General features: G+C 40.7%; 50 protein-coding genes and 2 tRNA genes (1 of these 52 running past the window's edge). 24 read left to right on the forward strand and 28 right to left on the reverse strand.

The window, feature by feature from the left end; genetic code table 11:
• Positions 1–48 precede the first annotated feature (48 nt).
• Positions 49–1,206 carry a DNA recombination protein RmuC gene (locus N5852_RS10260; RefSeq protein ID WP_262097701.1) on the reverse strand — a complete coding sequence of 386 codons (1,158 nt, stop codon included), beginning with the start codon at positions 1,204–1,206 and terminating at the stop codon, positions 49–51.
• A gap of 327 nt (positions 1,207–1,533) precedes the next feature.
• Here N5852_RS10260 and def point away from each other — a divergent pair, with 327 nt between their 5' ends.
• The 3 genes from def to truA are packed head-to-tail and all read left to right on the forward strand — an operon-like array spanning position 1,534 to position 3,750.
• Complete coding sequence (gene def / locus N5852_RS10265; RefSeq protein ID WP_262097702.1) at positions 1,534–2,058, forward strand: peptide deformylase; 525 nt, start codon at positions 1,534–1,536, stop codon at positions 2,056–2,058.
• Complete coding sequence (fmt, locus tag N5852_RS10270) at positions 2,058–2,981, forward strand: methionyl-tRNA formyltransferase (protein WP_262097703.1); 924 nt, start codon at positions 2,058–2,060, stop codon at positions 2,979–2,981. The genes def and fmt overlap by 1 nt, the downstream gene beginning before the upstream one ends.
• 22 nt (positions 2,982–3,003) lie before the next feature.
• Positions 3,004–3,750 (forward strand): tRNA pseudouridine(38-40) synthase TruA, encoded by a 747-nt coding sequence (truA, locus tag N5852_RS10275; RefSeq protein ID WP_262097704.1) that lies wholly within the window; start codon positions 3,004–3,006, stop codon positions 3,748–3,750.
• A gap of 6 nt (positions 3,751–3,756) precedes the next feature.
• On the opposite strand, the gene N5852_RS10280 is transcribed toward truA, so the two are convergent.
• Complete coding sequence (locus N5852_RS10280; RefSeq protein ID WP_262097705.1) at positions 3,757–4,431, reverse strand: DarT1-associated NADAR antitoxin family protein; 675 nt, start codon at positions 4,429–4,431, stop codon at positions 3,757–3,759.
• A 249-nt stretch (positions 4,432–4,680) separates the two neighbouring features.
• Here N5852_RS10280 and N5852_RS10285 point away from each other — a divergent pair, with 249 nt between their 5' ends.
• From N5852_RS10285 to N5852_RS10310, 6 genes are read left to right on the forward strand one after another with little or no spacing between them, the layout of a single operon-like run.
• Positions 4,681–5,688 (forward strand): 3-oxoacyl-[acyl-carrier-protein] synthase III C-terminal domain-containing protein, encoded by a 1,008-nt coding sequence (locus tag N5852_RS10285; protein WP_262097706.1) that lies wholly within the window; start codon positions 4,681–4,683, stop codon positions 5,686–5,688.
• Positions 5,689–5,743: 55 nt separating this feature from the next.
• The gene (locus N5852_RS10290) at positions 5,744–6,739 is read left to right on the forward strand and encodes an NAD-dependent epimerase/dehydratase family protein (RefSeq protein ID WP_262097707.1); all 996 of its coding nucleotides are present in this window, start codon (positions 5,744–5,746) and stop codon (positions 6,737–6,739) included.
• Positions 6,736–7,581 (forward strand): MBL fold metallo-hydrolase, encoded by an 846-nt coding sequence (locus N5852_RS10295; protein ID WP_262097708.1) that lies wholly within the window; start codon positions 6,736–6,738, stop codon positions 7,579–7,581. The genes N5852_RS10290 and N5852_RS10295 overlap by 4 nt, the downstream gene beginning before the upstream one ends.
• Positions 7,571–8,857, forward strand: coding sequence for a F390 synthetase-related protein (locus tag N5852_RS10300; protein WP_262097709.1), 1,287 nt, complete (start codon positions 7,571–7,573; stop codon positions 8,855–8,857). The genes N5852_RS10295 and N5852_RS10300 overlap by 11 nt, the downstream gene beginning before the upstream one ends.
• A gap of 33 nt (positions 8,858–8,890) precedes the next feature.
• Positions 8,891–9,961, forward strand: coding sequence for a DUF3419 family protein (locus tag N5852_RS10305; protein WP_262097710.1), 1,071 nt, complete (start codon positions 8,891–8,893; stop codon positions 9,959–9,961).
• A complete protein-coding gene (locus N5852_RS10310) occupies positions 9,958–10,944 on the forward strand; it encodes a Rieske 2Fe-2S domain-containing protein (protein ID WP_262097711.1) in 987 nt (328 codons plus the stop codon). The genes N5852_RS10305 and N5852_RS10310 overlap by 4 nt, the downstream gene beginning before the upstream one ends.
• Positions 10,945–11,026: 82 nt before the next feature.
• Here the strand turns inward: N5852_RS10310 and N5852_RS10315 are convergent, their stop codons facing one another.
• The 7 genes from N5852_RS10315 to N5852_RS10345 all read right to left on the reverse strand — a co-directional run bounded on the left by N5852_RS10315 (position 11,027) and on the right by N5852_RS10345 (position 17,841).
• Positions 11,027–12,244: a YeeE/YedE family protein gene (locus N5852_RS10315; RefSeq protein WP_262097712.1), complete on the reverse strand. Its 1,218-nt coding sequence runs from the start codon at positions 12,242–12,244 to the stop codon at positions 11,027–11,029.
• Between the two features lie 722 nt (positions 12,245–12,966).
• Complete coding sequence (locus tag N5852_RS10320) at positions 12,967–13,971, reverse strand: ABC transporter ATP-binding protein (protein ID WP_262097713.1); 1,005 nt, start codon at positions 13,969–13,971, stop codon at positions 12,967–12,969.
• A 24-nt stretch (positions 13,972–13,995) separates the two neighbouring features.
• Positions 13,996–14,787, reverse strand: coding sequence for an ABC transporter permease (locus N5852_RS10325; RefSeq protein WP_262097714.1), 792 nt, complete (start codon positions 14,785–14,787; stop codon positions 13,996–13,998).
• A gap of 2 nt (positions 14,788–14,789) precedes the next feature.
• Positions 14,790–15,602 carry an ABC transporter permease gene (locus N5852_RS10330; protein ID WP_262097715.1) on the reverse strand — a complete coding sequence of 271 codons (813 nt, stop codon included), beginning with the start codon at positions 15,600–15,602 and terminating at the stop codon, positions 14,790–14,792.
• Positions 15,603–16,400 (reverse strand): alkaline phosphatase family protein, encoded by a 798-nt coding sequence (locus N5852_RS10335; RefSeq protein ID WP_262097716.1) that lies wholly within the window; start codon positions 16,398–16,400, stop codon positions 15,603–15,605.
• Between the two features lie 94 nt (positions 16,401–16,494).
• A complete protein-coding gene (locus N5852_RS10340; RefSeq protein WP_262097717.1) occupies positions 16,495–17,556 on the reverse strand; it encodes an ABC transporter substrate-binding protein in 1,062 nt (353 codons plus the stop codon).
• A 209-nt stretch (positions 17,557–17,765) separates the two neighbouring features.
• Positions 17,766–17,841: transfer RNA gene (locus N5852_RS10345), tRNA-Ala, on the reverse strand.
• A gap of 250 nt (positions 17,842–18,091) precedes the next feature.
• Here N5852_RS10345 and N5852_RS10350 point away from each other — a divergent pair.
• From N5852_RS10350 to N5852_RS14700, 4 genes are all read left to right on the forward strand, one after another.
• Positions 18,092–18,652, forward strand: coding sequence for a hypothetical protein (locus N5852_RS10350; RefSeq protein ID WP_262097718.1), 561 nt, complete (start codon positions 18,092–18,094; stop codon positions 18,650–18,652).
• Positions 18,653–18,811: 159 nt separating this feature from the next.
• Positions 18,812–19,936: an Mrp/NBP35 family ATP-binding protein gene (locus N5852_RS10355; protein WP_262097719.1), complete on the forward strand. Its 1,125-nt coding sequence runs from the start codon at positions 18,812–18,814 to the stop codon at positions 19,934–19,936.
• A 61-nt stretch (positions 19,937–19,997) separates the two neighbouring features.
• A complete protein-coding gene (locus N5852_RS10360; protein WP_262097720.1) occupies positions 19,998–20,186 on the forward strand; it encodes a hypothetical protein in 189 nt (62 codons plus the stop codon).
• A 9-nt stretch (positions 20,187–20,195) separates the two neighbouring features.
• Positions 20,196–20,969, forward strand: coding sequence for a transglycosylase SLT domain-containing protein (locus N5852_RS14700; RefSeq protein WP_315973219.1), 774 nt, complete (start codon positions 20,196–20,198; stop codon positions 20,967–20,969).
• A gap of 78 nt (positions 20,970–21,047) precedes the next feature.
• Here the strand turns inward: N5852_RS14700 and N5852_RS10370 are convergent, their stop codons facing one another.
• Positions 21,048–21,821, reverse strand: coding sequence for a transporter substrate-binding domain-containing protein (locus tag N5852_RS10370; protein ID WP_262097721.1), 774 nt, complete (start codon positions 21,819–21,821; stop codon positions 21,048–21,050).
• Positions 21,822–21,932: 111 nt separating this feature from the next.
• Entirely contained in the window at positions 21,933–22,265 is a 333-nt protein-coding gene (locus N5852_RS10375; protein WP_262097722.1) for a hypothetical protein, read from the reverse strand.
• Positions 22,266–22,364: 99 nt separating this feature from the next.
• Here N5852_RS10375 and hrpB point away from each other — a divergent pair, with 99 nt between their 5' ends.
• On the forward strand, positions 22,365–24,869 hold the full coding sequence (gene hrpB / locus N5852_RS10380) for an ATP-dependent helicase HrpB (protein ID WP_262097723.1): 2,505 nt from the start codon (positions 22,365–22,367) through the stop codon (positions 24,867–24,869).
• 490 nt (positions 24,870–25,359) lie between these two features.
• Complete coding sequence (locus N5852_RS10385; protein ID WP_262097724.1) at positions 25,360–28,380, forward strand: autotransporter outer membrane beta-barrel domain-containing protein; 3,021 nt, start codon at positions 25,360–25,362, stop codon at positions 28,378–28,380.
• A gap of 348 nt (positions 28,381–28,728) precedes the next feature.
• On the opposite strand, the gene miaA is transcribed toward N5852_RS10385, so the two are convergent.
• On the reverse strand, positions 28,729–29,676 hold the full coding sequence (miaA, locus tag N5852_RS10390; protein ID WP_262097725.1) for a tRNA (adenosine(37)-N6)-dimethylallyltransferase MiaA: 948 nt from the start codon (positions 29,674–29,676) through the stop codon (positions 28,729–28,731).
• Between miaA and serB the strand changes: the two genes are divergently transcribed.
• A complete protein-coding gene (gene serB, locus N5852_RS10395) occupies positions 29,675–30,574 on the forward strand; it encodes a phosphoserine phosphatase SerB (RefSeq protein WP_262097726.1) in 900 nt (299 codons plus the stop codon). The genes miaA and serB overlap by 2 nt on opposite strands.
• Positions 30,575–30,654: 80 nt before the next feature.
• Complete coding sequence (locus N5852_RS10400) at positions 30,655–31,197, forward strand: GNAT family N-acetyltransferase (protein ID WP_262097727.1); 543 nt, start codon at positions 30,655–30,657, stop codon at positions 31,195–31,197.
• Positions 31,198–31,346: 149 nt separating this feature from the next.
• Here N5852_RS10400 and N5852_RS10405 read toward each other — a convergent pair whose 3' ends face one another.
• The 4 genes from N5852_RS10405 to N5852_RS10420 form a co-directional block, all read right to left on the reverse strand.
• Positions 31,347–31,670, reverse strand: a complete 324-nt coding sequence (locus N5852_RS10405) for an ArsR/SmtB family transcription factor (protein WP_262097728.1) — start codon at positions 31,668–31,670, stop codon at positions 31,347–31,349.
• Between the two features lie 649 nt (positions 31,671–32,319).
• A complete protein-coding gene (locus N5852_RS10410; RefSeq protein ID WP_262097729.1) occupies positions 32,320–33,351 on the reverse strand; it encodes a quaternary amine ABC transporter ATP-binding protein in 1,032 nt (343 codons plus the stop codon).
• 30 nt (positions 33,352–33,381) lie between these two features.
• Complete coding sequence (locus N5852_RS10415; protein WP_262099745.1) at positions 33,382–34,173, reverse strand: ABC transporter permease; 792 nt, start codon at positions 34,171–34,173, stop codon at positions 33,382–33,384.
• Positions 34,174–34,779: 606 nt separating this feature from the next.
• On the reverse strand, positions 34,780–35,733 hold the full coding sequence (locus tag N5852_RS10420; RefSeq protein WP_262097730.1) for a choline ABC transporter substrate-binding protein: 954 nt from the start codon (positions 35,731–35,733) through the stop codon (positions 34,780–34,782).
• A gap of 370 nt (positions 35,734–36,103) precedes the next feature.
• Here N5852_RS10420 and N5852_RS10425 point away from each other — a divergent pair, with 370 nt between their 5' ends.
• Both N5852_RS10425 and N5852_RS10430 read left to right on the forward strand, forming a co-directional pair.
• Positions 36,104–36,898: a thymidylate synthase gene (locus tag N5852_RS10425; protein ID WP_262097731.1), complete on the forward strand. Its 795-nt coding sequence runs from the start codon at positions 36,104–36,106 to the stop codon at positions 36,896–36,898.
• A 15-nt stretch (positions 36,899–36,913) separates the two neighbouring features.
• Positions 36,914–37,414, forward strand: a complete 501-nt coding sequence (locus N5852_RS10430) for a dihydrofolate reductase (RefSeq protein WP_262097732.1) — start codon at positions 36,914–36,916, stop codon at positions 37,412–37,414.
• Between the two features lie 14 nt (positions 37,415–37,428).
• Here the strand turns inward: N5852_RS10430 and N5852_RS10435 are convergent, their stop codons facing one another.
• From N5852_RS10435 to N5852_RS10445, 3 genes are all read right to left on the reverse strand, one after another.
• Positions 37,429–38,217: a MerR family transcriptional regulator gene (locus N5852_RS10435; protein ID WP_262097733.1), complete on the reverse strand. Its 789-nt coding sequence runs from the start codon at positions 38,215–38,217 to the stop codon at positions 37,429–37,431.
• Positions 38,218–38,420: 203 nt separating this feature from the next.
• The gene (locus tag N5852_RS10440; protein ID WP_262097734.1) at positions 38,421–40,133 is read right to left on the reverse strand and encodes a thiamine pyrophosphate-dependent enzyme; all 1,713 of its coding nucleotides are present in this window, start codon (positions 40,131–40,133) and stop codon (positions 38,421–38,423) included.
• Positions 40,134–40,452: 319 nt separating this feature from the next.
• The gene (locus N5852_RS10445; RefSeq protein ID WP_262097735.1) at positions 40,453–41,109 is read right to left on the reverse strand and encodes a DapH/DapD/GlmU-related protein; all 657 of its coding nucleotides are present in this window, start codon (positions 41,107–41,109) and stop codon (positions 40,453–40,455) included.
• A gap of 195 nt (positions 41,110–41,304) precedes the next feature.
• On the opposite strand from N5852_RS10445, the gene N5852_RS10450 reads away from it, so the two are divergent.
• The 4 genes from N5852_RS10450 (at position 41,305) to N5852_RS10465 (ending at position 46,263) form a co-directional block, all read left to right on the forward strand.
• Positions 41,305–41,877 (forward strand): SCO family protein, encoded by a 573-nt coding sequence (locus N5852_RS10450; protein WP_262097736.1) that lies wholly within the window; start codon positions 41,305–41,307, stop codon positions 41,875–41,877.
• Between the two features lie 4 nt (positions 41,878–41,881).
• Positions 41,882–42,751 carry a 50S ribosomal protein L11 methyltransferase gene (locus N5852_RS10455; protein WP_262097737.1) on the forward strand — a complete coding sequence of 290 codons (870 nt, stop codon included), beginning with the start codon at positions 41,882–41,884 and terminating at the stop codon, positions 42,749–42,751.
• 56 nt (positions 42,752–42,807) lie between these two features.
• On the forward strand, positions 42,808–44,646 hold the full coding sequence (locus N5852_RS10460; protein WP_262097738.1) for an aminopeptidase P family protein: 1,839 nt from the start codon (positions 42,808–42,810) through the stop codon (positions 44,644–44,646).
• Between the two features lie 204 nt (positions 44,647–44,850).
• On the forward strand, positions 44,851–46,263 hold the full coding sequence (locus N5852_RS10465; RefSeq protein ID WP_262097739.1) for an NAD(P)/FAD-dependent oxidoreductase: 1,413 nt from the start codon (positions 44,851–44,853) through the stop codon (positions 46,261–46,263).
• A 10-nt stretch (positions 46,264–46,273) separates the two neighbouring features.
• Here the strand turns inward: N5852_RS10465 and N5852_RS10470 are convergent, their stop codons facing one another.
• From N5852_RS10470 to N5852_RS10490, 5 genes are all read right to left on the reverse strand, one after another.
• Positions 46,274–47,239 carry an L-threonylcarbamoyladenylate synthase gene (locus N5852_RS10470; protein WP_262097740.1) on the reverse strand — a complete coding sequence of 322 codons (966 nt, stop codon included), beginning with the start codon at positions 47,237–47,239 and terminating at the stop codon, positions 46,274–46,276.
• Positions 47,240–47,351: 112 nt separating this feature from the next.
• Positions 47,352–48,014: a ribonuclease HII gene (locus N5852_RS10475; protein ID WP_262097741.1), complete on the reverse strand. Its 663-nt coding sequence runs from the start codon at positions 48,012–48,014 to the stop codon at positions 47,352–47,354.
• A 409-nt stretch (positions 48,015–48,423) separates the two neighbouring features.
• Positions 48,424–48,996: an acetolactate synthase small subunit gene (gene ilvN / locus N5852_RS10480; RefSeq protein WP_182417364.1), complete on the reverse strand. Its 573-nt coding sequence runs from the start codon at positions 48,994–48,996 to the stop codon at positions 48,424–48,426.
• A gap of 92 nt (positions 48,997–49,088) precedes the next feature.
• Positions 49,089–50,888 carry an acetolactate synthase 3 large subunit gene (locus tag N5852_RS10485; protein ID WP_262097742.1) on the reverse strand — a complete coding sequence of 600 codons (1,800 nt, stop codon included), beginning with the start codon at positions 50,886–50,888 and terminating at the stop codon, positions 49,089–49,091.
• Positions 50,889–51,549: 661 nt separating this feature from the next.
• Positions 51,550–51,623 (reverse strand) — tRNA-Gln (locus N5852_RS10490).
• 210 nt (positions 51,624–51,833) lie between these two features.
• Between N5852_RS10490 and N5852_RS10495 the strand changes: the two genes are divergently transcribed.
• Positions 51,834–52,733, forward strand: coding sequence for an MBL fold metallo-hydrolase (locus N5852_RS10495; RefSeq protein WP_262097743.1), 900 nt, complete (start codon positions 51,834–51,836; stop codon positions 52,731–52,733).
• On the opposite strand, the gene N5852_RS10500 is transcribed toward N5852_RS10495, so the two are convergent.
• From N5852_RS10500 to N5852_RS10515, 4 genes are all read right to left on the reverse strand, one after another.
• Complete coding sequence (locus N5852_RS10500; protein ID WP_262097744.1) at positions 52,718–53,503, reverse strand: DUF1499 domain-containing protein; 786 nt, start codon at positions 53,501–53,503, stop codon at positions 52,718–52,720. The genes N5852_RS10495 and N5852_RS10500 overlap by 16 nt on opposite strands.
• A 2-nt stretch (positions 53,504–53,505) precedes the next feature.
• Complete coding sequence (locus N5852_RS10505) at positions 53,506–54,258, reverse strand: polysaccharide deacetylase family protein (protein ID WP_262097745.1); 753 nt, start codon at positions 54,256–54,258, stop codon at positions 53,506–53,508.
• A gap of 195 nt (positions 54,259–54,453) precedes the next feature.
• A complete protein-coding gene (gene ppdK, locus N5852_RS10510; RefSeq protein ID WP_262097746.1) occupies positions 54,454–57,111 on the reverse strand; it encodes a pyruvate, phosphate dikinase in 2,658 nt (885 codons plus the stop codon).
• Between the two features lie 216 nt (positions 57,112–57,327).
• A protein-coding gene (locus N5852_RS10515; protein WP_262097747.1) for a DMT family transporter crosses the window boundary here: on the reverse strand, positions 57,328–57,671 show its final stretch. It continues 544 nt past the right edge of the window; the window shows 344 of its 888 coding nt (coding positions 545–888); its start codon lies beyond the right edge, outside the window; the stop codon is at positions 57,328–57,330.

Consider the following 57,671-nt stretch of genomic DNA (forward strand, 5'->3'; position numbering starts at 1 on the left):
GCATTGGCAAAGTCACCAACGCGCTTGGCTTTCAGGCCTATTAATAAATTACAGTAAACTATCCGATGGCAAACCATCATCGGGCGGTTTATTATGCTTTATTTCACCCAGTTCCAAAGCCTCAATGCGGCTACCGCGCCGCAATAGTTTTGATGAAGAAATAAGAATATCATCAACATCTTTTTCGGCCATTTGAAAATGACTTTGCAATTTGCGCACCCGTTCATCAAGGCGGTTAAGATCTTGCATCAATGCCCAAACCTCTGCCTGTATTAAATGAGCCTGCTCACGCATGCGCGCATCTTTTAAGACTTGTTGCACCACATCAATGGCTAGCAATAATAATGACGGCGACACAATAATAACACGAGCACGATTGGCTTTTTCAACAATGCTTTCAAAAGTTTCATGAATGGTTGCAAATATTGATTCTGATGGCACAAACATAAAGGCTGTGTCTTGGGTTTCACCACTTATGAGATATTTTTGCGAAATATCACGTATATGAACATCCATATCAGTGCGAAAACGTTGCTCGGCTCTTTGGCGAAGTTCATCCGTTGTTGCTTCACGCATCGCATTCCAAGCTTCTAAGGGAAACTTTGCATCAATAACCAGATGAGGCGCAGCATTGGGCAAATAAATCACGCAATCAGGCCTTGTGCCATTTGATAAAGTTGCTTGAAATTTATAACTGGTTGGCGGTAATGCATCGGATATTATAGCTTCCATCCGCCCCTGACCAAAAGCACCACGTGTTTGCTTATTGGATAAAATCGACTGCAATTCAACAACCTGCCCTGCAAGGGTTTGAATATTGTTTTGTGCACGATCAATAACCGCAAGCCGCTCTTGCAAACGTACCAAATTTTCATGAGTTGTGCGGGTTTGTTGACCAATAGACTGCCCTAAATGCTGACTTAAACCATCTAAACGTTCGCCAATTGCATGGTTAAGCTCGGCTTGGCGTGTACCAAACAACTCCGCCATGGTTTGCATGCGCCCTTGCATTTCCGCCTGGGCTTGCAGCAATGCATTGATATGATAATCATTGTGGCGCGCGCGCTCATCAGCCTCAATCTCAATACTTAATTTTTGTCGTAGATTAAGCCTAGAGACGATAATTGCGATAATGATGACTCCAATAAGCACACTGCCAAGCCCAAACATAACGAGTTCACTTGAGGAAAAATTGCTGATTGGCATGGAGTACCAGTCTTTCAAATTGTAAAATACGAATCAAATTGTGTAACAATATTAAATAAAACAGAAACAAAAATCGATCAAAACATGAACATATTATTTTAATTATTGTTGACAGACTTGATAACAGCTAATATCTGCTTGAACTTTACACTTGCAACATGTTCGGGTAAATTCGCCAAACTTTATATTCTGTTCATTTTCAATTTTAATGGCGGATTATATGGATTGCTCTTATCGTTCATCTTTTTCATTTGGTTTTACGCAAAATCAAATGCGCTTACTTTAATACGTAAAAATTGCTTATTTGCAGTTGGTTAGCTGAAGGCCATGTCTATAAAACCGATTATTATTTTGCCCGATCCAATTTTGCGGGAAATATCAAAACCAGTGGAAAGCATTAATGACGCATTACGCCAGCTTGCGAATGACATGCTTGAAACCATGTATGCAGCACCGGGAATTGGGCTTGCGGCTATACAAATTGCTGAACCTATACGGCTTTTAGTCATGGATGTTGCTGATAAAGACCAGCCTAAAGCACCAATGGTGATGTTTAATCCCAAAGTCATCTGGTCGTCGGAGGAGCGTAATACTTATGAAGAAGGTTGCCTTTCCATTCCTGATTATTATGCCGAAGTAGAGCGCCCTAAAATGGTGCGCGTTACCTATATTGATCTTGATGGCAAGGCACAAGAAATTGCTGCGGATGATCTTTTAGCCACCTGCGTCCAACATGAAATCGACCATTTGGATGGCAAGCTTTTTATCGACCATTTATCACGTGTCAAGCGCGAAATGGTGGTAAAGAAATTTAAAAAACGGGCAAAAGAACAAGGCGAAAAGGTATTATAATGCGGCTATGTTTTATGGGCACACCCGATTTTTCGGTGACTATTCTTGATGCTTTGGTCAAAGCTGGCCATGAAATTGTTGCAGTTTATAGCCAACCGCCGCGCCCAGCCGGTCGCCGTGGGCTTGAATTTACGCCATCACCCGTACAAAATCGCGCGGAAGTTTTAGGCCTTCCGGTCTTTACGCCAAAAAGCTTGAAATCTCAAGAAGAGCAAGCAAAGTTTGCAGCCTTAAACTTGGATGCCGCGATAGTGGTTGCCTATGGCCTATTATTACCCAAAGCTATTTTAGATGCGCCACGTCTTGGCTGCTATAATGGCCATGCGTCACTTTTACCGCGTTGGCGAGGTGCTGCCCCAATTCAACGTGCTATCATGGCTGGTGACAGCGAAACTGGTATGATGATTATGAAAATGGATGAGGGGTTGGATACTGGCCCTGTTGCCCTAACGCAATCCATTACCATTGGCGAAGAAATGACTGCCGGGCAATTACATGATGCATTATCGCAAATAGGTGCAGATTTAATGGTGAAAGCCATGGACTTGCTAGCTAAAGGTGAACTTCCCCTCACCCAACAAAGCAATGAAGGCATCACTTACGCACAAAAAATCAGCAAGCAAGAAACCCGTATTGATTGGACGCAGACAGCACGCAGCGTACAAAAGCAAATTTGTGGTCTTGCACCATTTCCAGGTAGCTGGTGCGAAATGGATATTGGTGGCCGTGTCGAGCGCGTAAAAATTCTTGGTGCTAAACTTGGTGAAAAAACGCTAGGTGAAATTGCAAGCTTTGATAAACGAGATTGCTCGGTTCAATGCCAAGATGGCAAAGTTATTTTGACAAGATTGCAAAAAGCTGGTGGTAAAGCATTAAATAGTGATGAATTTTTGCGCGGCAATGTTGTAACAAGCGTCATTTAGCTAATAAAAATAGGATTGTGCTTTGCCTCGCTATAAGCTTTTAATTGAATATGATGGTACGCCTTATGCTGGTTGGCAAAGGCAGGATAATCTTGCAAGTGTCCAAGGGGCAATTGAAAGCGCTATTTTTAAATTCACAGGCGAAAACCCAACCATTACGACGGCTGGACGCACCGATGCAGGGGTGCATGCTTTGGGGCAAGTTGCTCATGTTGATTTGACAAAGGAATGGCGCATTGACACGGTGCGTGATGCTTGTAATGCCCATCTCATTCAAAATCGCGACACGGTATCAATCCTTGCTGTTGAGCTTGTTGATGAAGAGTTTAATGCGCGGTTTTCAGCTTTAAAGCGCCATTATCATTATCGTATTTTAAATCGCCGCTCCCATACCGCTCTTGATGCCAAGCGCGTTTGGTGGGTGCCAAAACCCCTGGATAGCGATAAAATGCATGAGGCAGCGCAAAGGCTTTTAGGAAGACATGATTTTACCACTTTTCGCTCGACCCAATGTCAAGCCAAAAGTCCTATTCGAACCCTTGATCGTTTAGATGTAATTCGCAATGGCGACTATATTGATATTTATGCCAGTGCGCGTGCCTTTTTGCACAATCAGATAAGATCTTTCGCCGGCACCTTAATGGATGTTGGCACATTGCGTTTTACAGCTGATGATGTTGAGGCAGCATTACTTGCTAAGGACAGGCAACGCTGCGGTGTTGTTGCGCCACCCCATGGACTTTATTTAACTGGTGTTGATTATCAATAATTCCTGTCATTGTTCAGCATAAAGATTAAATGCTTTTGAAAAGCCAATGGGATCGGACAAAAAATCATCAATCTTGTCATTGCTATAAAGTGAAATACTCAAAGCTAATGTTCGTGCCTGACAACTAAATGATTTTTTTGGGTTAAATTCAATATCGCTAAATGCATCATAATTTTTATTAACAAAATTGTCTTTTAGCGCAGCATTATTTTCTGCGGTAAAGAGTATTTTTGTGTAAAGCCAATCATAAAAAAGACTGGTGGGATTTAGTGGATAATCTTTACCATCAAAGCTAAATTTTATCATTTTTCCTGATGTTTTTAGTCGCGGATCTTTTTTAGCCTCTCGCGGTGTTACACTCATTAGATTTTTAAACTGAATATCTCCTTCAAAGACTTTGCTGCTTTGAAAAAGATTTTCAACTGCAATCCCCTTATCATTGCACAAGAAAAAAGCGCTTAAATCCAAGCCAATAGCTTCATCTGACTTGCTTGATGCTTCCAAAACAGACCTTATACCAGCCTCACCTGCTTTTTCATGTAAGCTGGCAATAGAGCGCTTTCTAACTGCGCTACTCATACCCATATGCCAATCAAAAGTAATTTCCTTGGATATAACCGCAGGACTATTTCGATTAGGAATAAAAATCAGCCGCGTTGCTAAACCAATAATTTTTTGCATGGTAAATCCCTACAATCAAATTTTCTAAGGCTTTATTGCTCGATATTTTTGCAAAACTATAAGCTCTTTTATCTTGGCTATTGTTAATAAACAACCGCAAACTCTCCCAAAGACCGTTAATGCCATCCAAAATTTTGTAAAAAACCGCTGTGACAAAAAAAATGAACATTGTCCAAAAAAATCATTGACAATTATATGAACATTGTTCATTATTATTTACAAGAGTAGTTAAACTCACGGGGTGGGGATATGGAAAAGGTGACATTACCATTACAAATATTAGGAAGCGGGATCTGCTTACCGCAGATTTCAATTAGCACACAAAAAATCGAGCTGCAGCTCGGTGTAGGCGGCGGGACGCTTGAGAAAAAAGTCGGGGTGATCTCGCGTCCCGTTCGCTCTAATGGGGAGGATCAAATTAGCCTTGGCGTAAAAGCTGCAAAAAATGCAATCGAACAAAGCAATGTTTCTTTATTAGATATAGACCTTATTCTTTTTGCGTCTGCTGTTGGCTATCAGTCAATACCTGCAACGGCGCCGCTTATTATGCGCGGGCTAAATATTAAAAGTGGCCAAGCTGCCGCCTTTGATGTCAACTCAACCTGCCTTAGTTTTGTAACCGCCCTTGATATGGCTGCATGTTTTTTAAATAGCAAACGCTATAAAACCATCCTTATTGTTTCATCTGAAATTGCTTCAATGGCTTTACCTTGGCATGATGATGCTGAAACGGCAGCGCTATTTGGTGACGGTGCAGCGGCAATGGTGGTAAGTAGTTCAGAGGATGCAAGCCAAGGCATTAGCGCCGCATCAATGGCAACTTGGCCAGAAGGTTATGAGCATTGTCAATTGGGGGCTGGTGGCACGCGCTTTAATCCGCAAGATAAAAATAGCGGCTTTAATGAAAATGTATTTTTCCGCATGCAAGGCAAGGCTGTTTTTCGCCAAGTTCGTGATCATTTTAACCGCTTTATCTCTGATCTATTAGAAAAAGCCGGTTGGCACGCCGATGATATTGATGTTGTGGTACCTCATCAAGCAAGCCCCTTAGGTCTTGCCCATATCATAAAAATGGCGCCATTTAAAAACGCCAAATTCATCAATATCTTGGCCAATCATGGTAATCAAATCTCTGCCTCCATTCCAATTGCCTTTCACCATGGGCTTGAAAATGGATTAATTAAACGAGGTAGCAAAGTCTTACTCATTGGAACATCTGCTGGCCTATCAATCGGCGGTATTTTGTTAAAGTTCTAGGGTCAGGACCCTAGATTATTTCATCTATCACTAAGATTATATTGGCGAGGGAACCATGCGTGTTATTGTTACAGGAGCAACAGGCTTTCTTGGGCTTGAAACCTGCCGCTTATTACGCGACAAAAAATGCGATGTTATCGCAATTGGGCGCAATTTAAAGCGCGGCGAACTATTAACGCAGCTAGGTTGCACTTTCTGGCCAATTAATCTTGAAAACCTGCAAGATATGCAAGAATTGCGACAAAGGTTGCAAAATGAAACCATTGATGGTCTTGTCCATGCCGCTGCCCTTTCATCGCTTTGGGGTAAGCACGAAGATTTTTATCGCGCCAATGTCGAGGTAACCGAGAATTTATTAAAAATAGCTCAATCATGTGCTATTAGCCGTTTCATTTTCATATCATCACCAAGTATTTATTTTACATGGGCAGATCAGCTTGATCTTGATGAATATACTCCGTTACCAAAGCCAATTAATGATTACGCCGCATCAAAGGTAAAGGCTGAGCGTTTAACTCTTAGCTATGCCGATTTGTCACCAATTATTTTGCGACCAAGGGCAATTTATGGTGCAGGTGATACAGCCTTGTTGCCACGCTTAATCAAGGCTGCACAAAAACGACCATTGCCATTATTGCGCGATGGTGTAGCAGTTACCAATCTTACCCATGTTGAAGATGTTGCCCGCGTTATTTGGGCAAGCCTTTTAGCACCACGGCAATTGCCACAAAAAATATTTAACATTGCAGGTAAAGAGGCTTTGCCTATCACCAAAATCGTTAATGAAGCAGCAAAAAGGCTGGATTGCAATGTGCGTTGGAAAAAGACACCGCTAGCAGTTGCGCGACCATTAATTTACATGATGGAGCAATTTCACCGTAGTTTTTTACCCAATATTGAGCCCTTATTAACCAGGTACAGCCTTGGCGTTTTTGCCTATTCACAAACCTTATCGATCAAACGAGCACAACAAATGTTAGGCTTTGAACCGCAAATTGATTTTGCGGAAGGATTACATAAAACATTTCATCATAATGGGAGCTTACAATGAAGGCGCCTCGTTTTTTTAATAGCGCATGGGTCAGCGCCCCTAAAGGTTTGGTTACGCGCCATGGTGGTTTTAAAAAACAACAATTTTGCGTGCGTTGGGGACTATATGAAACGGAAAATCACGGCAATATTGTTATTGACACCGGTTATAGCCACCGAGTTACTCAGGGTGAGAGCCGCTCATTGCCATTAAAAATTTACAATGCTCTCTTGCGCCCTAAGCTTCATGCGTTAGGTCTATGTGAAACAGTTTTAAGTCAGTTGAAAAGCGATATTAGCCTTGTTATTTTGACTCATTTTCATGCCGATCATATCGCTGCCGTCAAGGATTTTCCAAATTCACGTTTTTTGGCGAGCCGCATAGGATTTGAGCAATTTAAACGAGCGTCAAATTTCAGCCAATGGCGCCATGGCCACTTTAATGAATTATTGCCGGATGATTTTGAAGAGCGACTTTGTTTCATCGAAGACTGCGCGAGCATTACTATAAACAATCATCAAGCCTATGATATTTTGGGTGATGGGTCATTGCTTGCCTTGCCTTTGCCCGGACATGATATTGGCCATTTTGGGCTTTTATGGCCAAAATTATCACCACCTTTGCTTTATGCGGTTGATGTTGATTGGTTGGCTTGCAATTTACAAGATCGAAGACAAAGTTTTGCCATGCGCATGGTGAGTTTTAATCGCAATGAGGCTCAGCTCAGTCATGCAATCGTCAAGGATTTTATTCAACAAGGTTATAGCCTTGTTTTGTGCCATGATCCCTCAACCAACTCTTATGACAGTTCTCATCTCGCATTAACTACGACTATGTTGAAAAAGGGGAAGCATGATGTTTGAGCATTTATTTACCAAAGGTTTTGCGCTGCAAAGCTTCTATCAAGTTTTAAAGCTAAAAAAGGCACTTAAGACCGAAGAGGAATTAACAAAATGGCAAAACAAAAATCTAGCGCGTTTAATTAGCCAAGATATTGATAAGGTTGGTTTTTATAAGGACAAAAATTTTAGGGCTTTAGAGGATCTACCGATCATCGACAAAAAAATCATGATGGATAATTTTGCCGATTTCAATTGCCTCAAAATGAGCAGCGATGAGTTGCGGCAAAAATTGCACAATCATGACCAGCCGAAAAATTTCACCATTGGTATGAGTACTGGTACGAGTGGTAATCGCAGCCTTTATATTATTAGCGAGCGTGAAAAATATATTTGGCTTGGCACTATTCTTGCAAAGCTGTTACCCAAGTACCCACGCCAAGGCGCAAAAATTGCAGTTGCCTTGCCCACCGCAACACCAATTTATCAATCCGCCAATCATTTATGGCGGTTACAATTGCAGTTTTTTAACTTAAATGATGGCTTGGAATGTGTCGCCGACAAATTGGCGGCCTTTGCCCCTGATACATTAATTGCACCGCCGCATCTTTTACGTTTTTTGGTTGAAAACGGATTTAAGCTGCCGCTAAAACGCGTCTTTAGCGGTGCAGAAGTGTTAGATCCATGTGACCGTAAAATTATTGACGAAGCCTTTGGCGTTAAGTGCCAAGAAATATATATGGCATCGGAAGGCTTATTGGCAACGCCGTGCGAGCATGGCAATCTTCATCTTTGCGAAGACAGCATGCATTTTGAGTGCGAAGCGGTTAGCGATGATGGCTTGGTTACGCCAATCATTACAGATTTTATTCGTAATACACAAATTATGGCCCGTTATCGCATGAATGATGTTTTGCGCCTTGACGAAAGACCATGCCCTTGTGGTTCCCCCATGCGCCGCATTAGCGAAGTTGTTGGCCGTATGGATGATGTTTTTAAACTGCGCGCACGTGACGGGCGGCTTGTTACTTTAACACCAGATATTATGCGCAACTCTATCCTTGATGCATCAAAACAAATCGAAGATTTTAGGCTTATTTACCGCAAAGATGGCGCAATTGTCATAACTTTGCCGCCCCATATTGATGCGCAAAGCCTGATAGATCTGAATCTTGCTTTTGAAGGCCTATTGGACAGATTTAATATTTCGCAAACATTTATTATCGAACAACAAGTTTTAACGCCGCCGCCAAAGGGGAAGTTGCGGCGCATTATCAACCAACATCAACATCACAACTAAATATAGCATTATTATTGAAATAGTGGGGATGATATGAGCTTTTTTAACAACCTCAATTTTTCCTCCTCAAATGAGGATGGACAAAGCGAGCTACAAGCGCTGAAAGATGTGTCTCAAGGTCTTTTATGCTTGACAGGCTCAGGTACACGGCCGCTTGATATGCTTTTTACCAATGCACTAGAAGTCATTGCTCTTGATTTAAGTTTTGCCCAAAATGCCATGCTTATGCTTAAAATGCTAGCAATTAAAACCTTGGAATATGATGACTATTTAAGCTTTATTGGGCTTTTACCAGCTAAAAACCGCCTTAATACTTATCATTTATTGCGAGGTGAATTAACCGTTGAAGCACGCGACTATTGGGATAAAAATACCAAGCTCATTAAAAATGGTATCTGGTATTGTGGGCTTTGGGAAAAAGTCTTGAATTTTACCGCAAAAACATTGCGCGTTATGAAAGGTAAGGCGGTTAATGCTTTATTTGCCGCATCAACGCTGGAAGAACAGCAAGCGATATGGAACCGCGAATTTAACCAAGGTATTTGGCGCAGCGGTGTTAAATTTTTGTCCCACCGCTTCATCTGGACCCATATTATTGGTGAACCGGGTGGTGCATTTATTCCATCACGTGAAGAGGTAGAAAAACAACTTGCACAAAAATTTAAAAATAGTGCAGGCGAATTTTTCTTTCGCGATAGTGATTTTGCCTCGTTAATGTTGCGTGGGTATCATGATGTTAGCCAAGGTTTACCCTATCATATGGCGAAAGATCGCTACCAATCATTGCGCGATAATTTACCAAAAATGCGAATTGTAAATGGCGGACTTCATCAATTGCCCGAATTGGATTTGGGATTAATGAGTGGCTTTTCAATTTCTGATTTTGGCTCTTATTGCACATTAGAGACCTATAAGTCCTGCTGGCAAGGTGTAATTAGCAGTGCGAGTGAAAATGCCATATTTTGTGAGCGTATTTTGCTTAATCCTTTGCCGCTACCTTTTGAAAATATCCACATAAATGAAGAATTATCATGCGAGCTAACCCGTCAAGATCGCGCCATTATTTATGATATCCGAGTTGGAACTATTGGGAGCCTATTATGACAAAACATTTTTGGCATGCCGTTTACATAGCCGATAAGTTAAAGAAAAAGCCTGTCCGTATTATGTTTGAGGGCGAGGCTTTAGTGCTATTTCGTAGCAAAGAAGGTATTGGCTGTTTAAAAGATATGTGTCCGCATCGCGGTGCATCACTATCAAAAGGGCGCGTTGTCGACAACACAGTAGAATGCCCCTATCATGGTTGGCGCTTTGATAAAAAAGGTACGTGCAAAGAAGTGCCGCTTTATGATGGTGAATTACCACGCCGCTTTTTACGCAATTTCACCGCTAAAGAGCATAATGGGCTTATATTCATTACCCAAGATGAAGAAAGTGCTGGCAATTTGCCAGAAATTATTTGGGACGATCAACCCTATGCCCAATATATTATGGAAAATGATGCCATTTCAAATTTAGCGGATGTGGTAGAAAATGTCCTTGATCCCATCCATACACTTTTTGTCCATAAGGGTATTGTGCGCGGATCCAATGCAAGCAAAAATTCGGTGACATTTACCGCAAGCGTTGAAAACAGTGTTTTGATTATTCGCCATCAAGGTGAAGAAAAGCAAAATGGCTTTTTGTCCCGCCTATTAGAACCACAGCGCAGCCATGCCATTAATCGTTTTGAATTACCCGGCACGGTAAGCCTTGAATATTATGGCAAGCAAGGTTTAAGCTTGTGTTTAACCGCTTATTTTAGCCGCGAAATTGATAACCAATATAAGGGCTCTGCTGTCTTTCGTGGTCCCAAGCAGCATGGTCTTGGCTATCTTAAAGGGCTATTTCTCATACCGATTATGCGTAAAGTCATTTCACAAGATCAAGACATTATGAAAGACGCAACCAATAATCGCCACCTTGCTGGCAATCCGCCTTATGCAAAATCACCACTCGATCTTTTTCGCCCAATGATTGACCGCATCATTGAAACGCCAAACGAGCTGATTAATTTGCCAGAAGGTCAAATGACGTTATTAATATAAAACGGTAATTTAAAGAATTTAAAAACGAGCACTTAACTATCAAAAAAAGTGCTCGTTTTTTTACATTGCGGATGAAACTAAATTAGCAGCTTTGCGCCACAGCCTTAGCCTCAAGTCCAAATAATGGGCGAGCATAGACACCAACAATATTGCCCAAAAAGGCTGCAATTAGCCATAGCCAACCATGTAAGCTGCCCGAGGCAATGCCAGAAAAATAAGCACCAATATTACAACCATAGGCAATTCTTGCGCCATAGCCCAGCAATAAGCCGCCAATGATAGCCGCACAAAAGGAGCCAAAGGACATTTTTAAGTTAGGCTTAAATCGCCCCGCAAGGGTTGCAGCTAACATCGCACCAGCAATAATGCCAAAATCCATGACGGTTTGCACATTGGTAAAAATACTTGAAGTTAGCTTTTTTGCATTGCTTGGATTTTGCCAAAAAGCCCATGAGCCAACATCAACCCCTAAAATGGTAGCAATTTTTGCACCCCATATAGGAAAAGCACCGGCAACCGTCCACGGCCTGCCAGAAACAATAAGCGTTATATAATTGAGTAAGGCAAGGGCAATCGCCCCCCATATAAGTGGCCAAGGACCGCGTAAAAATCGTGAAAATCCGTGGCTGTTAGAAGGCTTTTCTGTTTTAACTACGCCATATTTATGCTTTTCCACCCATAGGGTCAAAAGCGCAATTATGGCAAACAAAGCAAGCGAAATTGCCATACCAGCCCAAAGGCCAAAACTTGTGAGTAAAGAAACGGCGTCAAGAGCGGGAACCGCATTCCAAAAAGGCGCATGGGCAGTGGAAATAAGTGCCCCCAACACAAAGAAAAACAATACAACCAACATGCGGGCGCTACCGCCGCCCGCGGTAAAGAGAACGCCAGAGGCACAACCGCCGCCAAGTTGCATGCCAATACCAAACATAAATGCGCCGATAATAACCGCAAGGCTTAACGGTGCGCTTATTCCAACAACCGGACTGCCAAAAAAGCTTCCACCTGCAAGAGTTGGAAAAAACAAGCAAACTGCAATAGTAAGCATGAGCATTTGCACTCTTAACCCACGCCCACGTCCATCGCGGATAAAAACCCGCCATGCTGAAGTAAAGCCAAAGGCTGAATGATAAAGAGTAATGCCAAGCGCACCGCCCACTAATAATAATAGGCCTTGTCGCCAGCCATAGGTAAGGGCGATAAAAATTGCACCAAAAAGGAGAAATAGAATTGAGATGATTTTAGAAAAAGTCAGATAAGCTGACAGCTTTTTTGTCTGACCAGACACGACCGTGTACATGGCAGTTCCTTTCATATAATGATAAAGCTCTTTTAGGAATAATGTTTATACTTGTCGAGTGAAAAAGCTAAATTAGCGCGGATTTTATCGATGCCACGCTATCATTAAAAAGGCTAATTTTAGTAAAATTCGTAAGTTTTTAATCTTTGGATAGCTAGGGTCAGAACCTATTAATTTAAATGAAATGGCACAATAAACAGCAAAAATATACAAGGAGAAGAGCGAAAAGTGGGTGATATACCCATTTGAGCTTTACGACGCAGTAGATTACAGCTGTTTTTGTGTCCTTTCAGGATACAAGTAAATTTTCGCGATTACTTTGTCGAAGATCCTTGAAAATATTCATATTTCCTGCGGATCTTCTCACCTTTAATCTTTGGGTTCTCCCTAAAATTTACTCATACCATTTCGTACAAATTAATAGGTCCTGACCCTACACTCTGCAATAATAAAGACTTAGCATCTTGTTCCTAATCAATATCCACATCCAACAAAGCTAAGTTTAAAGGCAAGCGAACGCGTAACGCCGCCGACCAGCGCATCATGCATAACATAATAGAGTGCTTGGATTGTTAAAAATATCAATTTACATAGCCAAAATGCAACTAATCATCTTTCACACTTAATCGGCCTGTAAGCTTGAAAATCTGGCGAGCAAATTATTTTAGTTATGGTTCGGAAAGCGTACTAACCGATGGAGTAGCAAGCGTTATTGCCTCGCTTCATTGTTGAATATTGTGTAAATCGCTTAAACGACAAGAAAGCGTCATGTCGCTACCTTTTCGTGGTGGCTGCAGGCCAAATTGGTTGATTTTATCGTAACGCAGTTCTAAATCCTGATAGCGAATATTTACCCGCAAAAACTGGCCGATAATTTGGCAATCCTCAACCTTGCCGGTAAAGCTCAAAGCTGCATTAGCGATTTCACCCTCTATAAAATTGGCAGGGTGGATAACATAAGCCATACTGCCCTTTTGCACAGCTTCACCGCTGATATAATTGGGCGGAATAATATTGGCGTCCCCCAAAAAGCTTGCGACAAACATATTTTGCGGCCGATAAAAAATGTCTTTAGCGCTACCTGTCTGTGCAATTTTGCCTTTATCCAGCACAGAAATATAGTCACCAAGCATCAATGCCTCATCCTGATCATGGGTAACAAGAATTGCAGTGACACCAAGCTGCATTTGCAGGTTTTTAAGCTCATTTTGCAATTTTCGCCGGATTTGCGCATCAAGTGCCGATAAGGGTTCGTCTAGCAATAATATTTTAGGCTCTAAGATAACTGCACGGGCTAAGGCAACCCGCTGCCGTTGCCCCCCCGACAAATTGGCAGGCAAACGATCAGCAAATTCGGTTAATGCCACCATATCAAGCATCTTATCGACGCGGCTGTTAATATCTGCCTTGCTTAACTTTTTTTGCGCTAGGCCAAAACTTAAATTTTTACGCACACTCATATTAGGAAATAGCGCATATTGCTGAAAAACCATGGCCAATTCACGCTCACTGGGTGGCAATTGATCTATTTGGCGCGCTGCCATCAAAATGCGCCCCTTTGCCACTTGGTGCAAACCAGCGATACAACGCAACAAGGTGGTTTTACCACAACCTGACTGCCCTAAAAGCACATGAAATTCGCCTTGAGCAATTGACAGTGATATGCCATCAAGAATTGTCTTATCGCCATAATTTGCCTCAAGATTTTCAATCACCAAACTGGTCATTTTATACTTTCCTAATTTTGTTCCCTAGTTTTGACTTTTTGCAAGACGCGCATTTAAAGCCAGCGTTAAGACAGTCATCACCAATAAAAATATGAGATAAATAAAAACAATAGTGCTAGCAAAGCGCCCTGTTTCATTGCGGTGCGCATAGATATAAATTTGCAAAGTTTCAAACTGGCCCCCCACCAACAAATTGGCATAGACAAACTCGCCAATTAAAATGCTAAAATTTAATAATATAGCTAGCAATAAGGCGGGCGTTAGTAGCGGTATAATAACCCGCATTAAAATAGTTTCATCCTTTGCACCAATAAGGCGGCCAGCATCAAGCAAATCATCAATCGCTATGCTATTAAGGCTGTTTTTTAAAGCAATATAAAGCATGGGGAAGCAAATAGGCACATAAGCAAAGATCAATATCCAGATTGTGCCATTAATCTGCAATGGCGGTACTGAAAAAATTTTTAAATAGCCAACCACTAAAACCACACTTGGAATAGCATAGGGCAACACAATTAAACGTGCCATCCATTTATCAAGACTTGGCCAATAAATGTGGCCTACCAAAATAGCGGGCACAATAAGCAAAACGGCTAAAGCAATAGCGCAAATGGCAACAAACACACTGCGCAAAAATGCCATTTGAAAGCGCGTATCAGCGAGTACGTCAACAATTGTTGCCAGAGTAAAACCGCGTGGTAAAAAGCTATCTGACCAATCAACCGCGAAAGCATTGATAATAATTGCCAAAAACGGCAAAGCCATGAGCAGTGCAAAAACTATTAACAAAATGCGGGCAATAAAGGATTGTTTCATTATTACCTCTTTTTGCCAATAAGTTGATTAACCGCAATGGGAACAAGAAGCACAACGAGCAAACAGATTGATAAGGCATTAGCAAGACCGGGATTGGCAAAAACATCGCCTGCCACCAACTCACCAATACGAACGGTGACAATGCGGGCATTGGTACCAACCAGCGCATAGGCGGTTGCATAAGTGCCCATGGCATTGGCAAAAAGCAAAATGCTTATCGCGACCAGCTGCCTAAAAATAATTGGTAAACCAATAAACCACCAAAATTTTTGTCTGGTTGTACCGATTAAAAATGCTGCTTCTTCAATATCCTTTGGCACAGCAACAACAACAGGTAAAAGCAAAACAATTGCTAAAGATATTTGGAAAAAGCAATAGGTTAAAACAAGGCCAGAGAAGCTGTATATATTAAGTTCATTTATAATACCCATATCAATTAAAACTTTTGTCAACACACCATTAGCGCCGAGCAAAATGACAAAAGCCATGACCGATGGAACACCAGCAAAATTAGAACCCAAATTTGCAAAAGCAGTGGCAAAACGCTTGGAAAGATAAGAGCTTGCCCGCAAGCTAATACAAATCGGAACGGCAAAAACCATGCCGATAAGGCTTGTAAGCAAAGATAATTCAATGGTTGCAATAAAGGAGTTAATATAAAATTTGCTGGTTAAGATTTTTTGATAATAAAAAAGAAAATCACCAATATAATTAAACGAGCCAATAAATACACTTACCAAGGGAGCAGCAATGATAATGCCTAAAAAAACAAGCCAAGGCAAGGCATAGAGCCGCATATATTTTGCATTTTTCATTTAGGCTAATTTTCCAGAAAACGATGTAAGACTTGCAGCATCTACACCTAAAACAGCACAGCAAAGCGCCGCAATTTCTGTTTGCCGTAACGCCTCCACACTCATATCAAAACCAAACCAATAAAATGGTACTTCAGATTCACTTGGTAATGGTCCACTATGGTTGCCATCATCGCCCATACCATGATCGGCGGTGACAATTACTTTATAGCCTTGCTCTAGCCAATTGGGCATATATTGCGCCAAAAGATCACCGGCCTTACGAGCATTATTGCGATAAGTAACCGAATTGCCACCACTTTTATGGCCTGCATCATCAATATTCATAGGATGCAATAATAAAAATTCCGGCGAGAAGCGATTTATCAGGTTTTGCGCATCTGCAAATAAATGACTATCGGGATAGCTGTCATCCCAATAAAACACACCGTAATTAATGTCTTTAGTTTGATCAATCAAAATGCGATCTTTTTTATAATCAAATGGGGCATTGACATAAAGCTCACTCACCCAATAATAGGCAGCAGCGGCAGTGGTTAAATTAGATTTACGACAAAGTGCGAAAATATTATCGCCATTAGACCTGCGAACAATTGCATTACTTACCACGCCATGATCAGCAGGGCTGCGACCAGTTAATAAGGTTTCATATAAGGGGCGTGACATTGCAGGTAATTCACATCGCAATTTTGTAACATTGCCGCGCTTTAAGTCAATTAATCCTTCCAAATAGCCTAAACATTCGCGCGCTGTATCATAACGCAGACCATCTAGCACAACCAAAATTAGCTTGGACATAACGCACCTTTAAATAGCGTAATTGAAAAAAATACGCCTTTGCCAAGCTATTAATTACTCGGCAAAAGCTTAATTTGACTGAGTTAACTGCGCATTACATTTCAGAAAGCACGTTTTCTTGCCAAAGTTGAGTAATGGTTGGTGCTGTGTTTTTCCAAATTTCTGAGTTAATAACCCGTGCTGCCTTATATTGTTCGGAAGGTAAAACACGGTTTGCAACATCTTGCGGCAAAGTGATATGATCAATGCGAATTGGACGTGCATAACCACGCGCAAGATTAATCTGCCCCTCATCAGAGAAGATATATTCACGCGTTAATTTTGCGGCATTTGGATTTTTGGCATATTTATTAATAACTGTGGTATAACCAGAAATAACTGATGCATCGGATGGAATGAGCACGGTATATTTTCCGCCGCCCACAGCATCACGGTAATTGAGCGCGTTAAAATCCCAAATAGCTGCCACTTCAATCTCACCACGTTCAAGATTAGCAGGTGAAACCGAGTTTGACCGCAAGCGCCCTTCTTTGGCAAGCTTGGCAAAAAGCTCTATACCGGGTTGCAAATTTTCTTCACTTCCCCCCATAGCAATAGCAGCAGCTAAGATTGAAGCATTTTCTTGCGCCCCGCTACCTGGCTTAGCGATCGAAAATTTGAAATTACCGTTTTTTAGCTCTTCCCAGCTTTTGGGTGGGTTTGGCAAATCACTCTTGATAATGAAAGCAATGGTACCTGTATAAGCAAGCGCCCAATTACCATCCTTATCCTTGGCCCAATCAGGAATTTGTTCCCAAGTCGTTGGCTTATAAGGCTGGACAAGATCACGAGCAACAGCAATTGGGCCGAATTCTAAACCGACATCACCAATATCAGCTGATGCATTGGATTTTTCATTTTCAAACTTGGAAAGCTCTTCAGCTGAACTCATATCCGTATCAAAATGGCTAAGGCCATATTTTACCTTTAAGTCTTCCCAAGTGCCTTTCCAGTTGGCCCAACTATCAGGCATGCCGACAGAATTAACCGTGCCTTCCTTTTTAGCAGCATCAACTAGCGCAGAAATATCTGCGGCAAAAAGTGTGTGGCAAGAAAAAAGAAGCGCTGTTGCACCCATTGATAAATGAGCAAGAGTTTTAAAAAAACGGTTCTGCATTTACAACCTCGAATAAAAGCAACTAGATTCCCCATGAAAAGGGCTTGCCTATTCGGTTTTCATAATTGGATTGCAAAAAATTGACATTTAGATGACAGTTTTATGAAATGCTTTTAATCAAGACTTTTGCAGGCAAATAATTGTAAAGTTAAAACCAACAAGATTGCAATGCACTGACAATAAATAATTTTGCTAAAATTTGAAAAATTTGGTGGAGCTAAGCGGGATCGAACCGCTGACCTCCTGCATGCCATGCAGGCGCTCTCCCAGCTGAGCTATAGCCCCATAATCAATTTGCATGACTTTTATAAAAGCCGCCTTTGATTTGGTAGAAGCTTTAAATTAACTTCGTGAGCGGTTCATTAAAGATAGATTACATAAAGATCAAGCAAAAAATTGAAATTTTGTAATTTTTTTTCCCCACATAGATTTCTATCGCCTTTATGCTGCACTTCCTACATTTTATAATCGACATAAAACACCTTTTCATTCATTAATAAAAAAGTTTTAAGTTGCAAATGAACAAGGATAAATAATGGCTGAGGCACCTAGCGAAATTACATTAAATGTTAGAGGCTTAGGTTCATACGATTTTAAAATGTTATTAACAGCTTTAAATCAAGAAGCCATTCAAAATAGGGTTTCAGAACCAGCAAAAAAAATTTATCGAATTATCAATTCAATACCGCTTTTATTTGCATTAAGTATCATATTCTGCCAAACTGTTGGTATTAGCAAAATGAGCAGAACCACGGCTATTGGATATTTATTTTCACTATTATGCATCAAGCTCGTCTTACTTATTGCAAATTCTGCAACATGCTATTTACGACAATCAGCCTTTATAAATTTTTATTCTGATAATATGCTCCTTAAAAATGGTTTTCAGCTCATACTTAATGAAACACAATTACAGATTAAATCACAATATGCTCATCATATTTATTCATATGAATGGATTAGAGAACGCATCTATTTAGAAAATGACAGCTGGCTAATAATATTTTACGATCAGAGTTATATTTCCATTTATTGTGGAGATTTAGGAAATGATGAAATATCCGAACAAGCCGAACAATGGTTGAAAATTTCATAAAACAAATATTTAATACCCAAATATAGTTAAATTCAAAAGACATTTGACAATGTTTAATTAAAAGCCTTGTCTCTTTGCAAACAGTTCCATATATCCTAGTACAAAAATGGCTATATAAGCCGTAAAACTTTAATACTCATTTTCAATTGGAAAAATATCATGTCCGCACTTAACCAAGACATTGTTCTTTCACATTTACGCGCCGTTAAAGGGCCCGATTTTGAAAGTGATATTGTAAGCCTTGGCTTGGTATCGGAAATTTTTATTGCTGATAATAAGGTATTTTTCTCAATTAATGTACCAGCCAACCGTGCAGAAGAGTTGGAACCCTTGCGGCTTGCCGCTGAAAAAACCGTTTTAGCAATTGATGGGGTAAAATCGGCAATTGTTACCCTAACAGCTGAAAAGCATGCTGGCGACCAATCGGGCGAAGTAAAACGCCCAACCAAGCCAATTGTGCAAAAATCCACACCTGCGAGTAGCCATCCCCATAAAAGTTCTGATATTGCGCCGCGTACCCCCATCCTCGGCGTTAAACACGTTATTGCCGTTGCATCGGGAAAGGGCGGCGTTGGCAAGTCAACAACCGCAATTAACTTAGCCCTTGCATTAATGGAACAAGGATTAAATGTCGGAATCATGGATGGCGACATTTATGGCCCATCATTACCGCGTTTGACCGCGATATATGACAAGCCAGAAGCAGTTGAAGGTAAAAAATTGTTACCGCTTGAAAAATATAATTTAAAATTAATGTCGATGGGCTTTCTTGTTAGTGAAGACACACCAATGGTTTGGCGTGGGCCAATGGTCATGTCTGCTATCACCCAAATGCTGCGCGATGTGCTATGGGCACCCCTTGATGTATTGGTTGTTGATATGCCTCCCGGCACTGGTGACGCCCAACTTACCCTTGCCCAGCAAGTGCAATTATCAGGTGCGGTTATTGTATCAACTCCGCAAGACCTTGCACTAATCGATGCGCGTAAGGGTATTGAAATGTTTAGCAAAGTAGGTATCCCTATTTTAGGTATCATTGAAAATATGAGTTATTTTATTGCGCCCGACACTGGTAAGCGATATGATATTTTTGGTCATGGCGGTGCAAGACAAGAAGCTGAAAAACGCAAGCTGACATTCCTTGGCGAAATTCCGTTAGATCCCGACATTCGTGTCAGTGGCGATGATGGCAAACCAATTATTTTGGCGAGTCCAAATGGTGCGCATGCAGCAGCTTACCGTAACATTGCAGAAACCATATCTGCGAAACTGCAGCTTACATAGCTTTTCATTTCAAAAAAAATGTGCTAATGAGGCATATTGTTAATTTTTATGGGTGTCGTTTATGGCTCTGGAAGATATCAAGGCAGAGATAGCAATATTGCTTCAAGATATGGTGAATCAACCTCAAGATAAGCACCAATTAGCCGAGCAATTGCAAGAAAAGCTAAATATCATGAAGGCTGAAGGCCTCCCCCTTCCTGAAGATCTAGTAGCTCTTGAAGAAGAGCTTACCAATGGAAAAAGGAACTAGGGCTAAGCCATGAAGACCAGCATCAAAACTTTTTTACCAGTTGCTTTTATTTTATCTGCTGCAGCTCTTACTGGCTGTAATTCTGTTGATAAAACACTTACAAGTTCAATTACTCCACAAGCGATTGCAGCAAATTCAGTATCTCCCAAAGCGGTTTCTCGTCTTGGCACCAGCATGACACCATTGGGCTACAGCCAATTCAACCTTGTACGGTTAGATGAGCAATATCGCCAAATTGAGCAATCAAAGCAAAAAACATCATTGCTTGGTTACAGCAAGATAGAAACATCATCCAATGCAGCAAGCGCTGTTTTGAATACGCCAAAGGTAACAAGAGTTAACACAGCAAATCTTGGTCCACGGGTTAAAACCACTTATCATCTCCCTAATGCAACTGCTGAAGTTGAGCAGCTGATTGGTCAATATGCCAGTGCCTACAATGTTCCTGAGCGTCTTGTTCGCCGCGTTGTCTTGCGTGAAAGTGGCGGCAATCCACAAGCAAGAAATGGTCCTTACTGGGGTTTGATGCAGATTTCACACCCAACAGCACAAAGCATGGGCTATAATGGTCATGCACAGGGTCTTTTAGACGCTGAAACCAATCTGCGCTATGCTGTAAAATATCTTGCTGGTGCCTATCTCGTTGCAGACGGCGATGAGTCACGCGCAGTGCGGCTTTATGCACGTGGTTTTTATTATGATGCCAAAGCAAAAGGCGTGTTAGAGCATACTGGCTTACGCCCTGGCCCATTATCCATTGCAACAGCTTATGCCGCGCAATAATTTTTAAAATTTGCATTTTAAAGCCCTCTTTATGAAATTATAAAGGGGGCTTTTTTTTATGGGCTAAATTAACTTTAACTATTCGCTTTGCCACTCTTTAGCAAAGCCCTTATATTCACCATTATTTTTCGCAATATGCAGCCATTGATCGACATAATTTTTCCAAACAATATCATTTCTTGGTAACATATAGCCCTTTTCGGCAAAGGTGAGTTGCTGTTCAGGGTTTACCGGACAAAGGGTTGGATAAAAGCGCTTTTGATATAAGATTTCCGAAATATCTGTAATCATGACATCGGCTTTGTTATCAACAAGGTTTTGGAAAATAATATTATTGTCGTGAAAAAGTTCAAGCTGTGCTTTTGGCATATATTTGCGAACATATTTTTCATTTGTGCCACCAGCTGGCTCAATCGCGCGCACATGCGGCTGATTTAATTGTTCAACACTTGCGTATTTTTCAACGTCGTCGCATCGCACAAAGGGTACTTTACCATCAATACCAAGAGCATCGGAGAAAGCAACCTTTTGTTGGCGTTCTAATGAAATGGAAATGCCGCCCATGGCGATATCACATTTACCGGCCAAAAAGTCAGGCATGAGCTCTTTCCAAGTGGTGGGAACAAATACCACCTTGGCATCAAGGCTTGCAGCCAATGAGCGTGCCATATCCACATCAATACCCGTATAATCGCCATCTTCTTTTAAAAATGTATAGGGTTTATAATCACCTGTTGTGCACACGCGCAAAGTCTTGTTTTCCAAGACGTGATCAAGATGAGATGCGCTATCTGCCCATGCAGTTAGTGGACATAAAGCAGTTGCCGATAAAATTAATAATAGTTTTTTCAAAGTAACCTCCATTTTATTCTATTTTTTAAAAAAAAGCGCTTTTGATTACCATAGTAAACTTGCTACCCCCAAATTTCGCTTTTATGCCCCCATACCTTGCTCAATTACGAGCTAAAAGAAGAAAAATAGCCCCGTTTTAAACGTGATTGCATCTTTTGTAAGATCTAATAATTTATCTAAATCGTCACCAAGATCTAATCGTGCAAAATGTTTTAATATGGCTTCTGTTCTCATAAGTTGATCAATATCGGTAATTTGCGCATCTTCAAACTCTTCAATCATCAGCCCTAATTCAGCATTAAGCGCTCCAAAAATGGTAGTTCTCCATAAATCACGAAACTTATCCTCATCAAGTTGCAATTCAATGAGATCCCCATCCTCGCAGCAATTATAATTAAGCCGCTGCATTGCTTCGTAGCTAATTGGCACACATATATATTTCATATTATTCCTGAGGTTTATACTGTAGCAAAAAACTTTATTGAAATTATATGTCTTTACAATATCCTTGCCAAAACTAGTGAGTTTTTTTATACAACACTGATGATAAAATTGCCGCCTTTACCCGTCACTGAAATTTTTGAATCCCTTCGCGAATGCATGGAGAAGCATAATCGTGCAGTCATAGTTGCGCCGCCCGGTGCTGGTAAAACGACACTTATTCCATTATTTTTACTGGATCAAATCGCAAAAAATCCTAATGGCAAAATTATACTTCTTGAACCACGGCGCTTGGCTGCGCGCGCGGCAGCAAGGCGCATGGCTGATTTACTTGGAGAAAGCCTTGGGCAAAAAGTTGGCTACATCATGCGAATGGACCAAAAAATTTCCAAGGAAACACGCATAATTGTTGTGACTGAAGGTGTTTTTGTTCGCATGGTTTTAGATGATCCGGAATTGAATGGCATTGGTGCCATCATTTTTGATGAATTTCATGAACGCAATATTGATGCCGATTTTGGTCTTGCATTGGCGATTGATGTGCAGGAAGGTTTGCGCAATGATTTAAAAATCATCGTTATGTCAGCAACTCTTGATGGGGCGCGCGTTGCCAGCCTGCTAAATGATGCCGAGATTATTGAAAGCAAAGGCAGAAGCTATAATGTAGACATTCGCTATAGCCCAAAAGCTTATGATGAACGCATTGAAGAAGCCATGAGCCGCGCTATAATCAAAGCAATAAAAGAAGAAGATGGCAGTATTTTAGCGTTTTTACCTGGTCAAGGCGAAATTGAGCGAACAAAGCAAAGGCTTCAAAATAGTTTAGGTGACAATCCAACCATCAATGGCAACAGCATTATTATTACTCCGCTTTTTGGAACACTTGATATAAAAGATCAAGATAATGCTATCCTACCTGCTCAAAAGGGTTCGCGTAAAGTTGTGCTTGCAACCTCCATAGCCGAAAGTTCAATAACTATTGAAGATGTACGCATTGTTATTGATAGTGGCCTAGCAAGAGTACCAATATTTGAACCAGCAAGTGGTTTAACACGACTTGAGACGGTACGTGCCTCACGTGCCTCCATTGATCAACGGGCTGGGCGTGCAGGACGCACCCAGACAGGCATTGCCATTCGCCTTTGGTTACAAGGGCAAAATGCAGCACTTCCTGCCTTTGCAACGCCCGAAATCCTAAATGCAGATTTATCCAACCTTGTTTTGGATTGCTTAGCCTTTGGTGTACAAGATCCCGCTAACTTACGTTTTTTAAATCCGCCTCCCCTACCATCACTCAAAGAAGCACGCGACTTACTTATCAAGTTAAATGCAATTGATGAAAATGGCAGACTAACTTTGATGGGGCAAGCTATGCGTGCCTTAAGTTTGCCTGTACGATACTCCCATATGGTATTAAAAGCCGCAGAAAGAGGGCAAGCTCACGCAGCTGCAGAACTTGCACTATTGCTTGTTGAACGGGGACTTGGCGGCAACAATATTGACATTGATGAAAGACTGCGTTTTTTCCAACGTGATCGCTCAAAGCGCGCCCAAGATGTTAAGCGGCTTGCAAAATCTCTTGCCGATGAAGCGGCACAATTATCCATAAAAAAGCAAAATTTGTCGAACAATACCGATATTATACCGGCAAGCGAGTTTTTGATGGACGCGTGGCCGGATCGGATTGCCAAAGCACGCGGTAAAAAAGGACAATTTTTACTGTGCAATGGACGGGGTGCCTTTATGGACACTGTTGAGCCCTTAGCCAATGTTGCATTTTTAGTTATCGCCGACTTGACTGGTAGCGCTGAGCGCACGCGTATATTAGCGGCGGCAAACCTTAGTGAAGATAGCCTTTATGCCCAACAGGGCAGCTCAATAAGCCAAGAAACACTGATTTATTTTGATGAGCAAAGCCGCACTCTTCGGACATTAGCGCGCGAAAATCTCGGGGCTATTTCTTTGAGTGAAAAGAACTTACCCAGCCCTAAAGGCGATATTACCGACCAAAAATGGCTTGAAATAATACACCAAAAGGGCCTTAATCTATTAGCTTGGAATAAAGATGCCCAGCAAATGCGGCAAAGACTATTTTGGTTGTTTAAAGGATTGGGCGAACCTTGGCCGGATGTAAGCGATAAGGCATTGGTGCAGCAGTTAGATGAATGGCTTTTACCATTTTTAACTGGCAAGGCCGAGCTTAGCGCGATAACCAGTAAAATGCTAAGCGACGGTTTGTATTCTTTGATACCTTATCATTTACAACGTGATTTTAATACTTTTGCCCCCACCCATTTTACCGCGCCGACTGGCTCTAAAATAGCGATTGATTATGAGGGGGAAGAACCTAGCATTTCATTGCGCGTGCAAGAACTATATGGCTTAACCACCCATCCAACAATTGCGGGCGATAAAATCCCCCTAATTATTGAACTTTTATCACCAGCGCATCGGCCTATCCAAATTACCCGCGATTTACCAAGTTTTTGGGCTGGTTCATGGAAAGATGTGCGTAGTGATATGCGTGGGCGCTACCCTAAGCATTTATGGCCCGAAAACCCAGCCGACGCTCTGCCAACCACACGAGCTAAACCACGCGGCACTTGATAGGTTTCTACCAGTGCAAATAAAACCTATCTAATTCAGATTTTTAGTTTTTTAAATTATATAACAAAGATATAATTTTCTTATTTAGTTTTCGCTAAAAAAGATTCTATTTGCGCAGATCGGCCGAATGCTTGTATTGGCAGAATATATTAATTCTTATTTTTTTAAATTGAAAACCATTTTTTGATTAGTTTGAAATCGCTATAACTTTTCTACCCAATTACCGCTTATTAATTTTTTATTTATTTAACTCAAATATTAGCTTATAAAATATACCTTTATAAAATTTCTCATATTCAAACATTGTGTTTTTTCGGAACATAATATGGCTTTTATATGAATAATTTAGCGCCTGTTACTTTTATTATTTATTGAATAGCCGTCAAAATATTGACTAATTTAAACAATAACTATGTAATTAAATATAAATATAAAAATATAATAGGTTCAAGCGAAATATAAGCTGGAATCTGCGGTTGGGTCTCCTTTAATGTCGAAATATGTCTTTAAAAATCAACCATTGTTGATTAATACACCAATTACTAAATTATTAATTTTTGGAATAACATCGTTTTTTTTAAATACTACCATACTAACCTCAACTTATGCAGAAGATGTGGTTTATGATGGCACTGATAAATCAATATTACGAACAGATCCGACCGGCGCTAATCTTGGCCGTAGTCTTTACTCAGGCAACGGCACGACCACCAATCTTATTGGCAACACAGTAACTGTAAGTGATTTAACCACCGATGGCAGCTATGAAACACCAGGATATATTTATGGCGGTATTAGCTATTTAACATCTGGTACGGGTTATGATGTTACCAATAATAGTGTCACTATTTCTGGCACCGGTAAAGCAGGGTCAGTTTATGGTGGTTATAGCTATTTGAGAACTGGTAATAGCGGCAATGCAACTGGCAATATTGTTACTATAAGCGACAACGCGCAAATAAGCCGAGGCGTTTATGGTGGGTATACATTTGGGAAAAATGCTGGATTTGCCAATGAAAATAAGGTGATTATATCTCACTCCGCGATAATTGGCGGTGATGTATATGGTGGTTATAGCTCGACCTTTTATGTCTCCACTGGTGAGACCTCAAGTAATGAAGTAACAATTTCGGGCAATGCAAAAATTAGTGGTATTGTTGCAGGTGGTGGGAATACCACGCAAAATGGTATAGCGAACAATGCACTAAACAATAAAGTAACCATTTCGGATAATGCAGTTATTACAAGCTTTGTTTATGGTGGGCTTAGCCAAAATACAGCTGGCGCATCGGGCAATACTAATAATAACACCATTACTATAACCGGCAATGCACAACTCAATAAGAGCGTTTATGGGGGATATAGTGAAGCCACACGTGGATTAGGTGGCGATTCAACCAACAACACGGTAACCCTTAACGGAACAAATGCGGTTATTTTAGCTGATGTCGTGGGTGGCCGTAGCTATGGTACAGTTGCTGGACAAGTCACCAATAATGAAGTTTTGATTAGCGGGCAGAATACCATCTCGGGATCTGTTTATGGGGGTAATTCTTACAACTATGCCTATAATGGTACATCAACACAGGTTGCAAGTAACAAAGTTTCTATATCTGGTGATACGACGGTAACCGGCAGCGTTTACGGTGGCATGGGGACCACTAGCCTCAATTCTAGTACCCCTACAACGACAACGGGCAGCAATATTACAAATAACAATGTTGAATTATCTGGAAACGTTAATATCAAAGGCGATGTTTATGGTGGTTATAGCAATGCCATGAGCGGCTTTTCAGGCAATGCAACAAATAATACAATAACACTTAATGGTGAAAATCTTAACATTACGGGCCGAATTTTTGGTGGCTTTGGTAATCGCTCAAATACAACCTCTGACTTTTTTACAGGTAACACATTAAATCTTAATGGCTATCGCGGCAATGTTTGGGGCATTTATAATATTGAGAATTATAACTGGATTTTACCCAAAAATGTTGTCAATAACGACACCATTATCAATATTACCAGCCAGACTAATGTAGACCTTAATGGGACCAATCACACCATTGCTATGGAAAATGATGGTAATCGCCTTAATGTTGGTGATGAAGTTACATTGATCAGCAATGCGACAGGAACGCCAAATACCGTTCCCACTCAAATAGAACAAGGGCTCTTTCTTATCTATGATGTTGAAGTAACAGTCGATGAAAATAATAAATTTGTCCTAAGAATTAAAGATGAAAATTCAGATAGTGGTGGTACAGATACTGGCGGAACCGATACCGGTGGCACTGACACTGGCGGAACCGATACCGGAGGCACAGATACTGGTGGAACTGATACCGGTGGCACCGAAACTGGAGGTACAGACACCGGTGGCACAGACACTGGCGGAACTGACACTGGCGGCACAGATACTGGCGGAACTGATACTGGTGGCACCAGCACCACAGAAGAGACCACAAAGCCTGAAGTTACTTTGCCAAAGCCCGCAGGGCATATTAATCCGCGCACTAAGGCTTTTTCGGAAGGCCGCATCGCAGCAATGGCATTTTTAAATCAAGGCAATGATCTTATTGCTGATTATGGTATACGCGCCGCACGCTCGGCTATCCGTCAAGCAGCTGAAAGCGGGCGCCCAACTAGCCTCATACCTTTTGCAATTATCAATGGTGGTTCCAGCCGATACAAAACCGGTTCACATGTTGATATTGATGGTGTTAATGCAGCGATAGGCGTTGCAACAGGATATGAGTTTAAAAATACTAGCCTACTTACCATTGGCGGCTTTTATGAATATGGCAAAGCAAGCTATGATAGCTATAATTATTTTAGCAATTATAATGCCGTTCATGGTGATGGAAATATCAATTATAATGGTGGTGGTATTTTATTCCGCTTAGATTTGGCCAATACTGGTTTAAACCGCGTTTCAAAGCTTGATATCAATGCTGCGGATGGGTTTTATATTGAAGGCTCATGGCGCGCCGGCACTCTAAAATACGACTTTGATACTAATGATATTTTTGATGGCGAAGGCTATCGCGGTACTTATAACAGCCGTTCTAAATATCAAAGCGCTCATATTGCAACGGGTTATATTTTTAACTTTGATGAAAAAAATAGCCTTGATATTTATAGTCGATATAGCTGGTCAAAACTAAAAGGTGATGAAGTAAAAATTGGCAAAGATGATTTAAATTTTGAAAAGGCAGAATCTTCTCGCTTACGTGTTGGAGGCCGCTATAATTATTACTATAGCCAACAATTCCAGCCATTTGTTGGTGCTGCCTATGAATATGAATTTAAGGGACAAATTGCAGCAACAGCCTATAAGTTGCAGCTAGATAGGCCAAACCTTAAAGGTAGCACCGGTATTTTCGAATTAGGACTTAACTGGCAGCCACTACACCATAATAAAGACTTTACCATTGAATTCGTTAGTCAGGGCTTTATTGGTGAGCGACGCGGCATTAGTGGTGGCATAAAACTAAAATATGACTTTTAAAGCGATAAAAACTCGTTTGTTGAAATGCAATCTATGTAAATCACCTTTAAGAAACCAATAGTCCTATAATCTTACTTATTAAAAAATATCCACCCATATTGATTATATTTTTGAGTTCTACCCTTAAAAATATAATCAATTGAACCATCATCGATGCCATAATTCCAATAGATAAACGCACCCTATTACGAACCAATAGTGCGAAAATATGATATAAGATACCTGCGAAAGCTTTGACTGATATATTTAGAATAGCAATAAAATATTTGCCATTAAATTCCAGTTAAGTCTAATATATAAGGACGTGTCATCACCTTATTGATAGTGGATTTTTCAAGTAAATTTTGTTTATCCGATCATGCGGTAATTTTTGAGATGAATAAAGGCCTTGTCTCCACTATCGAAATGTTGCCAATCTTCTTTAAACTGGTTACGAAACCATGTCATTTGACGTTTGGCATATTGATAAGTTTCAATTTTCGCTCGCTCTAACGCTTCATTCAATGACGTTTTCCCACTTAAATGAGAAGAAAATTCACGCACACCAATGGCTTTCATCGCGGGCATAGATGGCGCTAAATCAAGTTGCAAAAGTGCTTCAACCTCTTCTAGCGCACCCAATTTGACCATTTGATCAAGGCGCAGACTAATGCGATTTTTATTGCTTTGCCGCTCTGGCGCCAACACAATTTTAACTGCATTTTCGGCATTAATTAAAGGTTGTGTTTTTTGCGCTTGCCACCACGTTATAGATTTTTGGGTAGCCTCTATTATTTCCAAAGCTCTTGCTATCCGCTGCCCATCATTTGGATTAAGACGCTCTGCGGTTGCTGGATCTTTGACGCTTAAAATTTCATATAAATGAGGACCACCTTTTTCGATCAAAGCCTCACGCCATTTTTCACGAATTTTATGTGGTATTTCGGGCATTTGTGCAACACCACCAGTAAGTGCGCGAAAATAAAGCCCAGTACCACCAACAAAAATAAGAGTTTTATTGGCAATGTCACCTTGTTTTAACAACTCTTGGACATTTTCCAACCAATGACCTGTAGAAAAAAAGAGCCGAGGTGAAATATGGCCATAAAGATAGTGCATTGCTTGCGCAAGTTCGCTCGCCGATGGACGAGCAGACAAAAGATTTAAAACATCATAAATCTGCATGGAATCTGTGTTAATGATGACACCATTATGGGTTAAAGCAAGATCAATTGCTAATTGTGACTTGCCGCTTGCTGTTGGACCAGCTATCAAAATAACATTGTTTTTTTGCGTGTTCGCGGAGTTCTGATTCATGCCTAATAGTGAACCTCTTATTGCTACGCTCATTGCCAACCCAGTTGATCCGGTTTTAACACCTGCATTGGCGGATAAAGCCGCACAATGTCTGAATGCAAGTGCTATTTATTGGCTTGCGGATGATATTGCTCTTGATATGCCATTAAAGCAAGGCATATCGCAAGAGGAAGCCTATCAAACTTTATTTGAAAGTCTTGATGGTGAACCAATTGATGTGGTTGTTCAAAAGCTTGAAAAACGCCGCAAAAAACTACTTCTTGCTGATATGGACTCTACCATGATCGAACAGGAATGTATTGATGAACTTGCAGAAGAGGCAGGACTTCGTGATCTTGTTTCCAACATTACAAAACGTGCAATGAATGGCGAGATTGCTTTCGAGCCTGCATTGCGCGAGCGTGTAGCCTTATTAAAAGGCCTACCACTTTCGATTATTAACAAGGTTATTAATGAACGGATCAGCTTAATGGCCGGTGGGCGTGAGTTGGTGCAGACCATGAAAGCAAATGGCGCTTATACAGCTTTGGTATCAGGCGGCTTTACGTTATTTACCTCAGTTATTGGTGAACGGATTGGCTTTAATGAGCATAATTCCAATGAATTATTGCATGATGGCGAAAATCTTGTTGGTATCGTACAAGAACCTATTTTAGGCAAGCAAGCAAAACTTGATAAATTATTGGAAATTTGCGGTCGTCTGCACATTACGCCGCTTGAAGCAATGGCTGTCGGCGATGGCGCCAATGATCTTGCCATGCTGCAAGCGGCGGGTTCTGGTGTGGCGCTGCATGCAAAACCAGTTGTTGCAGAAGCTGCTTCCATGCGGATCGATTATAGCGATTTAACCGCGCTTTTATATATTCAGGGCTATCGCATGGCTGATTTTAAAGTGTGATGCTGAGAAAATACAACAAATGTCGTGAGTGGAATTAAACATTATTAGCTATTTTTTATTGCAAGTGAGTTATTTTTTTAATGCAAACAAAACAGCTGTTTATTAAGGATTGGGAAGGAGAAGACTTTACAGCCTTTTATCGCTTAAACAATGATGAAAAGGTCATGGAGTTTTTTCCTCACCGCCTAAACCATCAAGAGGCGTTTGAAAAATTTACAGCAATATTGAAACCTGATTTAACAACAGGAATTGGCATTAAGGCGCTGCAACAAAAATCTAGTGGAAAAATCATTGGTATGTGTGGCTTAATACATGTCAATTTACCAGATTTTTTTCCCAATAATACTGTGGAAATCATGTGGCGAATTCTGCCTGAATTTCAAAGACAAGGCTTCGCATTTGAGGCGGCGCACTACATGATAAAGCAAGGCTTTATCAATCTTAATATTAATACAATTATTGCATTTACCGCCGCTACTAATCAGCCTTCACTAAAGTTGATGCAAAAATTAGGCATGCAAGAATCGTTGCAAAAGCGCTTTATGCACCCAAAGGTCCCAGACAGCCATCCCCGTTTAAAGCTGCACCGCACCTTCGAAATAGAGAAGCAAAATAAGCTATAAAATTTGTATCTTTTGAAAGTCCAGAGGATAAAATTGATCCTCTTATATAAAGCAAAAATATTGCCCAGCAAAAAGATCCGCAAGGCAATATTGTTATCGTTTACACTGAGAAAAACGAAAGCCAAAAAATCTACATTTGTAACGAAGTACTAAATTTTAGCAGATGGCTTGCGTGCAAACATTGTTTCCAATGTAGTCAATACTGGTGTTATCATTGGTGAAGCAACAGAATAATAAATCGTTTGTGCATCACGTCGTGTTGTAACGAGCTTTAGAGCACGTAATTTAGCTAAGTGCTGTGAAAGAGCCGATTGACTTAAATCAACTTTTTCTGCAAGCATTCCAACTGAAAGCTCAGCATCTGATAATTCACACAATATTTGTAGTCGTTTTTCATTGGCCATTGCCGTCAAAAGGCCACTGGCCTTATCTGTATTCAATACCAAATTTTTATATGCAAGTTTGTTTGTCATTCAGTTATCCATCAAGAAGAATGTTTCAGTGAATGGCTATGATAAGCATAGACACCCCATCAAGATAACTAGCCCCCAATTCAAATGACTAAACCAAGTGAATTGATAATAAAGGCTTATGTGTTAAAAACACACCCCACCGCTAGCCAGTTTTAGCCAATGTTTTTTAATAGCTTTCTCGATAAGCTATTCTTATTGCCCCGATAAAAAACATTAACCAATGTTATTGATATTTAATTCGAGTATTATTGTCAAATGAAGTTTATCAATTACCGACATCTATTTTATATTTTTTGATTAAAAAGGCATTCTTATTTAATTATATCTAAATTTTTAACTTTAAATATGACATTTTAGCCCAGTATAAACATAAAATGTGCCAAGATATATAATCCATAAATTGCAACACTAATGGCCAAATTTTTACCAAAATAAAAAAATAATACTGCTAAAGATATAAAAAAAACATAATAAATTCAATATTTTTCAACAAATTCACTGTCAAAAGATTCTTGTCCAACAAGGAATACAAAAGCAGTTTTATTTAACAAGAAAGCAAAGCCCAAAGGACTTACCATTCTCTCATTGTTAGCCAGCTTATAAATTTTGGCTATTATTATACATTTCCTGTTAATAATTGGTGAAAAGCTTATTGCCTAGCAAGGTGTGAGAGAATTTCTTTGTTGGATACACTGCCAATTATTTGTCCCTTTTCAACGATTCCAATTTCACCAGGGCTTTTTACAAGGGCATTGATTAGCTCACAAAGCGGCGTAGTCGCTTTAGCCATAGCAGAAACACGAACACGTGCTGTTTCACGGTTGAAAGGTAGCATAATATCGCGGGCGGTCAAAAAAGTAAGCGGATTAATATGTTGCACAAATTCCGCAACATGACTATCAATTGGCGAGAGTACAATCTCTTGTGGAGTACCATATTGGACAATGCGCGCATCTCGCATAATAGCGATACGCGTACCGATCCGCATAGCTTCATTTAGGTCATGACTGACAAAAATAATTGCTTTATTTAAGCGTCGTTGGATTTCTTTTAACTGATCTTGCAAATGGTTGCGAATAAGCGGATCCAGAGCTGAAAAAGGCTCATCCATTAAAAGAATCGGTGCGCCAGTCGAAAAAGCCCGTGCAAGACCTACTCTTTGTTGCATACCACCAGACAGGGCGCTAATCGGGTGATCTGCCCACTCTTCAAGACCAACAAGGGCAAGTTGCTCTCTTACCAAATCAGCACGGGTTTGTCTTGGTATTTTGGCTATTTCTAAGCCAAGTCCAACATTGTCGGCAACACTTCTCCATGGTAGCAAACCGAATTGTTGAAATACCATAGAAACAAGCTTGGTGCGTAAAAATTGTAATTCACGCTTTTTTAATTTTGCAACATCGTAGTTATTATCATCATCTTCTACAATGACTTGGCCGCGAGCTGGTGTAATAAGACCGTTTATTGTACGCAACAAGGTAGATTTTCCTGAACCTGACAGGCCCATTAAAACCAAAATTTCACCTTGTTCGATCGTAAGATTACAATCATGAACCCCTAATATCGCTTTTGTCGCCCCTTCAACCTCGCTTCTATTGGCGCCTTCATCGGCTAAAGCCATAGCTTGTTGCTTATTTTTACCAAAAACCACCGACACATTGTCAATTATAACGCGGGCCATTTCAATTTACCTTTCACTGTGATTTTTGCGTCAGCGTGTTTTGCCAGGACGGAACATACGGTCAAGCAAAACAGCAATAACAACAATCACCAAACCAGCTTCAAATCCCAATGATATATTAATAGTGCTAAGCGCCCTAACAACTGCTTCGCCAAGACCGCCGCCACCGACATAAGTGGCAATAACCACCATAGATAAGGACAACATAATAGTCTGGGTCATGGCAACGCGAATTTGCGGCAACGCAAATGGCAGTTCAACCTTCCACAATAATTGCCAAGGGCTGGCCCCAAAGGCGCGGCCAGCCTCAAGCAATATATGCGGGGTGGTTCTAATACCAATTTCGGTAAGACGGATGGGTGCTGGTATAACAAAAATGATCGTTGCAATCATACCCGGTACCATGCCAACGCCAAAAAACACTAATGCTGGTATAAGGTAAACGAGTGACGGTATGGTTTGCATAAGATCTAAAATCGGTTGGATAAAACGATAAAAATGACGATGATGCGCCGCATAAATGCCGATAGAAACACCAATAAGCATACATATAAAGCAAGACCAGAAAACAATGGAAAGTGTTTTCATTGTGTCTTCCCAATAGCCTTGATTAATGATGAAAAGCAGACCAATAAAAACTAAAATAACAACATTAATACGCTCTTGCATAAACCAACCCAAAAGAGCAAAAATTAATATTAATGTCGCTTCGGGTGGCCAAAAATCCATATTGATCAGTCGTGTAACAATAGTAAGCGCCACAATAATTGCCGCCATCAGTAAACGCGGTAACTGCTTTAATAAATTGACGCTGGTTATCATGTAAAACAAAAGAACGACGCAAAAACCGGCGATAAGGATTGCATTGTGGAACAGAGGAAAAAAACTATCAATGATTGCAAGCGCTATCAACCCGCCGATAAGCACGATCCGACAACGCCAATATTTTTCAACTGCCCAAGCAAAAAGCATAATGAATAAAAGGAGTAAAGGAGGAGCTAACAAAAACTCCAAGGTCCATTGCAATACGGTATCAAGACTTGTACTAAAATAATCAAGGGCAAAGCGGAAACTATTTTTAAACCAGTCAAATAACCACTCGCAATAATCACCAATAGGTAGTTTGATCGCAAATATTTTTTGCACCCATGCCAAAACCATTTCAAAAAAACCAAAAATTGGGTTTTTTTCGGCGCTAGAATAGTCCAATGGTCTCTCCATTTCTACGAGCAGGCAATTTCCCGTGATAGTTATTGCCTATTCACGAGATTTTTATATATTATAGTGTGGCTTATATACAGCAAATTTCGTTTTTCAAAACTTTAAGCAACATAATAGTTAATTGGACATTAAATCATGCTGATAAGAGCCCCATATTGGGAACATCAAAATAAGCTCAAATGTGATAGTTTTTATTAGCGCAGCAGATTATTTGGTAATCGCATCCCTCACCAAATCAAGGCTTTCTTTGCCATCAAATGTAGTGACCCCATCAAGCCATTTATCAACTATATCAGGATTATTTTTAAGCCAATTTGCAGCTGCGACTTCCGGTTTCATACGTTTTTCCAAAATGTCTTCCATAATCTTATTTTCCATATCAAGCGAAAATTCAAGATTAGTCAAAAACTTTCCTACATTTGGGCATTCGCTAACATAATTTTTGCGAACATTCGTGCTCACAGTTGCACCGCCAAAATCTGGTCCAAAATACTCGTCACCGCCATTTAAATAGGCAATATCAAAACGCGTATTCATGGGATGCGGTTCCCAAGCTAAAAAAATGATCGGCTTCTTTTTAGCAATATCGCCTTGTACTTTAGCCAGCATTGCTTGCTCTGATGACTCAAGAATTTTAAAGTTATCAAGGCCATAAGCATGATTTTTCAACATAGAAATAATAATGCTATTACCATCATTACCTGGTTCAATACCATAAATTGTAAAATTAACATCCTTGCCAAACTTGGCAATGTCATCAAAGCTTTTCAATCCAGCATCATAAGCAAATTGTGGCACTGCAAGGGTATATTTTGCACCGGTAAGATTCACCCTAACCGTTTCTACGCTACCATCATCAGCGTAAGGCTTCAAATTCGCTATCATTGATGGCGACCAATAGCCTAAAAAAACATCAATATCACCTCGTGAAAGTGCGGCATAAGTTATAGGCACGGATAAAAACGTCGTCTTGGTTTTATAGCCAAGCTTTTCTAATATATTCGTTGTTATTGCTGTTGTCGCAGAAATATCGGTCCAGCCTGGCTCAGCAAAGCGCACAGTTTTACACGCCTCGGGCTCTTCAGCCAATGATAAAGAGGTCAAACTTGGTGTCATTAGGCAGCAGGTAAGCGCAACACCGAATAATTTTAATAAGTTCATAAGCCTTGCTTTCCTTATTTTAAGTTGCTGCAAATCTATATAGATTATCAAGCTTCTTCAAAAGAAGATATAGAATAGCCAACACACAAAACATCAAAAAATATGCCTCAGGTAATATAAGCCGTCTTTTAAGATTTTATTTCCTTTAGCACAAAAATCAGTTCATTCCTACATATGAAATTTTGATGTTAAACATTCGACAAATTTTTAAATAATATCATTACATCAGCTAGACCTTATTATCGCTTAAAATATCGATAGTAAATTTGAATTTCTTTTAAATTTTATTGGTTTCATTTTTTCAGCGGTAGCAGAATCGTATGAGAATATATAAAGTTCGAAAATCTTATAAATTAGAGTAAATGACTTTATGCAAACTTATCTTGATCTTCTTTCCCATGTCATCAATACAGGCACGGATAAATCGGACCGCACGGGAACGGGCACACGCTCAGTCTTTGGCTATCAAATGCGCTTTGATTTGAATAAGGGCTTTCCCCTTCTCACAACCAAAAAGCTGCATTTAAGATCAATAATTTATGAGCTTTTATGGTTTTTAAAAGGCGATACCAATATTGCCTGGCTTAAAGAAAATCGCGTTTCTATTTGGGATGAATGGGCTGATGAAAATGGTGATCTTGGTCCGGTTTACGGCTACCAATGGCGTTCATGGCCAGCACCCGATGGCCGCCATATAGACCAGATTAGCAATCTTATCCATATGATCAAGACCAATCCAGATTCTCGCCGGTTAATTGTTTCAGCTTGGAACCCTGCTCTCGTCGACGAAATGGCCTTGCCGCCTTGCCATTGCTTATTTCAATTTTATGTCGCAAATGGCCGTCTTTCTTGCAAGCTTTATCAACGCTCGGCTGATATATTTCTTGGCGTTCCCTTTAATATTGCGTCCTATGCTTTGCTTACCATGATGATTGCCCAGGTAACGGGGCTTCAACTGGGGGAATTTATCCATAGTTTTGGTGATGCCCATCTTTATTCCAACCATTTTGACCAAGCCAAAGAGCAATTAAGCCGCACACCAACCGCTTTGCCAAAAATGCATATCAATAAAAATATCCATGATATATTTGCCTTCCAATTTGAAGATTTCACGTTGGAAGATTATATTGCCCAACCAACAATCAAGGCGCCAATTGCGGTTTAAAAAGGTTATTAAATCATGGATGTTAGTATTATTGTAGCAGTTGCGCAAAATGGTATTATTGGTCGTGATAATGATATGCCATGGCGGCTATCAACCGATTTAAAGCGTTTTAAAACTCATACCCTTGGCAAACCAATCATTATGGGGCGTAAAACTTGGGAATCGATTGGTCGCCCCTTACCGGGGCGGGAAAATATTGTTATTAGCCGTGATGCAAATTTTAACGCAATTGGTGCAACTGCCGTCACCAATTTTGATGACGCTAAAGCCCTTGCAATTAAAGCGGCAAAAGCTAGTGATATTAATGAAATTTTTGTCATTGGCGGCGGCGAAATTTTTAAAATTGCTATGCCTTTTGTCACCCGCATTTATTTGACTGAAATATTAAGCACTATTGATGGCGACACGTTTTTTGAACTACCAGATTTAAGCAATTGGCAAACTATTGAAACATTTGATATTGCAGCAGGCGAAAAAGACAGCCACCCTACCCGCTTTACCATTTTTGAGCGATAGTTAAGCTTTTTAAACTACTTTGATTGAGCATGAACAAAATGGCGAATTGCAGTTGTAAAAAACACTGTAAACCCGCTAGCAATTGCTTCATAACGAGCAATAAAATCAGGATGATTTTCATAACTATCGGCCAGTGCAAGATAGGCATCATAAGGCGCCTCACAACGCCATTGTCTTAAGACCCACGTCCAATGCTGAGAAATTAGTTTTTGAACATTTGCGGCATCAGGCTTTTGTTTATTTGTAAAACTATTTGCTAGCGCCGCTTCAATAAACTGTAATTCTTGCATTGTTTCTTGATTAAAAATCTCGCCGTTGTTATTTTCTGGCATAGAATTCTTTATAATTTTTGTAGCCTCTTTGCCGTAATGTTCAATCAATTGGCTTTCATATTCAGCTTGTTTATCAGGCTCGATATAACCAGAATATAAATCTTTTATTTTCAACTTTTTATCTCCTTCTAATGTTTCAATCGTTGCGTGAACGGATTGAAGCATTTTTTGAAAAGATGCTATTTTTTCAACCAGTAACTTCTTTTGCCCTTGCAATAGTTCAACTTGGTTATTGCCATCTAAAAGCTGTTTAATGGTTGCAAGGCTGAGATCCATTTGTCGATAAATTATAATTTGTTGCAAACGCACTAATTCATATTGGGAATAGAACCGATAACCATTAGCTCCCACATGGCAAGGCTTTAACAAGCCAAAGGCATCATAATAATGTAACGTCCGTATCGACACCCCAGATAATTGGCTAATTTTTTTAACACTATAAAGCGCACAATCCCTTTTTACTTTTTTCATAAAAAGTCCTTAGATAAGTAATAAAGCTAACGAAACCAATTTGGATTATATTTTGGCATAAGCTTGCTTTAATCGCTGTTTTTCATTGCATAAGCTTTTGTAAATGATCACGTAAGGTGAGAGTCAAGCATAAAAAAACACCCTTTCATAAAATGAAAAGGTGTTTTTAAATCCATTTTTAAGCTAGAATTTTATTCTAACTATTAGCGAACAAAATTATCAACTAGAAGATCTTTAACTTCTTTTACGCGTCCTTTCAAAACGGCTTTTACACCATAAAGCGCCATGTTTTTAACTTCACTAACGGTAACTTCTGGTGGCATAACCAATTCATAGCCACTGGTTAAAACGTCAAGAAGCGCAGGCCCATCATAGGCTAAAAATTCTTTTATGGCATTTTCAAGTTGCTCTGGCTTTTCAACGCGCCAAGCACCAAAACCAATAACTTCTGCCATTTTAGCAAAATCTGGATTTTTTAAATCCGTATATTCATTAACCAGCGATTCAGCCTTTTGCTCAAGTTCAACAAAGTTAAGGGAAGCATTATTGAGGACAACAATTTTGACATTGATTTTTTCTTGCACCGCCGTCAATAATTCACCCATAAGCATTGAAAGACCGCCATCACCAGAAATGGAAATGACTTGGCGATCGGGATAGGCTTTTTTAATGCCTAGTGCCTGTGGCATAGCATTTGCCATTGAACCGTGTAATAGGCTGGATAAAGTGCGCCGTTTACCGTTGGTTTTAAAATGACGAAGAACCCAAACCATAGCAGTGCCGCAATCTGCTACAGCTACCGCATCATCATCGGCATGTTCGCTAATAAGGGAAACTAGATGCTGAGGATGAATAATTGATTTTGCTTCTTGTACCTCTTTTTCCTGTTCTTTTTTATGCTCTTCATTTATTTTCAAACAATGGTCAAGGAAATTAGTGTCGGATTTTTCTACAACTATTGGTAATAATGCTTCAACGCTGGCTTTAATATCGCCTACCAAACCAAGCTCGACAGGATGACGATGCCCAAGACGAGATGCATCTTCATCAATCTGAATTAAAGTTGCTTTATTTGGGTAAAACTGGCTAAAAGCAAAATCTGTACCAAGCAATAAGAGTGTGTCACATTCTTCCATCATGGTAAAGCAAGGCTTGCCACCTAGCATACCTGTCATACCAATATCATAGGGATTATCATATTCGATAAAATCCTTAGCGCGGGTTGAATGACCGATTGGACTTTTTAATTTTTTGGCAAGTGCAATCACTTCATCATGAGCGCCCTTTACACCTGCGCCAACAAAAATACCAATTTTTTTACCCTTGGCCAAAAGACTTGCAACTTCAGAAAGCTCGCTATCACTTGGGCGAATAACTGGATTGGTACGATAGGTTTTAAATTGCGTTTCATTTTTAATAAAAGCCTCAGATATATCTGATGGCAAAATGATAACCGCCACACCTTTTTTAGCAATAGCTGCTTGGCAGGCTTGCGCTGTGATGCGCTGGGCATCTTCTGGATTTAATACCTGCTCACAAAATACCGAGCAATGAGAATAAAGCGCGCGAAAGTCCACTTCTTGTGGATAGGCTGTGCCTAAAGTTCCACTTGCCAATTGACTGGCAATCAATACCATTGGTGCACGATTGCGATTTGCTTCAAAAATACCATTAATAAAATGCAAGGAACCTGGCCCGCAAGAACCAGCGCAAGCAGCAATTTCACCAGTAAGATAAGCATCAGCACCAGCAGCAAAAGCTCCAGCTTCTTCATGGCGCATATGCACCCAGCTGATTTTGCTTTTTGAAATCGCGGTTGTCACATAGTTTAGGGTATCGCCAACAATACCATAGCACCGCCGCACGCCTGCATCTTCCAGTGTTTTTACAACGATATCTGCAACTCTCTGGGACATAATGCAATCTCCTTAATTAGAGCGTTTTCCGAAAAGTGTGAAGCGGTTTTCGGACAAAAAACGCGATGTAAACAATGCATCAGAGCGCCGATCTGATCCAACCAGATCGAAATGCGCTCTAAATGGTGATATGCTCCACAAGCATATCGTGGCCATAGAGTGCTACAAATTTAAAAAAAGGAAACAGTAAAAATAGATTATCACGTCACTGTGAAAACCTTGCAACAAAAATGCAATATTTCAAGCAATATGAGAATGGAAATACTGTCATTTCAAAAATTTACAATTTTGTTTTATTTACGGCAAATATTTTACAATATTATGGTTGCCATTTTGAGATAAAATCTTCAATAGCCATATTTTGCATATCAGGAATTGCTTCATAAAGCTTTTCTAATGGCCAATCCCACCATTGAAGTGCAAGTAAAGATTCAACTATCGGCTTTGAAAAACGCATTTTGATGTTTTTTGCTGGTACTCCAACCACAATTTCATAGTCCCCAACATCTTTGGTTACAACAGCATTGGCACCAATCACCGCACCATGACCAATTTTGATATCTGGCATAATCACCGCGCCATGACCAATCCATACATCATGGCCAATTGACACTCTTTTATTTTGCCGCCGTGCACGAAATTCACTATCGAGCGGTAAAAAACGAAAATATTCATTGGGGCGATAGCTAAATTTGTGGGTACTTAATCGCTCCATCGGGTGCTCAAGAGCATTAATCCGCACATTAGCAGCGATCGAACAAAATTTACCAATATCGGCATAAATCGCCTCGCCATTGCGTTCAAAGTAGCTAAAAGCACCAAGATTTACATCCGTGAGCTGCACACGCTCGCCAATTTCACTATAGGGGCCAAGTTTTGTGCCCTTTAGCCGCGCGGTTGAGTGAATACGCGGGGCCTTATCTTGAAACCGTAAATCAGCCGTTTCAGTCCCTTTATCTGCTCCGATATCTTTCATAGTGCGACTTTTTATCTTTTAAAACTGGTTGAATAGCAATCAATGCATGCTTATAGTTATTTTAAATTACTCTAACAGGCAAACAGAGCCTTTTCATCCATAAATTGATGACGTTTTTTAAATTGATTTGTTAAAAAGCAAATTACAGTATTAAAATTAAGCATCGGTTTGCCGCAATTATAACTAGGTTACTCAATGAAAGCACTAACCAAATTTGCTATAATTACTGCCCTATTTTTTGTGGCAATATTTGCTTGGGCGCATTTTACCAAACCCAAACCCTTTGGTGATGATTTTAGCCTTACCGATTCCAATGGTAAGATGGTTACGCAAGATGATATTCGTGCGCAACCATCAGCCGTATTTTTTGGCTATACGATGTGCCCCGATGTTTGCCCAACAACACTTTTGGATATTACCGAATGGTTGGAGGCTTTAGGACCTGATGCGGATAAAATTAAAGTTTGGTTCTTTACCGTTGACCCAGAGCGTGATACGCCACAAGTTATGCATGATTATATTTCCAATTTTTCTGATCGTATTATTGGCATATCTGGCGATCCGCAAAAGGTACATGCAGCCATAAAGAGTTTTAATATTGTGGCTGAAAAAGTACCGGGCAATGATGGTGATTATACTTATGACCACACTGCTGCGGTTATCTTGCTTAGAAAAGGTGGGCGCGTTCGCACCACTATTCCTTACCAGCAAGATAAGGAGGTTGCTGTAGAATGGTTAAAAGAATTGGCGCAAAGCGCAGGAAACTAATATTTTGTCACAGATACGCCTATTTATAACCCATACAAAATCCGATGCCGAGGCAATCTATGCCAAGCTTGAGCCAGCTTTTGAAGAAGATGGTTTACCAGTTTCTATTGCAGAAATTAATGAAGATGAAGAAATTTTTGAGGTTTCGCTTTATTGTGAAAATGATGACCTTGAGGATATGCGCACGCGCTTTGCCAATATTTTAAATATTGATGATAGCAGCATTACTGTTGAAGTTTTACCTGAGATCGATTGGGTTCAACACAGCCTTGAAGGGTTAAAACCTGTACGTGCTGGCCGCTTTTTTGTGCATGGTAGCCATGATCGGGAAAAAATTGCCGCCAATGATATTTCCATTGAAATTGATGCAGGCCAAGCATTTGGTACCGGTCATCACGGCACAACAGCTGGTTGCCTTGAAATGATTGGCATGGTGATGCGCAATGAGCATCCACAAAATATTCTTGACCTTGGTACAGGCAGTGGTGTGTTAGCCATTGGCATGGCTAAGCTTTACCCCGTTAGCATTGTCGCCAGTGATATTGATCCGATTGCGACCAAAGTTGCTAAGGAAAATATTAAATTAAATGGCGTTGCATCGCGCATTGATGCGGTAACAGCTGCTGGTTTTCACCATCGTGAATTATTGATGCGTGCGCCATTTGATTTAATTGTAGCTAATATTCTTGCTCGGCCGTTGATGATGCTAGCGCCGCGCATGGCACGGGCGTTAAAACCCAATGGCTCAATCATATTATCGGGTATTTTGGATAGCCAACGCGACCGTGTTCTTGCAGCTTATCGTGCGCAAGGACTTTATCACCAATCAACCTTTCACCGTAATGGTTGGGTAACACTACATTTAAAGCGATAAATGAAATCAAATAGCAATTAATCCAAGCGATAAAGCCAAATCTTGCAAGGTGTAAAATGTTTCAGACCTTTGATGTTGCAACCAATCCTGACAATGGCAAGCCAAGACTTGCACTATTGCGTAAAGAAATGAGCCGCTTGGGGCTTGATGGCTTTATCATACCCCGCGCCGATGAGCATCAAGGTGAATATGTACCACCACATGCGCAACGGCTTGCTTGGCTTACTGGCTTTACTGGATCGGCTGGTAGCGCACTTATCTTGCAAGATAAAGCCTATATTTTTACTGATGGGCGTTATAGTTTACAGGTTCGCCAACAAACCGATAATACTGTTTTTGCCTATGAAGATTTAATATCAAATCCACCATCTAAATGGTTGAGTGCGAATGGCAAAGGTCTAACAATTGGCTTTGACCCTTGGCTTACAACTATTGCCGGAGCACGTCAGTTACGTGAAGCTATGGCAAAGGCTGGTGGTAATATGCACAGCTTGGATTATAATCTTGTTGATATAATTTGGCATGACCAACCAGAGCCGCCACTTGGCCGCGTGACCATTCAACCGCTTTCCATGGCTGGTAAAGAAGCTGACATTAAACTTGCAGAAATGCAGGAGGATATTAAGCAGAAAAATTGCACTTCTACTATTTTAACCGATCCATCATCGATTGCATGGCTGTTTAATATTCGCGGAACAGATGTATCAAATACGCCATTGCCACTATCTTTTGCTTTTATATCAGCTACAGGCAAGCCCTATCTATTTATTGATCCAAGAAAAATTGGAGTGGAAGAAAAAGCCTATCTTGACCCGCTATGCCATATTGTGGCTCCAAGCCATATGGTTGATAAATTGAAAGAAATTATTGCCGGCAATCAAACAATATTGCTTGATGCCAATTTATGTGCTGAAAAAATCCGCACACTTATTGAAGATGCTGGTGCAATTATTGTTGAAGGGCAAGATCCAGCAAAATTACCACGGGCAATCAAAAACGCAGTTGAACTAGAAGGCGCAAGACGCGCCCATTTGCGTGACGGTGTTGCCTTGGTTAGATTTTTCTCATGGCTAAGTCAGCAAAGTGCAGGTACTCAAGACGAAATTTCCGCCGCTATTAAGCTTGAAGAATTTCGCGCAAAAACCGCAACTGAGCACCATTCTAAGCTTGAAGATTTATCTTTTGACACGATCTCCGGTGCTGGTAGTGATGGCGCTATTATCCATTACCGTGTCAACACCAAAACCAACCGCAAATTAGAACCGCATGAGTTATACTTGGTTGACTCAGGCGCGCAATATCGCGATGGCACCACAGATGTTACGAGAACCGTTGCCATTTGTGCTAAAGGCGGCAAGCCAGATGCGGAACAAATTCGCTGTTTCACATTGGTGTTAAAAGGCATGATCAACATGTCATTGGCACGTTTTCCCGCCCATTCGCGCGGGGTTGACCTTGATATTTTAGCACGCAGCGCTTTATGGAAAGCTGGCCTTGATTATAAGCATGGTACAGGGCATGGTGTTGGCTCTTTCCTATCAGTTCATGAAGGGCCGCAAAGCTTATCACGCGCCAGCACACAAGAATTAATGGCAGGCATGATTATTTCCAATGAACCCGGTTACTACCGCGAGGGAGCCTTTGGCATACGCATTGAAAATTTGCTTATTGTGCAAGATGCAGAGCCTATTGATGGCGGCGAAATTGACATGCACAGTTTTGAAACCTTGACCCTATGTCCAATTGATCAAAGCTTGATTGATAGCACTATGCTCACTTTGGAAGAACGCCAATGGCTCAACGCCTATCATGCAAAGGTTTATGAAAAGCTTTCACCATTTGTAAGCGGTGATGATTTAATTTTTTTAACTAGCGCCACAGCGGAGCTGTTTTAAAAAGCAACTTAATTTCAAGAATAATTATTGTTACCACTTGAATGTAACATAATTTTCTAAATTAATATTTTCCTCCCCGAAAACTAGATTAAACAAATCAACTTTTATGTATTAATTTATAGTTAAAATAAATCTGGAACATAATCATCTTATTGGCGTTATTGCAGAGAAGTCCTTTGAACCAATAAGATGGAAAATTTTTTTATGAATATTTCAAAGCCTGTATTTAGAAAACAGACTGATGTGCGAACTGCCAAATTATGTAAAAGTAACTCAGTATGGAATTGGCATAAAAATTTTCATGATAGTACAACCACCCCAGAAAATTACTATGAGACAACTTTAAGCCAAAGACAACGCTTTACTAAATTTCATGGGGCAAAGGAATGTGATGTAGTCGTTATAGGCGGAGGGCTCTTAGGCTTATCGACAGCACTACATCTAAGCCAAAAGGGTGTAAATGTAATATTGCTAGAAAAAAATAATCTTGGTTCTGGCGCCTCTGGTCGTAATGGTGGACAACTTACTCCTGGTCTAGCTCGTTGGGAGGCGGAAGATATGTTAGAAAACTTTTCCAATGATGAAGCTAAAAAATTGTGGAGGTTTGCTTCCATAGAATCGATGAATCTTGTTGAGGAACTCATCGAAAAGTATGATTTGACGACAGATTATGCTAAAGGGCATTTAACAGCTGCAATCCATCCTAATCATGCTAAATCTTTTAGAAAAAGCTTGAAAGCCAGAAAGATTTTGGGTGATGATAAAGCGTCGATATTAGATGCAAAGAATATCCAGCAGCATATTCGTTCCAACATTTATCATGCAGGTTTTTTAGATAAAATTGGTGGGCAGATCCACCCTTTAGCGCTTTTATTAGGCCTTGCCTATGGCTTTATTAAAAATCAAGGGTCAATTTACGAAAATAGCAATGTGACCGAAATAAAAAATATGGGCTCAAGTCAACTTGTTGTTACCGATGAAGGGATAATAAGAGCAAAAAAAGGTGTAGTCATTGCAGCCCACCATGAATCCAAAGCTTTAGCTACTGAGAATAATAATAAATCGGCTTCTTTCTTCACTTATGTCGGTGTTACACAAGTAAATTCAGTAAACCTTAATGATTTACTCCCCTCAAATATGCCCGTATATGACACTCAATTCCAAATTGACTATTATAGAAAAGTTAGAGACAACAGGCTTTTATTTGGTGGGTTGGGTACAAGTCAAAGCTGGAATCCCGATAAAGTGAATGCTTATTTGGAAAATCGTATAGCACATATTTTTCCAGAACTAGGCGCGACCAAACTCGAATTTTCTTGGAGTGGTATCAGTGACCTGACAATTAATGGTGCTACCGATTGTACAAAATCATCAGATTCTGCCCCAATCTATATGGTTCAAGGGTGGAGTGGACATGGAGTAGCGCAATCAGTACGAATAGGTAAAGCAATAAGTGACGATATTTTAGGAGACCATACCGATTTTTCCATGCTACGCAAAATCAAGCATAGAACTATTCCTTTTAGAAAACTAATTTCGCCATTTCTTCTTCCCTTAGCAAAAAGTACTGCAAAAATTATAAATTGGGTGGCACCGGGTAAAATGATTTCATTTTAGCAGTTAGCTATTAAATGACTTTGACTTTAGGTGCAGCGGCGCGGTTAAGCCGGTCATTAATTGCCTCACCAAGACTTATCAATGGTATTGGTGCAACCGCAATGGAACTTGCGCCAACAAGATCAAGGCGCTGCATATAGTCAAATAAATGCACTGCCGCTTCTTTTAAATTTCCACTTTCGCTCAAATTTAAAATGGCCTTTGCTTTTGCCTGTCCTTTAATTGCTGTGTCACCAAAGTGTAGAAGCGCTTCCCCTTCGATGACTTCATCAACATTTAAGCGCATGGTTGCATTGGGCGCATAATGAGACTTCATCATACCCGGTGCTTCAATAGCTGCACCATGGTCCAATTGTTTCAATGGTCGCTTTATAATAGCCTCAATCGCTTCACGCTCCAAACCACCGGGGCGCAGTAAATAAACATCATCACCATCAACTTTAATAATGGTCGATTCAACCCCTACTTCACATGCACCTGCATCAACAATTAACGGCAGACCACCTTGAAAATCATTTTCAACCGCAATGGCACTTGTTGGGCTAATCCGCCCCGAACGGTTAGCACTTGGCGCAACAATAGGACGATCAAGAGCTTGCACAATATCTGCAAAAATTCCTTTGGGGTTGCGCAAAGCAAGGGTTGGCAAACCAGCTGTTGCCAAAGGGTGAATATTGTTATTTTTTCGCAGTGGTAAAACAAGTGTCAAAGGCCCCGGCCAAAATTCTTGCATCAACTTGGCTGATATTTGATCAATTTCAACATAACGTGCAGCCATATCCATGGAGGCAACATGAGCAATTAAAGGATTAAAATGGGGACGACCTTTGGTAGCAAAAATTTCTGCCACAGCCTCCCCATTAGTTGCATCTGCCGCCAAACCATAAACTGTTTCAGTAGGTAAAGCCGCCAACTTGCCCTCACGCAAATGCGCAACAACTTGATTTATAATAGTGGGCGATGCTGAAACAATCATGATATTTTAAGCTTTTATAATAAAAAGATGAAGAATAATAATAATTTACTTCAACTTTGTTTATTGAAATTTTTAAACCTATAGCACAAAAATCAAAAACTTTAAAAGCCTGCTATTTAATATCCATATTTTTTATCGGCGCAAAACTATAGCGATGTAATTTTTTAACTGGCCCATGACTTGCAATGGCTTGCCGATGGGTGGCGGTGGCATAGCCAGCATGTTTTTCAAACCCATAATAAGGATGTTGGCTGGCTGCTAAAATCATCATTTTATCACGCATTTCCTTGGCAAGGATCGAGGCTGCAGCAATAGAAACGGAGCGTTGATCGCCTTTTACCCAAGAATCCGCAGCACAGGGCAAGCCATCGGGTATATCGCGGCCATCAACTAAGATGTAATCGGGCTGCACAGCAAGGCCTTGGCATGCACGGCGCATGGCCTCAAGTGAGGCTTTACGTATATCACTATGATCAATTGCTAAAGCACTCATACTGCAAATACTAACGCTAAGAGCAGTATCCAAAATTTGTTGATACAATTTTTCGCGTTGCTTATGCGACAATTTCTTAGAGTCATTGAGACCAACAGGGATATTGTCGGGGTTTAAAATAACCGCTGCGGCAACCACTGGCCCCGCTAAAGGCCCGCGTCCTGCTTCATCAGTACCCGCAACAAATTTTGCCCCATGACGCATTAAACGCTGCTCGCCAGAAAAATCTGGTTTTTTAGGGATATCAAATAAAAGCAGTAGAGAATTAGATTTTTTAGCCATAAAACCTTGTGACATCACCGCAAAATTTGTGCAAGCATTTTTGAGCAATTTTTGGTACGAACCCAAAGATTAAATTTGAAAAGAAGTGTCGATAAATATCAATATTTTCAATGTTTTTAAACCAAGCTATCGCAAAAGTTTATCAAATCGTGAAATGATAAAAACAGCTATATTTAAATTAGTAGCCCCTCTCCCCTAAACTCTTTTAAAAGCTTGGTTTAATGCGTTTTTGCGAAAAGTGTGAAGCGGCTTTCGGAGAAAAAACGCGCTCTAATCTTTTATCTAGCTATTATCAAACACCTTTTTTTTTGCTACGGTATAAATCAAGTCAATAAAAAAAAGTGTTTAATGATATTATCAAAAAACACTCTTATATATTTATTACCTTATCTTATAGGTATTTGGGCTCTTACATGCCTTGTACGCCGCGATTCATCGCAACAATACCGGTGCGGCAAATTTCGATAAGACCCAATGGACGCATGATCGAAATAAATTGATCAATTTTTGATGATTTGCCGGTAATTTCAAAAATGAAATGGTCAACGGTCGCATCAACCACTTTGGCATGAAATGCATCGGCAAGACGCAAAGCCTCAACGCGGTCAACACCTTTGCCTGATACTTTAACAAGAGCAAGCTCACGCTCAATAGGTGCATCTTGACGCAATTCCTTAGCGCGCTCCTCAAGGTCGATAACACGGTGAACGGGCACAATGCGTTCCAACTGATGGCGAATTTGATCAATAACATGCGGCGTTGCGCGTGTTACCACGGTGATGCGCGATAAGTGTTGCTCTTGCTCAGTTTCAGAAACGGTGAGGCTCTCAATATTATAACCACGACCGGAAAATAGGCCAATAACTCTGGCAAGAACGCCGGGTTCATTATCAACCAAAACAGCTAGTGTATGCTTTTCCAGTGGATCATTATCAGCTTCAATAAAATAGGCAGAGCCGAATTTAAGACTTTGGGTATTCATGGTCTTATTCTTTCTAGCAAACGCTTTAAATAGAATTTGAAAAACACGATTGGCGCCAATTCTTTCAGCGCCAAGATTTTTGCATTTCAATATTAGACGAGTGCACGTCCCTCACTATCAATGGCATTAGCCACAGCTTCATCGGTTGCTTCATCGGGCAAGAGCATATCATTATGTGCACGACCTGATGGAATCATCGGGAAGCAATTTTCAAGAGCAACCACATTACAATTAAAGATAACTGGGCCATCGGTCTCAATCATTTCAATGATTTTGTCATCAAGTTCACTTGGTTTACTGCATTCAATACCAGTTGCACCATAGGCTTCAGCTAGTTTCACAAAATCTGGCATAGCCTCGGTATAGGAGTTTGAAAGTCGGTTGCCATGTAATAATTGCTGCCATTGGCGCACCATACCCATATAATGATTATTCAAAATAAATACTTTTACTGCTGCATTATGTTGGATAGCGGTACTTAATTCTTGAATATTCATCTGAATGGATGCGTCACCTGCAATGCATATAACCAAATCATCAGGATGGGCAATTTGCACACCGATAGCGGCGGGAAAGCCATACCCCATAGTACCAAGACCACCTGAAGTCATCCAATGCTTTGGCTTGTCAAAACCAAAATATTGTGCCGCCCACATTTGGTGCTGGCCTACCTCGGTTGTGATATAGGGTGTGCGCTCCTTAGTAAGTTGATAAAGACGCTCAATCGCATATTGCGGCATGATAACATCTTGATTGTGTCGATAGGCAAGTGAATTGCGACGACGCCATTTATTAATTTCTTGCCACCAAAGAGCCCGCGATTGTGCATCAGGCTTTGGTTGAACTGCGCGATAACGGCGCATTAAATCTTCCAAAACGCGCGCAACGTCACCAATAATTGGCACATCAACACGGATATTTTTATTAATAGATGACGCATCAATATCAATATGAATAATACGCGCATTAGGCGCAAACGCATCAACACGCCCCGTAATACGGTCATCAAAACGCGCGCCAATGGCTACCATAACATCACAATCATGCATAGTCATATTGGCTTCATAAGTACCATGCATACCAAGCATACCAAGCCAATTTTTACCAGTTGCCGGATAAGAGCCAAGCCCCATCAAGGTTGATGTGATCGGAAAATCACCAAATTCCACCATTTCGCGCAATAGGCGAATCGCATCGGGCCCAGAATTCACAACGCCGCCGCCTGAATAGATCACAGGACGCTTTGCCTCTGCTAAAAGCTGAACCGCATATTCAATGGCAGTAGCATCGCCATCAAGCACGGGCTGATAGCTGGTGCGCGGCATAGATTTTGGTGCGGTATAAATGCCGGTGGCAAATTGAATATCTTTTGGCACATCAATAAGCACAGGCCCGGGGCGGCCAGTGCGGGCAATGTGAAATGCCTCATGGATTGTTTTTGCAAGATCATTTACATTCTTCACCAACCAATTATGCTTGGTGCAAGGACGGGTAATACCAACGGTGTCGGCTTCTTGAAAACCGTCAGTACCAATAAGTGAAGTTGGCACCTGACCAGAAATACAAACAAGGGGAATAGAATCCATTAATGCATCTTGTAATGGTGTGACGGCATTAGTTGCTCCAGGGCCCGATGTTACCAGCATGACACCGACCTTACCTGTTGAGCGCGCATAACCTTCCGCCGCATGACCAGCGGCTTGTTCATGACGAACCAAAATATGTTGAAATGTTTCCTGCTGGAAAATTTCATCATAAATTGGAAGCACAGCACCGCCCGGATAACCGAAAATATGTTCGACACCTTGATCAATAAGCGCCTGAACTACGATTTCCGCCCCTGACATTTCCTGCCCATCTCTTGTCTTTTTCGGTTTTTGGTCGTTTATCATTGCTGTTACTCGTTTTTTTGCTGATATTGAAAATAAAAAAGGCCCCCTTGTGGGAGCCTGGTTTTGCGCATGGGAGGCTTGTGCCGGGTGGTTACACCACCAGCTCCATGCGCATCCACACCACAAGAATAATAAGAAACTTTTTCATGCAATGAACATATTCGCGTAATTTCCATTCGTCAATAACTATTTTTATGTAATTTTATTATTTGAATAAATCTATTTCGCGTAAAAGCGCTTGATGATTTGCTTTAGAAAAAACGGTCACTGCAAAAACGCTTGAATTGATATTTACGGCAAATATTAAAAAAGCCAACTCAATCACACCAAATTCCAGCTATTTTAAATCAGCCTAAAGAAAAAACAATTATGTTTGTTTTGTTTGTCACCTATATCGGCCCATAATTATTATAATTTACCAAAGGGCAGCTATAGGCATGGCTAAGGTCATTAGGATCACGGCATATAGTAAATCTGAGATTATCAGCTAAAAAAGGTAAAACTAAGGGGCAGGATTGATTAATTTAAATGAATTGGTACCAATAAAGGCCGCATCCGAGCAGCTAAAGTCATGCGGTTTTGTCCGCATTATCTGTAGATTTCACAATCTATATTTAAATTTTAATTTTATGGAAATTAGTTGAAGCCTTAAGCTTAAAAATGGCTGGGGTACCTGGATTCGAACCAGGGGTGCCGGTACCAAAAACCAGTGCCTTACCGCTTGGCTATACCCCAACATCATTTTTAAAGAACACTCTATCGTGTCCTTGGCGCGTCTTATAGCTGCTTGATTTCATATGTGCAATATCTATTATTAAAAAAAATGCATATTTTTTGATATTTTTTTATTTTTTCTGCTAACCTATTTTATTTATTGCATAAATTAGAACAATCCTTACAATATTTTTATTAACATCCTAAGATCAAGCCAATGAATGTGACCAGATGAGCATCGATTTCGATAAGGAATTTTTTCCAAATTACGATAAGGCAGTAAAAATCAACGATAAGATACAATTACTTACAGCAAGAAATCCAAGTCCTTATACATTCCATGGCACCAATACATATGTAATCGGCCAAAAAGATTTAATGATTCTAGATCCCGGCCCAAATAATGAGCAGCATTTTGAAAATTTAATCAAAGCGGTTAATGGTCGTCATGTCAGCCATATTATACTTACCCATAGCCATGCAGATCATAGTGACCTTGCCTATAAAGTAAGCCAATATTTTTCTGCCCCGATTGGCAAAGCGCCGCTTTCACCTCGTAAAGATCAACAGAACCAAGCCAAACAAAGCGGCGAAGCAACCAGCAGCGATGTAGAGTTTGATATCTCTCTTAGTGACGATATGCTAATCAGCAATAGTGAAATAACATTGCATGCCATTGCCACACCCGGCCATGCGAGTGATCATATAGCTTTTGCACTCAAGGGTAGCGATATGTTATTTTCGGGTGATCACGTCATGGCATGGGCAACAACCGTCATCATTCCACCTGATGGGGTTATGCAAGACTATATGGCATCGCTTGAAAAATTAATTGGTCGCAATGATAGCTATTATCTGCCCGGCCATGGCGGCGTAGTTGCCAATCCTCAACAATTGATACGTGGTTTTCGCAGCCACCGCAAATTACGAGAAAACGCAATTCTTAAGCGGCTACAACATGGCGATACAACAGTTACAGAAATTGTTGCCGCAATTTATCAAAAGCTGGACCCAAGATTAAAAAATGCGGCGGCGCTATCGGTTTGGGCGCATCTTATTGATTTGCATCAGCGCAATCTTATCCATTGTGATGGATCGCCACAAATTGATAGCATTTATTCGTCACGTTGATCGCTTGGTGTCAACAAGACCTTAATATCAAGCGCTTCCATAAAGTTTAAAATGAAACGGGCATCAATGCCAAGATCATGGCTTAAATAGCGTGATGTTGCCCGCATATCAACAAAGGTGGTATCGCCTTCATCATTAAGGCGAATTATTATATCGGACACAAAGCCAAGTAAGGGTGTTTTGGCAGTTGCCTCAACCAAGAGCGTACCATCTTTGCCAACCTCTCCAGCTTGGCTAATAAGCTTCCAACCTAAATCATCCATCACAGTTAAGACCGCAGGCAAAATCTTGTCAGGCGATCCGTCATAACGCCGGCCGCTTAGTTGTGGCCACATGGCAAGCTGCTCGTTGGCCTGATAATAAAGGGATTGATGCACAGGTAAAGCATTACTTGGCCGGTTATTCGCAATGAAAGGTGGAGGTGTCTCACTGTCGGTGGCAATATCGTAAAAGGGTGGAAAAACAAAATAAGCAACAGCGGCTGCCATAATCGGCAACAGGGCTAAGAAGGCCAAAATCAATCCTTTTATCGATTTACCGCCACCTTTATCAGCCCTTTGCCAAAGGTCTAAAAAGCCTTTCAAAGCCAACACAAATGCAGCTAGCCCAAAAAATGCCGCACATCCAACCGCAACAAAAAAATAGTTACTTGCAAGCACACCAAAGCGATGGCATATGGCAGCCAAAATCAGCAAAACAAGTGCCAACCAACCAAAGCGTGGCGACCATCTTGCTGCTTTTGACGGCATTCTTTGAAACTTTTTACGCATATTTATTGAGTACCCTTAAAAAACTCGGCACAAGATTGAAGTGCTGGTGCACCTTGATTAACTCCAAGTCCTTGCGAAAGCGTTACAAAATGCATGCCTTGCTTTTTTAAATCTCGCAAAGCTTCGGCAACGCCCGCCCCCGAAGCTCGGGTTGGTTGATTCATATGGGCAATGGTAACATCGCCATCCTTTGCTGTTTTTAGCCTCCTTAAAACCATACTCGCTGAAAGTGATGCGCCTTGATCACCATTGATTGAAAAACCTGCAACATGAAACCCTAGATCTTCAATTAATTTTAGCGATCTTGTTGTATAGCGTGCTGCAGCTCCCCGATAAAATGGCTTGAATTGTGAAGTTAAACCCGCTTTTTCGATAGCTTGCGCTCCGCCTTCGATTTCTTCGCAAACAGCACGTAAACTGCCTGCCGTCTTTAATCCATAAATAGTTCCTGGCTCATCAATGGCGGGAATGTGATTTTGCCCATGATTTCCAATTTCAAATAATTCGGGATGAGCCTGTATTTGTGCAATAACATCGGGATTTTTAACTAGCCATCGCGCTGTTACAAATAAAGTTGCAGGAATTTTTTCAGCAATCAAAACATCAAAAATGCGCCGATCTGTCTTCCCCATACATAAATCAAAAGTAAGCGCAATACGCGGTGGATCAATATCCTTTTTAATTGCAAGATATGGCTCAACCGAAGATGTTTTTTCGGCTGCCCAGCTCGGCATAATAACCATAGTACTGGTCATTAAAACCACAGCTGTACTTATAAATTTGTTAAAGGCTTTTTTTATCATTTTAATCAATGCGCAATCCAATAACGCTTCACATATTGAGGGTCAAAACCCAATGGTCAGGATTTAGGGTCAGGATCTAGGGTAAGAACCTAGCACAGGTGAAGCGTAATTAAGTTAAAAGTCACCTTATTTAATATATTTTATTTTTTAACCTTTTAATGCAGCTTGCGCAGCGGCTAATCGCGCTATTGGTACACGAAAAGGCGAACATGAAACATAGTCAAGCCCTTGCTTTTCGCAAAATGCAATGGATGCAGGATCACCACCATGTTCGCCGCAAATTCCAAGCTTGATATTGGCCCGTGCTTTGCGACCGCGTTCTGCCGCAATAGCTACCAATTCGCCAACGCCATCAATATCAATAGTGATAAATGGATCTTGTTCTAACAAGCCTTTTTGCAAATAGGTATTAAGGAAAGGCGCAGCATCATCGCGCGAAATACCAAAGGTTGTTTGGGTTAAATCATTGGTACCGAAAGAAAAGAACTCTGCACTTTGCGCAATATCATTTGCGCGTATTGCCGCTCGCGGTAGCTCAATCATCGTACCAACCATATAGGATAGCTGCATATTCTGCTCACTCATCACTGCATTGGCGACATTGTCAATTTGCGCTTTCACAAAATCTAGTTCGCTCTTCAACCCCACCAAAGGCACCATAATTTCAGGCATTACGGCACTATTGGTGTTTTTAGCCGCAATAATTGCAGCTTCAAAAATTGCTCGTGCCTGCATTTGGGCAATTTCGGGATAAGTAATGGCAAGACGGCAGCCTCTAAGCCCAAGCATGGGATTAAATTCATGCAACGCATTGGCACGCTCGCTTAAATGCTTTTCATCAACTCCCATAACACTTGCAACTTCAGCAATTTCCTCGGCCGTTTTGGGCAAAAACTCATGCAATGGCGGATCAAGTAAGCGAATGGTAACAGGAAGCCCTGCCATAATTTCAAACAATTCGACAAAATCTGAACGCTGCATCGGTAGCAATTTGGCAAGAGCTGCCTTCCTACCATTTTCATTATCTGCAAGGATCATTTCACGCACCGCAATGATCCGTTCGCCGGAAAAAAACATATGCTCGGTACGGCAAAGGCCAATACCTTCCGCACCAAAAGAACGGGCGGCGCGTGCATCATTGGGTGTTTCAGCATTGGCACGCACTTTCATCCGGCGCGCTTCATCAGCCCATTGCATGATAAGCGCAAAATCACCTGATAATTCGGGTTGTAGCATGGCAACGCGGCCAAGCAAAATTTGCCCGCTACCACCATCAATAGTAATAATGTCACCCTTTTTAAGTTCAACACCGCCTGCAACCATTTTATTATTATGATAATCGACCTTAATACTACCAACACCGCAAACACATGGTTTACCCATACCGCGTGCAACCACTGCCGCATGGCTGGTCATACCACCGCGCGTGGTTAAAATAGCTTCAGCGGCATTCATGCCATGAATATCTTCAGGACTTGTTTCAATGCGCACTAATATAACCTTACGCCCCTCAGCAGCTGCAGCTTCTGCGTCTTCTGATGAAAAAACAATTTCACCAACTGCCGCTCCGGGGGAAGCAGGCAGGCCAGAGGCTAAAATTTTACGCTCGGCCTTTGGATCAATCGCAGGATGCAATAATTGGTCAAGGGATGCCGGCTCTATCCGCAATACCGCTTCTTGGTAAGTAATCAGCCCCTCTTGCGCCATTTCAGCCGCAATTTTTAAAGCAGCATTTGCTGTACGCTTACCACTACGGGTTTGCAACATCCATAATTTACCTTTTTCAATAGTAAATTCAAGATCTTGCATGTCATGATAATGAGCTTCAAGCTTATGGGCAATATCAGTAAAATGGGCAAAAGCCTCAGGCATTAGCTTTTCAAGAGATGGCTTATCTGATCCGGCAGCAATACGGGCAGCTTCGGTAATATTTTGCGGCGTTCTAATACCCGCTACAACATCCTCACCCTGCGCATTCACCAAAAATTCACCATAAAGCTCATTAGCGCCGGTCGATGGATTTCGTGTAAAAGCAACACCCGTTGCAGAATCATCCCCCATATTGCCAAATACCATGGCTTGCACATTAACCGCTGTACCCCAATCTTCTGGTATAGAATGGAGTTTACGATAAATAATCGCCCGCGCAGTCATCCAACTAGAAAACACCGCGCCAATTGCACCCCATAATTGCTTTTGCGGGTCTTGCGGAAAAGGTTCGCCCAATTCTTCTTCAACAGCATCCTTATAAAGTTCGATCAAAGCTTGCCAGTCAGCTGCTGTCATTTGCGTATCGGCTTCATAATTATGGGCCGCTTTGGCATGATCCAACAATTCTTCAAAAACCGAATGGTCAATATCAAGAACAACATTAGAATACATTTGGATAAAGCGACGATAGCTATCATAAGCAAATCGCTCACTTGCATGCTTAGCAAGTGCTTTTACGGTTTCATCATTAAGACCAAGGTTTAAAACTGTGTCCATCATACCGGGCATGGAAGCGCGTGCACCAGAGCGCACCGATAATAATAGCGGATTTTCACGGTCACCAAATAATCGGCCAGTTAAAGCACCAATTTCTGCTAAAGCCTTATCTACATCAGCCATCAAGCCAGTTGGATAGCCACGATTATTACTATAATACCAAGTGCAAACTTCAGTTGTAATAGTAAAACCAGGTGGTACGGGCAAACCAAGATTGCTCATTTCGGCAAGGTTTGCACCTTTACCACCAAGAAGATCACGCTGACGGACGGAACCTTCTGCCTTATTATTACCAAAACTGTAAACCCACTTGGTCATTTTGGAAGATCCTTAAAATCGCGATTATCCATAATTGCGTAACATTATTAAAAGGCTATCAAACATAGTAAAAACTATAATTAAATACTTTAACAAAACAGTACTATGTCTTGGCTTTTAATAATGAAAAAGAATACGTTCCATAAATAACAATGGTCAATAGCTAACTTCAAATTTATAATCATTCTATGATAAAATAGTGGGCTAAATGTTAGATCACCCCATATTTTTTGGCTTAAATTGTAACAATGCAACACCAAGTAAAATAAATATCAAGGCAAAATAGGCTAAAATGCTTATTTTTTCCCCAGCCAGAAACACACCAATAAAAAGCGCAATGATAGGCGGAAAATAGGTAACACTTGCGGCCGCAACCGCGCCAAGTTTAGCAACTATGTAATAATAGGAAATATAAGCAAAACCCGTTCCCAGTAATCCCAAACCTAAAACAAGCGACAACCACACTTTAGGATATGCCCAAACAATACCAATATTATTCATGTCTGTAATAAAATATAAAAATATTGATGCAAGCCCAATTTGATAGGTGGTTAAAGCAG

This window comes from Bartonella sp. HY328 (genome assembly GCF_025449335.1).
Taxonomy (GTDB): Bacteria; Pseudomonadota; Alphaproteobacteria; order Rhizobiales; family Rhizobiaceae; genus HY038.

Bases quoted from the DNA above. Each gene is read 5' to 3' on its own strand.
- N5852_RS10260 (WP_262097701.1), bottom strand. From the start codon at position 1,206: ATGCCAATCAGCAATTTTTCCTCAAGTGAACTCGTTATGTTTGGGCTT.
- def (WP_262097702.1), top strand. From the start codon at position 1,534: ATGTCTATAAAACCGATTATTATTTTGCCCGATCCAATTTTGCGGGAA.
- fmt (WP_262097703.1), top strand. From the start codon at position 2,058: ATGCGGCTATGTTTTATGGGCACACCCGATTTTTCGGTGACTATTCTT.
- N5852_RS10280 (WP_262097705.1), bottom strand. From the start codon at position 4,431: ATGCAAAAAATTATTGGTTTAGCAACGCGGCTGATTTTTATTCCTAAT.
- N5852_RS10285 (WP_262097706.1), top strand. From the start codon at position 4,681: ATGGAAAAGGTGACATTACCATTACAAATATTAGGAAGCGGGATCTGC.
- N5852_RS10290 (WP_262097707.1), top strand. From the start codon at position 5,744: ATGCGTGTTATTGTTACAGGAGCAACAGGCTTTCTTGGGCTTGAAACC.
- N5852_RS10295 (WP_262097708.1), top strand. From the start codon at position 6,736: ATGAAGGCGCCTCGTTTTTTTAATAGCGCATGGGTCAGCGCCCCTAAA.
- N5852_RS10300 (WP_262097709.1), top strand. From the start codon at position 7,571: ATGATGTTTGAGCATTTATTTACCAAAGGTTTTGCGCTGCAAAGCTTC.
- N5852_RS10305 (WP_262097710.1), top strand. From the start codon at position 8,891: ATGAGCTTTTTTAACAACCTCAATTTTTCCTCCTCAAATGAGGATGGA.
- N5852_RS10310 (WP_262097711.1), top strand. From the start codon at position 9,958: ATGACAAAACATTTTTGGCATGCCGTTTACATAGCCGATAAGTTAAAG.
- N5852_RS10315 (WP_262097712.1), bottom strand. From the start codon at position 12,244: ATGTACACGGTCGTGTCTGGTCAGACAAAAAAGCTGTCAGCTTATCTG.
- N5852_RS10320 (WP_262097713.1), bottom strand. From the start codon at position 13,971: ATGACCAGTTTGGTGATTGAAAATCTTGAGGCAAATTATGGCGATAAG.
- N5852_RS10325 (WP_262097714.1), bottom strand. From the start codon at position 14,787: ATGAAACAATCCTTTATTGCCCGCATTTTGTTAATAGTTTTTGCACTG.
- N5852_RS10330 (WP_262097715.1), bottom strand. From the start codon at position 15,602: ATGAAAAATGCAAAATATATGCGGCTCTATGCCTTGCCTTGGCTTGTT.
- N5852_RS10335 (WP_262097716.1), bottom strand. From the start codon at position 16,400: ATGTCCAAGCTAATTTTGGTTGTGCTAGATGGTCTGCGTTATGATACA.
- N5852_RS10340 (WP_262097717.1), bottom strand. From the start codon at position 17,556: ATGCAGAACCGTTTTTTTAAAACTCTTGCTCATTTATCAATGGGTGCA.
- N5852_RS10350 (WP_262097718.1), top strand. From the start codon at position 18,092: ATGGCTGAGGCACCTAGCGAAATTACATTAAATGTTAGAGGCTTAGGT.
- N5852_RS10355 (WP_262097719.1), top strand. From the start codon at position 18,812: ATGTCCGCACTTAACCAAGACATTGTTCTTTCACATTTACGCGCCGTT.
- N5852_RS10360 (WP_262097720.1), top strand. From the start codon at position 19,998: ATGGCTCTGGAAGATATCAAGGCAGAGATAGCAATATTGCTTCAAGAT.
- N5852_RS14700 (WP_315973219.1), top strand. From the start codon at position 20,196: ATGAAGACCAGCATCAAAACTTTTTTACCAGTTGCTTTTATTTTATCT.
- N5852_RS10375 (WP_262097722.1), bottom strand. From the start codon at position 22,265: ATGAAATATATATGTGTGCCAATTAGCTACGAAGCAATGCAGCGGCTT.
- hrpB (WP_262097723.1), top strand. From the start codon at position 22,365: ATGATAAAATTGCCGCCTTTACCCGTCACTGAAATTTTTGAATCCCTT.
- N5852_RS10385 (WP_262097724.1), top strand. From the start codon at position 25,360: ATGTCGAAATATGTCTTTAAAAATCAACCATTGTTGATTAATACACCA.
- serB (WP_262097726.1), top strand. From the start codon at position 29,675: ATGCCTAATAGTGAACCTCTTATTGCTACGCTCATTGCCAACCCAGTT.
- miaA (WP_262097725.1), bottom strand. From the start codon at position 29,676: ATGAATCAGAACTCCGCGAACACGCAAAAAAACAATGTTATTTTGATA.
- N5852_RS10400 (WP_262097727.1), top strand. From the start codon at position 30,655: ATGCAAACAAAACAGCTGTTTATTAAGGATTGGGAAGGAGAAGACTTT.
- N5852_RS10405 (WP_262097728.1), bottom strand. From the start codon at position 31,670: ATGACAAACAAACTTGCATATAAAAATTTGGTATTGAATACAGATAAG.
- N5852_RS10410 (WP_262097729.1), bottom strand. From the start codon at position 33,351: ATGGCCCGCGTTATAATTGACAATGTGTCGGTGGTTTTTGGTAAAAAT.
- N5852_RS10415 (WP_262099745.1), bottom strand. From the start codon at position 34,173: ATGATAACCAGCGTCAATTTATTAAAGCAGTTACCGCGTTTACTGATG.
- N5852_RS10420 (WP_262097730.1), bottom strand. From the start codon at position 35,733: ATGAACTTATTAAAATTATTCGGTGTTGCGCTTACCTGCTGCCTAATG.
- N5852_RS10425 (WP_262097731.1), top strand. From the start codon at position 36,104: ATGCAAACTTATCTTGATCTTCTTTCCCATGTCATCAATACAGGCACG.
- N5852_RS10430 (WP_262097732.1), top strand. From the start codon at position 36,914: ATGGATGTTAGTATTATTGTAGCAGTTGCGCAAAATGGTATTATTGGT.
- N5852_RS10435 (WP_262097733.1), bottom strand. From the start codon at position 38,217: ATGAAAAAAGTAAAAAGGGATTGTGCGCTTTATAGTGTTAAAAAAATT.
- N5852_RS10440 (WP_262097734.1), bottom strand. From the start codon at position 40,133: ATGTCCCAGAGAGTTGCAGATATCGTTGTAAAAACACTGGAAGATGCA.
- N5852_RS10445 (WP_262097735.1), bottom strand. From the start codon at position 41,109: ATGAAAGATATCGGAGCAGATAAAGGGACTGAAACGGCTGATTTACGG.
- N5852_RS10450 (WP_262097736.1), top strand. From the start codon at position 41,305: ATGAAAGCACTAACCAAATTTGCTATAATTACTGCCCTATTTTTTGTG.
- N5852_RS10460 (WP_262097738.1), top strand. From the start codon at position 42,808: ATGTTTCAGACCTTTGATGTTGCAACCAATCCTGACAATGGCAAGCCA.
- N5852_RS10465 (WP_262097739.1), top strand. From the start codon at position 44,851: ATGAATATTTCAAAGCCTGTATTTAGAAAACAGACTGATGTGCGAACT.
- N5852_RS10470 (WP_262097740.1), bottom strand. From the start codon at position 47,239: ATGATTGTTTCAGCATCGCCCACTATTATAAATCAAGTTGTTGCGCAT.
- N5852_RS10475 (WP_262097741.1), bottom strand. From the start codon at position 48,014: ATGGCTAAAAAATCTAATTCTCTACTGCTTTTATTTGATATCCCTAAA.
- ilvN (WP_182417364.1), bottom strand. From the start codon at position 48,996: ATGAATACCCAAAGTCTTAAATTCGGCTCTGCCTATTTTATTGAAGCT.
- N5852_RS10485 (WP_262097742.1), bottom strand. From the start codon at position 50,888: ATGATAAACGACCAAAAACCGAAAAAGACAAGAGATGGGCAGGAAATG.
- N5852_RS10495 (WP_262097743.1), top strand. From the start codon at position 51,834: ATGAGCATCGATTTCGATAAGGAATTTTTTCCAAATTACGATAAGGCA.
- N5852_RS10500 (WP_262097744.1), bottom strand. From the start codon at position 53,503: ATGCGTAAAAAGTTTCAAAGAATGCCGTCAAAAGCAGCAAGATGGTCG.
- N5852_RS10505 (WP_262097745.1), bottom strand. From the start codon at position 54,258: ATGACCAGTACTATGGTTATTATGCCGAGCTGGGCAGCCGAAAAAACA.
- ppdK (WP_262097746.1), bottom strand. From the start codon at position 57,111: ATGACCAAGTGGGTTTACAGTTTTGGTAATAATAAGGCAGAAGGTTCC.